Origin of the sequence: Bacteroides sp. MSB163 (genome assembly GCF_036416795.1) — a bacterium.
Classification (GTDB): domain Bacteria; phylum Bacteroidota; class Bacteroidia; order Bacteroidales; family Bacteroidaceae; genus Bacteroides; species Bacteroides maternus.
The window spans coordinates 865,072-922,742 of the sequence record NZ_CP143867.1 but is presented as its reverse complement, the minus strand read 5'-3'; the positions used below and the strand labels follow the sequence as shown (position 1 = coordinate 922,742).

The 57,671-nt window shown below is 44.9% G+C and carries 29 protein-coding genes, 1 tRNA gene and 2 pseudogenes (2 of these 32 only partly in view); 13 read left to right on the top strand and 19 right to left on the bottom strand.

The window, feature by feature from the left end:
• On the top strand, positions 1-885 hold the final stretch of the coding sequence (locus VYM24_RS03210) for a hypothetical protein (protein ID WP_330941429.1). The gene continues 2,391 nt to the left of window position 1, outside the view; the window shows 885 of its 3,276 coding nt (coding positions 2,392-3,276); its start codon lies off the left edge, out of view; it ends in the stop codon at positions 883-885.
• 17 nt (positions 886-902) lie between these two features.
• Positions 903-1,808, top strand: a complete 906-nt coding sequence (locus VYM24_RS03205; RefSeq protein ID WP_291551004.1) for a DUF5106 domain-containing protein — start codon at positions 903-905, stop codon at positions 1,806-1,808.
• Positions 1,809-1,882: 74 nt separating this feature from the next.
• On the opposite strand, the gene VYM24_RS03200 is transcribed toward VYM24_RS03205, so the two are convergent.
• Positions 1,883-2,503 carry a porin family protein gene (locus VYM24_RS03200; protein ID WP_129616615.1) on the bottom strand — a complete coding sequence of 207 codons (621 nt, stop codon included), beginning with the start codon at positions 2,501-2,503 and terminating at the stop codon, positions 1,883-1,885.
• Between the two features lie 227 nt (positions 2,504-2,730).
• Between VYM24_RS03200 and VYM24_RS03195 the strand changes: the two genes are divergently transcribed.
• Positions 2,731-4,536 carry an AMP-dependent synthetase/ligase gene (locus tag VYM24_RS03195; RefSeq protein ID WP_330942204.1) on the top strand — a complete coding sequence of 602 codons (1,806 nt, stop codon included), beginning with the start codon at positions 2,731-2,733 and terminating at the stop codon, positions 4,534-4,536.
• A gap of 180 nt (positions 4,537-4,716) precedes the next feature.
• Complete coding sequence (locus tag VYM24_RS03190) at positions 4,717-6,735, top strand: family 43 glycosylhydrolase (RefSeq protein WP_330941428.1); 2,019 nt, start codon at positions 4,717-4,719, stop codon at positions 6,733-6,735.
• Here the strand turns inward: VYM24_RS03190 and VYM24_RS03185 are convergent.
• Positions 6,729-11,087 (bottom strand): hybrid sensor histidine kinase/response regulator transcription factor, encoded by a 4,359-nt coding sequence (locus VYM24_RS03185; protein ID WP_330941427.1) that lies wholly within the window; start codon positions 11,085-11,087, stop codon positions 6,729-6,731. The two genes, VYM24_RS03190 and VYM24_RS03185, sit on opposite strands and share 7 nt — an antisense overlap.
• A gap of 280 nt (positions 11,088-11,367) precedes the next feature.
• Between VYM24_RS03185 and VYM24_RS03180 the strand changes: the two genes are divergently transcribed.
• From VYM24_RS03180 to xyl3A, 3 genes are read left to right on the top strand one after another with little or no spacing between them, the layout of a single operon-like run.
• Entirely contained in the window at positions 11,368-14,646 is a 3,279-nt protein-coding gene (locus VYM24_RS03180) for a SusC/RagA family TonB-linked outer membrane protein (RefSeq protein ID WP_330942203.1), read from the top strand.
• A gap of 23 nt (positions 14,647-14,669) precedes the next feature.
• Positions 14,670-16,694: a RagB/SusD family nutrient uptake outer membrane protein gene (locus VYM24_RS03175; RefSeq protein WP_138290928.1), complete on the top strand. Its 2,025-nt coding sequence runs from the start codon at positions 14,670-14,672 to the stop codon at positions 16,692-16,694.
• A gap of 6 nt (positions 16,695-16,700) precedes the next feature.
• Complete coding sequence (gene xyl3A / locus VYM24_RS03170) at positions 16,701-19,292, top strand: xylan 1,4-beta-xylosidase (RefSeq protein ID WP_425286627.1); 2,592 nt, start codon at positions 16,701-16,703, stop codon at positions 19,290-19,292.
• 73 nt (positions 19,293-19,365) lie between these two features.
• Here the strand turns inward: xyl3A and VYM24_RS03165 are convergent, their stop codons facing one another.
• From VYM24_RS03165 to VYM24_RS03155, 3 genes are all read right to left on the bottom strand, one after another.
• Complete coding sequence (locus VYM24_RS03165) at positions 19,366-19,647, bottom strand: hypothetical protein (protein ID WP_330941426.1); 282 nt, start codon at positions 19,645-19,647, stop codon at positions 19,366-19,368.
• Between the two features lie 150 nt (positions 19,648-19,797).
• On the bottom strand, positions 19,798-21,276 hold the full coding sequence (locus VYM24_RS03160; protein ID WP_330941425.1) for a glycoside hydrolase family 28 protein: 1,479 nt from the start codon (positions 21,274-21,276) through the stop codon (positions 19,798-19,800).
• A gap of 190 nt (positions 21,277-21,466) precedes the next feature.
• Positions 21,467-24,385 carry a M16 family metallopeptidase gene (locus VYM24_RS03155; RefSeq protein ID WP_330941424.1) on the bottom strand — a complete coding sequence of 973 codons (2,919 nt, stop codon included), beginning with the start codon at positions 24,383-24,385 and terminating at the stop codon, positions 21,467-21,469.
• Positions 24,386-24,498: 113 nt separating this feature from the next.
• Here VYM24_RS03155 and prfB point away from each other — a divergent pair, with 113 nt between their 5' ends.
• The 6 genes and pseudogenes from prfB to VYM24_RS03125 all read left to right on the top strand — a co-directional run bounded on the left by prfB (position 24,499) and on the right by VYM24_RS03125 (position 31,443).
• Positions 24,499-25,614 carry a peptide chain release factor 2 gene (prfB, locus tag VYM24_RS03150; protein ID WP_299091703.1) on the top strand — a complete coding sequence of 372 codons (1,116 nt, stop codon included), beginning with the start codon at positions 24,499-24,501 and terminating at the stop codon, positions 25,612-25,614.
• 127 nt (positions 25,615-25,741) lie between these two features.
• Positions 25,742-26,339, top strand: a pseudogene (locus tag VYM24_RS03145) (AAA family ATPase).
• Between the two features lie 366 nt (positions 26,340-26,705).
• Positions 26,706-26,843, top strand: a complete 138-nt coding sequence (locus VYM24_RS03140; RefSeq protein ID WP_167332554.1) for a hypothetical protein — start codon at positions 26,706-26,708, stop codon at positions 26,841-26,843.
• A gap of 7 nt (positions 26,844-26,850) precedes the next feature.
• Complete coding sequence (locus VYM24_RS03135) at positions 26,851-27,318, top strand: CYTH domain-containing protein (RefSeq protein WP_291551014.1); 468 nt, start codon at positions 26,851-26,853, stop codon at positions 27,316-27,318.
• A 117-nt stretch (positions 27,319-27,435) separates the two neighbouring features.
• Complete coding sequence (locus VYM24_RS03130; RefSeq protein WP_291551015.1) at positions 27,436-28,728, top strand: MgtC/SapB family protein; 1,293 nt, start codon at positions 27,436-27,438, stop codon at positions 28,726-28,728.
• A 185-nt stretch (positions 28,729-28,913) separates the two neighbouring features.
• Positions 28,914-31,443 (top strand): annotated as a pseudogene (locus VYM24_RS03125) (TonB-dependent receptor domain-containing protein).
• A gap of 108 nt (positions 31,444-31,551) precedes the next feature.
• Here VYM24_RS03125 and VYM24_RS03120 read toward each other — a convergent pair.
• From VYM24_RS03120 to VYM24_RS03055, 14 genes are all read right to left on the bottom strand, one after another.
• Positions 31,552-33,429: an outer membrane protein assembly factor BamB family protein gene (locus tag VYM24_RS03120; protein ID WP_330941423.1), complete on the bottom strand. Its 1,878-nt coding sequence runs from the start codon at positions 33,427-33,429 to the stop codon at positions 31,552-31,554.
• A 49-nt stretch (positions 33,430-33,478) separates the two neighbouring features.
• Complete coding sequence (locus tag VYM24_RS03115) at positions 33,479-34,699, bottom strand: alpha/beta hydrolase family protein (protein ID WP_330941422.1); 1,221 nt, start codon at positions 34,697-34,699, stop codon at positions 33,479-33,481.
• 127 nt (positions 34,700-34,826) lie between these two features.
• The gene (locus tag VYM24_RS03110) at positions 34,827-37,655 is read right to left on the bottom strand and encodes a triple tyrosine motif-containing protein (RefSeq protein ID WP_330941421.1); all 2,829 of its coding nucleotides are present in this window, start codon (positions 37,653-37,655) and stop codon (positions 34,827-34,829) included.
• Between the two features lie 627 nt (positions 37,656-38,282).
• A complete protein-coding gene (locus VYM24_RS03105; RefSeq protein WP_330941420.1) occupies positions 38,283-39,605 on the bottom strand; it encodes a glucoamylase family protein in 1,323 nt (440 codons plus the stop codon).
• An 8-nt stretch (positions 39,606-39,613) separates the two neighbouring features.
• On the bottom strand, positions 39,614-40,474 hold the full coding sequence (locus VYM24_RS03100; protein ID WP_330941419.1) for an endonuclease/exonuclease/phosphatase family protein: 861 nt from the start codon (positions 40,472-40,474) through the stop codon (positions 39,614-39,616).
• 26 nt (positions 40,475-40,500) lie between these two features.
• Positions 40,501-42,822 (bottom strand): beta-glucosidase BglX, encoded by a 2,322-nt coding sequence (gene bglX / locus VYM24_RS03095; RefSeq protein WP_299091672.1) that lies wholly within the window; start codon positions 42,820-42,822, stop codon positions 40,501-40,503.
• Positions 42,823-42,929: 107 nt separating this feature from the next.
• Entirely contained in the window at positions 42,930-44,396 is a 1,467-nt protein-coding gene (locus VYM24_RS03090; protein WP_330941418.1) for a RagB/SusD family nutrient uptake outer membrane protein, read from the bottom strand.
• A 28-nt stretch (positions 44,397-44,424) separates the two neighbouring features.
• Positions 44,425-47,493, bottom strand: coding sequence for a SusC/RagA family TonB-linked outer membrane protein (locus tag VYM24_RS03085; RefSeq protein WP_291551029.1), 3,069 nt, complete (start codon positions 47,491-47,493; stop codon positions 44,425-44,427).
• A gap of 292 nt (positions 47,494-47,785) precedes the next feature.
• Positions 47,786-49,120 (bottom strand): glucoamylase family protein, encoded by a 1,335-nt coding sequence (locus VYM24_RS03080; protein ID WP_330941417.1) that lies wholly within the window; start codon positions 49,118-49,120, stop codon positions 47,786-47,788.
• Between the two features lie 97 nt (positions 49,121-49,217).
• Entirely contained in the window at positions 49,218-51,575 is a 2,358-nt protein-coding gene (gene bglX / locus VYM24_RS03075; protein WP_330941416.1) for a beta-glucosidase BglX, read from the bottom strand.
• 296 nt (positions 51,576-51,871) lie between these two features.
• Positions 51,872-53,392, bottom strand: coding sequence for a RagB/SusD family nutrient uptake outer membrane protein (locus VYM24_RS03070; protein ID WP_291551035.1), 1,521 nt, complete (start codon positions 53,390-53,392; stop codon positions 51,872-51,874).
• 81 nt (positions 53,393-53,473) lie between these two features.
• Positions 53,474-56,512, bottom strand: a complete 3,039-nt coding sequence (locus VYM24_RS03065; RefSeq protein ID WP_330941415.1) for a SusC/RagA family TonB-linked outer membrane protein — start codon at positions 56,510-56,512, stop codon at positions 53,474-53,476.
• A 462-nt stretch (positions 56,513-56,974) separates the two neighbouring features.
• Positions 56,975-57,056, bottom strand: a tRNA-Leu gene (locus tag VYM24_RS03060).
• A gap of 75 nt (positions 57,057-57,131) precedes the next feature.
• Positions 57,132-57,671: the 3' portion of a S41 family peptidase gene (locus tag VYM24_RS03055; protein WP_330941414.1), read on the bottom strand. Its footprint extends 486 nt past the window's final position; the window shows 540 of its 1,026 coding nt (coding positions 487-1,026); its start codon lies beyond the right edge, outside the window; its stop codon occupies positions 57,132-57,134.

Below are 57,671 nucleotides of genomic sequence, written 5' to 3'. Positions count from 1 at the left end.
CCCATTCCATTGGTAGAAAATGGTGCTAAATGGCATACGTGTAATTTAGTCACGGCAAATAGAGAAGCTGAGTCGCCGTTGGATGAAGGTTCATTATTTAAGTATGGAAACTTGGAAGATGCAATCGCTGCCTCTAATCAGGTGAATTATAAAGATCCTTGGATTAATATAACACCTGAGTCTTTCCATGTTTGGTTTCCGCACAATAATCCAAACTTAACATTAGCCAACGGTAAGGGATTAAAACATTGGGCGGATATTTCTTCTGTAATACCTAGTGCAACTACCCAATGGAATTTATCACTATCTGATAATGTCCGTATTGCAGAATATAATGACTTTAAAGCCCTGTTTGACAATAAAGATACAGAACAAGGATATGGAGTATTGTATGGTGATGAATCTTCAACTACTGCCACAGATATCAGACAAGTGTATGGATATATGGCGGATGGTGAGAACAAAAATACGGAGGGATGTGGCATACGTGGTTGTTTTGTATATAATAAAACAAATAGTAGAAATCTTTTCTTTCCAATAGGTGCTTCTGGTTATGGACATCGCAAACGAGCCAATTCTCAAACAGGAGCCGAATCGCAAGGACGGTCTGGCATACTTCGATATGCAGCAGGTCGAGTTGATAGGTATCCAGACCCGGCGTTAGGAGATAGACCTTTGTTTTATGATTTGTATATGCGGTCAGGTGCTATTTATTGGTTATCAGATTATAGTGATGCAACAGATGCTAATGGAAATACAGACAAAACTATAGGTTGGGACATCAATTACTTTACTTTTGATTTCAACTTCATACATAAAGCTAATCTCTATAATAATAGTACTGATGGTAGTGACGCTTGTTTTATCCGTTGTGTAGAAGATTAATCCACTACCTGCTGAAGATGAATAACAATCTTCTTTTCTTCCTGATATACCTCATGCTCGCCGTTACTAGCGGCAGCATGAGCGCACAGCAGAATAAAACTCAAGATCAGCCTCTTTCTGTTGTCCCTTCTACCCTATGCATTCCCCATGAGCGTGCTGCCTGCCTTTTGGCACACTTCTGGGATGATATAGATTTTGCGGATACCTTGCGTAGTCGCCGTCCTGCCTTTGTAGAACAAAATCTCGTCAACTTTCTTTCTCTCTTCCCGCATGCTCAAGCCGAAGCCCGTATCATGGCTGTAAAGAGTTTGATGCAGCGCGCCGAAGTTGACGAAACCGCTTACCGACTATTGGCACAGTTGGCAGAAAAGTATCTCTATACTCCCGGTTCACCTATGCAGAATGAAGAGTACTTTATTCCCTTTTTGGAAGAAATTGTAGGTACCTCCCTACTGGATAAAACAGAAAATTCACGTTCTCGTTTTCTGCTTTCCGCTGCCTTGAAGAACCGTCCCGGCACAATGGCAACCGACTTTACTTATCTCACACCTAGCGGTGAATTGCAAACCTTATATACCGTCCCTGCTACCTATAGGTTATTGCTACTGTTCTACGATCCCGATTGTTTGCATTGTCGGGAAATCATTACCGCTTTGAGCACCGCTTCCTGTCTGCAACAACAGATAGAAAGTGGGCAACTTACCGTGCTTGCCATCTGCGTAGGAGAAGATCGAGACTTGTGGAACCGTTCTTTGAAAGATCTGCCCACCCAGTGGCTTACAGGTTTCGATATGGGTTGTATACGCCAGGAAGAACGCTATTTATTACCTGATATGCCGATGATGTATTTACTTGATGGAGAGAAACGGGTGGTGAAGAAAGAAGTATCGTTGCATCAACTGCTGTTGAAATTTCAAGAGTAATGCTATGGTAAGCCAATTAAAAATATATAGAAAAGGGCCCTTACGGTGCCCTCTTTCAATCATTCTATGTTGTTTTAGAACATAAATCCTAAAGAAATCATCAGGTTTCGATTCTTAGTTCCTGCATCTGAAGTTTCTGTTAAACCGAAATCGTAACCAATGGAAATCTGGTATTTTTGGCTGAACTCCATACCGGCTTTTAACCCCAGACCAAGGTCAAAACGTTTGAAACCGTCATCACCGAAAATATTTTCAGATGAAGTACCAACACTGGATTCAAGTTCATTCTTAATTTCGCCTGTTGTTTTTAACTTTCCGAATAATCCGATTCCAATATAAGGGCCTGCATTGGCAAATAAAGTGAAATTATCACTTACAGCATACTTATAACCGATATGTACAGGAATCTCTAAATAGCAAGGGTTCAGTTTGATACTGCCTAAGGCACCGCCATCTACTTTAGCTCCTTTTAAAGAAAGTAATGCGCCGAAATCCATATAAGCTCCTTCTGTTACTTGTGGTAATCCAAGCTCTGCCTTAACACCAGCATGGAAACCTACCCGGCTATCAAAGCCGCTAACTTTGATATTGCTTACATTCATACCTGCCGTGACACCCCATCTGAGGTTATCTTGTGCGTTGATACTCCCTAAACCTATCGCCAATATGGCGACTAATGCTAAAATCTTTTTCATGTTAGTTAAGTAATTGCGTTGATATTTAAAAAACTATCGGGTGCAAATATATACATATATTTGTATTTCTTTGGAAAAACGAACAAAAATGTAGGGTAACCACTCTTTTTTAGAGTCGGATAGTACTAATATTGCGGAAGTATATACTAAATATTTAATTCTCAATATAGAAATAGTTTCAAATGAAACCACTACCTTTGTACCGAATTTACCAATATATGAATAATATGACTTATTATCATTTATCTGTCCTCGTACATCGGCGGGCAGAGAAGTATGGCGACAAGGTGGCTCTGAAATACAGGGATTACGAAACGTCGCAGTGGATCCCCATCACTTGGAATCAATTCTCACAAACAGTTCGACAAGTTGCGAATGCACTCGTAGAGTTAGGAGTGCAGGAGGAAGAAAACATAGGAATCTTTTCTCAGAACAAGCCCGAATGCCTTTACGTGGATTTCGGGGCATTTGCTAACCGTGCGGTGACCATACCTCTGTATGCTACCAGTTCACCGGCACAAGCGCAGTACATTATCAATGATGCTCAGATACGTTATATATTTGTAGGCGAGCAATTCCAGTATGATGCGGCTTTCAGTGTCTTTGGCTTTTGCCAATCGTTGCAGCAATTGATCATTTTCGACCGTGCTGTAGTACGCGACCCTCGTGACATGACTTCCATTTATTTCGACGAATTCCTGGAAACGGGAAAAGGTTTGCCGAACAACGATATGGTGGAAGAACGTACTTCCCGTGCATCGGATGATGATCTTGCCAACATTCTTTATACATCCGGTACAACTGGTGAACCGAAGGGGGTAATGCTGCATCACTCTAACTATATGGAAGCTTTCCGTATCCATGATATCCGTCTGGTAGACATGACCGATCAGGATGTTTCCATGAACTTTCTCCCCTTGACACATGTCTTTGAGAAAGCATGGACGTATCTTTGTATTCATAAAGGCGTGCAGATTTGCATCAACCTGCGTCCGGTGGATATCCAGACTACCATTAAAGAAATTCGTCCGACATTGATGTGCAGCGTTCCCCGTTTCTGGGAAAAGGTGTATGCCGGAGTACAGGAAAAGATAGCTCAGGAAACCGGTTTGAAGAAAGCTATGATGCTGGATGCCATTAAAGTCGGCAAGATACATAACATTGATTATCTGCGTAAAGGCAAAACTCCGCCGTTGATGCTTCATCTGAAGTATAAGTTCTACGAAAAGACGGTTTATGCTTTACTGAAAAAGACGATTGGTATTGAGAACGGCAACTTCTTTCCTACTGCCGGAGCTGCCGTACCTGATGAAATTTGTGAATTTGTTCATTCAGTAGGTATTAATATGTTGGTTGGCTATGGTCTGACTGAATCAACCGCTACCGTTTCTTGTTTCCTTAACCAAGGTTACGAAATTGGTTCCGTAGGCACCGTAATGCCTGATGTAGAAGTGAAGATCGGTGACGAGAATGAAATACTTCTGCGTGGAAAGACTATCACGAAAGGCTATTATAAGAAAGCGGAAGCTACTGCCGCTGCTATTGATAAAGATGGTTGGTTCCATACCGGTGATGCCGGCTATCTGAAGGGTGACCAACTTTATCTGACTGAGCGTATCAAGGACTTATTCAAGACTTCCAATGGTAAGTATGTCAGTCCGCAAGCTTTAGAAACGAAACTGGCCATTGACCGTTACATCGATCAGATTGCCATTATTGCCGATCAGCGTAAATTTGTGTCTGCCCTTATTGTACCGGTCTATGGTTTTGTGAAAGATTATGCCAAGGAAAAAGGTATCGAATATAAGGATATGAACGACCTTCTGCAACATCCCAAGATTATGGGATTGTTCCGTGCACGCATAGACACTTTACAGCAACAGTTCGCACACTACGAACAAGTGAAACGTTTTACTCTCTTGCCGGAACCGTTCAGCATGGAACGTGGTGAACTGACTAATACTTTGAAGTTGAAGCGCCCTGTAGTTGCAAAGAACTACAAGAATGTGATAGATAGAATGTACGAAGAATAAAGATATAATAAACCTATTTACTGAAAATGAAAAACTCCCGGTTAAAAGCCAGAACTTTTAATCGGGAGCTTTTTATATATCCGTGTGCCTAAAAAGTACACGTATATTACCGGTTTGTCCCCTCTTGGCTGTCCTGTACCGCATATATTTGCATCCTCACTTTATCTTAATTTATGTAAGATGTATAACTTATCTATTACTACAGGAAAAATAGCGGATGGCTTTTCCGCATTGTTAATGCTTTGTTGCATACTCATGGTACAGTCGTGCGCTGTTCCCGTACAAACTACAGCTTCTTTGTCGTCTGACAATGGAGACGGTACTTATACCAATCCGGTGATTAATGCCGATTATCCCGATCCTGACATTATACGGGTAGGTGAAGACTTTTATATGGTCAGTTCCTCATTCGTTGCTATGCCGGGTATTCCTATCTGCCATTCTAAGGACCTTATAAATTGGCGTATCATAGGGCATGCCTACGACAGCATCACTTTCCGCCCTCAATATAGGATGGAGAATGAACAGACAGCGTATAGTCGTTTATGTTGGGCTCCTTCCATTAAATATCATGACGGTACCTATTATATAGGAGTTAATATTGCCGATGATGGCTTTGTAATGTTTAAGAGTAATAAACCGGAAGGTCCGTATTCAATGTATAAGTTTGACAAGCGTTTGTATGATCCGGGATTTTTCATTGATGATGATGGTAAGAAATATGTCACACATGGAAAGACGAAAATATACCTGACACGTTTGAAAGATGATGGAACCGGTGTACTGGATCCTGACGATGAGGGTACCTTGATTATAACAGCTCCCAAGGGATATGAATATCTTTTTGAAGGATGTCACACTTATAAAAGGAATGGTTGGTATTATATATTCAATCCGGCATTGGGATACAATGGGGTACAGATGATCAGCCGCTCCCGTAATCTTTACGGTCCGTATGAAACAAAGGTCCTTATTGATGATGATATCAACTATGCCGGTGCCGGTGTACATCAGGGCGGATATGTGGAGACGCTTGAAGGTGAATCATGGGCCTATACTTTCCAGGACAGGGATTATATGGGTAGGTGTGTGATGCTGTATCCGATGAAATGGGAAGAGGATTGGCCGGTGGTAGGTCCGGAAGGTAAACCGGGAAAAGGAGTAGTAACTTATAGAAAACCGGCAGTCAAGACCAAGCAAGAGATTACATTTCCCCAACATTCGGATGATTTCAGTTCTTCGAAACTGGCTCATGTATGGGAATTCAATCATGTACCCCGGAAAGATAAATGGAGTCTGACGGATCGTCCCGGTTATTTTAGAATTTATGCGCAGTATGCAAAGGGATTTGAATGGGCGCGTAATTCTCTGACACAGAAAGTGTCCGGACCTTATAGTACCGGAACTGTTTCATTAGATTTGACCGGACTCCGTGAGGGAGATTTTGCCGGAAATGGCATTATGGGGAGAGTCATGTACCAACTGGGAGTACGGAAGAAGGCGGATGGCTTTTGGCTTGAAATGAGGCAGGGAGGAAGAGAAGGAGAGACTGTTGTCGATAGTCTTCCTGTCAAAACTGATAAGATATACCTGCGCACTGAAGTGACAAAGCAAGGATCTTTACTGTTTTATTATAGTCTGGATAATCTTGAATATAACCGTTTGGGTCCGGAAGGAGTTTCTAACTTCTGGGGATTTCTGGGTATCCGTCATGCTTTATGCTGTTATAACTTAAATAAAGGTGCTACTGGCGGCTATGCCGATTTTGATTATTTTGAATTAGAAAGTAATCGCAGGGGAAATCATTACGATGCATTTACCGAGATAGACTTTTCTCAGTATGATGATCGTGAAGGAATGAAGTTAGTACGTCCGGTAGCAAAACGCCCTATGCAGTTTATTTCCGGAGTACGGGATGGAAACTGGCTCGTATTCAATAATATGTGCTTTAAGCCAACCCCTCAAAAAGTAACTATCGAACTTCAGGCGGAAACTCCCGGAACAGTGATTGAGATAAGGGAGGGAAGTCTCGATGGTAAGTTGATAGCTACTTGCCCGATAAATCAGAGCCAGACTCCGGGAGAATGGGAGAAGCAAACCTTTGAGGTCAGTGGAGCAGTAAAAGATAAGTCCAAAATTTATTTCCTGTTCCGCGGACAGAGTCAGGGACTTGCTATAAAGAACTTTATCTTTTACTGATCCGGATTATCCTCCTCGTTATTAATGGAGTTTTTATACTCACTTGGAGTAACTCCCATGTGTTTTTTGAAGCATCTGCTGAAATACTTCGGATCGCTAAAACCGGTCATATAAGCTATTTGAGAGAAGTTGTATACATCATTTCTGATCAACTGGGCAGCTCTTTTTACACGAATTTCCCTGATAAAATCTACCGGAGGCATTCCTACAATGGACTTAAGCTTCCGGTAGAAAATACTCCGGCTCAGCAGTAGCTTGTTGGCGAAATCGTCGATCACCAGATCCGGATTATCCATTTGATCTTCCAGGAAATCCATCACTTCTTTCATGAATAACTTATCATGCGGCATCACTTCGGGTTCCGAAGGAGTCCAGTCCTTGGAATTATCGGTTTCATTGTTTGCTGATAACTGCTTCATGAATATTTCCTGTAACTGCTTGCGCTTGGTAAACAGAGAAGCAATACGGGCTTTGAGGTACGAAGAACTGAATGGTTTCGTAATGTAATCATCGATACCTTGTTCCAAAGCGGTGATACGGTCATCCAATGATGCTTTTGCTGATAGGAGAATGATTGGAACATAGCAGATATCTTTGTTTTCCTTGATACGTTTAATCATTTCCAATCCATCCATGACAGGCATCATTACATCACTGATTATCATATCGGGTATAGCCTCCGATGCAAGTTTCAAACCTTCTTCTCCGTTTGCTGCTTCCAGGATAGTGTATTTCTTTGATAGTATATTTCTGAGCAGGCTTCTCAGCTCACGATTATCTTCTACGATTAAAATGGATAAAAAATCCTCTTCCGAACTGTTTTCAGATTCAGCTATACCGTTATCTACAGTTGCGGTAATATATTCTGTATTGTCCGAACTATCAGCAAGGATTAATTCGGCCTGTGCATCTTTCTCGAACACTTCACGTTCCAAAGGTAAAGTTACACTGAATTCGCTACCCGTTCCCGGTTGGCTCTTGACCTCTATATCCCCGTGATGCATATCCACCAATTCTTTGACGAGTGATAAGCCAATGCCTGATGAAGGTTGCAGAATATTGTTGTTCTTGCTTAGTGTCTCAAAGCGTTTGAAAAGAGAACCTATCTTATCAGGAGCAATACCGATACCTTCATCAATAATGGAAATGCGGATATGCTGATCCGATTTCTGTACTGTAATCTTTACGGTTTTTCCGGGTAGAGTATATTTGAATGCATTGGATAATAGATTGAATACTATTTTTTCCACTTTGTCCCTGTCTATCCATATATATACTTCTTCTTGATCAGCATTGAATGTGAAGTCTATTTGTTTCTCTTCAGCAATCAGACGGAAGTTTTCTGTAATTTTCATCAGGAAAGCAATCAATTCTGTTTGTTCAACCATTACTTTCATTTTCTTATTCTGTATCTTCCGGAAATCGAGTATCTGATTGACAAGACGCAACATACGTTCCGTATTCTTATGTACAACGGTCAGATGTTCCCGTACGGAAGGAGAAATGGTCTGGTCCTCCAGAACTTCACTGACCGGACTGGAGATAAGAGTCAATGGTGTGCGTAGCTCATGTGAAATATCGGTAAAGAATTTCAGTTTGATATTTGATAATTGCTGTTCCATATCCACTTGGTGACGCAGTCGATAGATGTAAGAGAAGATATACAGAATTAACCCTGTGAGAAGGATGAATGCTGCAAGATATGCCAGTAAAGCCCAAGGAGTCTCCCAAAAGGTAGGAATGACCTTGATGGAAAGTGTACGGATATTGTTTACCCATACTCCGTCACTATTTGTTGATTTCACATGAAGACGATATTCGCCTGCGGGCAGATTGATGTAGCTTGCTGATTTGTTTTTATCGCTATAATTCCATTCTTTTTCAAGACCTTCCAGGCGATAGGCATAGCGTATGTCATTCGGTCGCGTGAAGTCTAATGCTGAAAATTGTACATTAATATTTCGTTCCGAAGGGTGTAAAGCTATCTCTTTCAAGTCATCGGTGGAGACTGTTGATTTCTTTCCGTTAACTTTCAAATCAGTAAAGACGATGGGAGGTACATAATCACTCTTCTTCATTTGTTCCGGAACAATTTCCAAAAAGCCCATATCTGTGCCGAAAATCAATTGTTGCCGGGCGTTTATGGTGGGTATCGCTTCGCTAAAGTTCATCTTCTGTCTGAGGAATCCTGTACTATAGTTTTCGAATGCCTCTGTTTCCGGATTAAATTTGGACAAAGCGTTTTCTGATGCTATCCACAGTTTCTTTTGAGAATCTTCTATCATGGATAGGACCATATCGGATCCTAGCCCTTCCAGCTCGGTGTAATACTGAAATTCAATGTTTTCGCTAAGTAGGGTTCTGGATGTGATTTTGTTGACTCCTCCGGTGAATGTCAATACATAGATGTCTTTATGGCTATTTTCGTATATATGCATAATGTCGTTTCCGGTCAGGCTGAAAGGATTGCTCTTATTCTGTATATTTCTGTAGAACTTGATTTCTTCCGGTTGTGTAAAGTCATTTGAGAATGTAACCAAACCAAAGGTGGTTCCTACCAACAGGATACCATTTTCCGTACCTGTAATGTAGCGGATATTATGGCAGGTGCTGAACGGATAGTTTTGTAGCTTGTTCCTGTGATTAATAAAGTACACTTTCCCCTCAGGTGTTTGTTGTAGCAGATTTAATCCGCCACCGTAGCATCCTATCCAGATGTTGTCATGATTATCGGAATATATGCTGAATATGTCATTGTTGCTCAAACAATAAATGTCTTCGGAGGCATACATATAATTTTGTACGTCGTAATTCCCATCGGTTTTCTTTGCAAGTTGGAATAGTCCGTTTCCCTTGCTTCCTATCCAGATTGTTCCGTCCTTTCCTTCGCAGATGCTGTAAACACTGGCATTGAATGATACTTTATCTTTACCTATCTTTCCCTGTGGAGACAAGTAACCGGCCAGGCTACCATCGGGGCGGTATATCCTGACATATTCGCTTTTGGAAGCTACCCACAATCGTTGTGAACTGTCCAAAAGGAAGGCGCGGATTTCAAATCCCCTGTCTATTCCATTCAGATTATAAATTTGTGGATAGAAAGACATTTTCTTTACTCCTCTGGCACTGACAAGCCAGTGGTTTCCCTGTCTGTCCTGATAATGGTAGCGAACAAGCGGAGCAAATAGCGATTGAGGGTTGTCCGGATCAGTATAAAAGGCTTTCAGTTCTTTATTTTTCCTGTCATAGTAACAGAAGTTTCCATTATGGGGAATTAGCCATAATGTACCTTGTTTATCTTCAAATATGATGTTTTTGTTCTCCCGGCCATAATTCACGACCTCTTTTTCGGGTGTAAAGAGGTATTGTTTTTCACCTGTTGCCGGATTAAAGCGTATCACTCCGGGAGTAGTGGGGAATATCCATAGTTCTCCTTCTTTATCCTCATAAATGGAGATTGCTTCATTGGAGGGTTGCATAGGAGTACGGATATCTATTAACTGAGAAGTCTTATTTTCCGGATTGAACAGGATGACGCCGTTATCAGTGGCTATGGTGAGTAGCCCATGGTTGGTTATGTCTAAAGAGTTTATTTTGTTGATGGGGTAAGGAAGCTCTATAAATTTTATGCTTTCTGTTTGTTGGTTATAATAGGCTATCTTTTCAGAAGCGGAAGCAAGGTAGATTGTACCGTTGTATTCCTGAATAAACTGGAAAGGAAAATCGCTGCCGATCTTTTTGTTGCCTATTATGGATATACCTTTGTCTGTCAATATCCACTCATCCTTATCGGAATCCTGGAAGATAGTGTAGATGTGTTCACCTTTTAAAAAACCGTTGAATGTGCTATAGAGTGTAACTCCGTCTTTCTCTTTGTATCTCTTTTCATCGACTCTGTAACAATAACCCTTGTCGCATGTCACCCAGGCTATACCTTCTTTTAGGGGAAATATTTTCTGGACAAAGTTTCTTCTTTGCATATCTTTATCTACTGTTTGCAGGACATCGTAGAAGATTTCAAGATGAGTGTCGAATATATAAGCCTTGCTGTCATACGTCTGGCACCAGATATCGCCATATGCGGTTTCTGAAATAAAGGTTATCCGATTGTTGGATAGCGTATATTCTTTATGTGGCGCGGATTTGTAGTTCTTGAATGTATATCCGTCGAACTTATTGAGTCCGTTACGGGTACAGATCCAGAGAAAGCCTTTCTGATCTTGTAAAACAGCTGATGCGATATCTTGGGGTAGTCCGTTCTCAGCTGTAAAATCAGTAATCTGGCAGATGGGCTGTGCCGATGAAAACATCGGTATCATTAAGTATAAGAAGTAGATAATCAGTCGTCTCATAGTACTGTTTTGAATAGTGCAGAACAAATGTATAGAAAAAAGGGAATAAATGAAAAGTATAGGGCCTGTTTGACCGAAAAAGCCGATATTTCGCCCGAATAATCCACCTTCTTTTTGTTCCATTTTGAAAAAGTGCACTCTTGTTACCTGATTTTATTCCGTTGCTATGACACAGGTTGGCTACTTTTGCAGAGTGAATCATTTTTAATCATTAACTATTAAAAACACATTATTTATGAATTTTGAAAGACTTGTTCAAAGGACAGCTGCTACTCTCTTGATGAGTATGATCTGCCTTATCTCTCTTGCACAGAGTCGTACTGTTTCAGGTGTTGTGCTCGATAGCAGAGGTGATCCTGTTATTGGTGCTAATATCAGAGTAGTAAGTGACGCTTCTATCGGTACAATTACAGACCTGGATGGTAAATTCTCCCTTGCCGTGCCGGGTACAGCCAAACAATTGGAAATAAGCTTTATCGGAATGCAGACGCAAACTGTATCCATTGTTACAGGACAGCCGATTCATGTGACATTGGCTGAAGATGCTGAGATTCTGGATGAAGTTGTAGTAATCGGTTATCAGACGGTGAAACGTAAGGACCTTACCGGATCGGTAGCCTCTGTTTCGGGTGAGCAAATTGCAGCTATGCCTGTTGCCAATGCAGCCCAGGCTTTGCAGGGTAAGCTGGCCGGTGTAAATGTAACAACGCAGGATGGACGTCCCGATGCCGCTGTTTCTATTCGTGTACGTGGTGGCGGTTCTATCTCGCAGAGCAATGATCCGCTGGTACTGATTGATGGAGTCAGTGGTTCGTTGAGTGATATTCCGGGCGATCAAATTGAGTCGATTGACGTTTTGAAAGATGCCTCATCAACGGCTATTTATGGCGCCCGTGGTGCTAATGGTGTAATTCTTGTTACCACAAAGGGGGCTAAAGAAGGACGTGTTGTTGTCAGCTACAATGGTTATGCGAAGTTCAATACACCGACTAAGTATATGGATGCGCTCAATCCTTATGACTACCTGGCATATAGCTGGGCAAGTGCGGCTTCGGTTGGTGGTAACAGCTATATGGAGCCATTGGAGAAACTGTATGGAATAGGGCGTTATACGACTACCAACCTTGGCGGTATAGAAAGTTATCGCAATGTGAAGGTGGATAATATCCAGAAGAAGATTTATGGAGATTCTTTCTCTCATAATCATGACCTTTCTGTTACGGGTGGTACTGAAAAGACTAAAGTGCTGTTTGGCGTTAACTACATGGATGAGGATGGTATGAAACTCGCTTCTTATTATAGACGTGCCAATGTTTCGTTGAAAGTGAACCAAAAGATTGCCAAGAACCTTGATTTGAGTCTTGATACCCGTTATACCAATATTAAAAAGATGGGTGATGAGGGTGTTACGAATGGTAGCGGATCAGTCCTGTCATCTTCTTATCGTTTCCGCCCTATTGCAACAGATGATATTTTGGGTGATCTATCCGCAATGAATGAAGGTATGATTGAGAACTATGCCAAACAGAGCCAGTGGGACAGATATAATCCGGTAAACCGTATCAATGACAAGTATGCGCCGAATGCCCAGCAGTCATTGCGTGGTATTCTCTCGCTGAACTGGGGGATTGTGAAGGGATTGACCTATCATACTGACCTGTCTCTCAGCCAGACCTGGAATCAGAATAAAGAATGGACGGGAGCCATCATAAATAACTATCTGGATGATAGTACCGGTGAGGTTCTATATGCAGGTAATGCGAATCTGGAGAAAAAGAATAGCTGGGGACTCCGTTGGACAAATACCTTGAGCTATGACTTTACTTTTGCTAAGATACACCGCTTGAATATCCTGGCCGGTCATGAAGTTTCCAATTCGGGCGGTGACGGACTGAAAGCCTCAGGAACCTATTTTCCTGCAAACTTTACGAAAGAGAATGCATTTGCCATGATCAATCAATATGACAGTACTAAGGGAGTGGGAGAATTTTCTTCAAGTATTTCCACACCGAGCCGTATCCTTTCGTTCTTTGGCCGCTTGAATTATAATCTTATGGAACGCTATCTGTTGACGGTTACATTCCGTGCGGATGGTTCATCTAAATTTGCTCCCAGTAATCGTTGGGGATATTTCCCGGCAGCTGCTTTGGGCTGGCGTATGTCTGAAGAAGCATTCCTGAATGATGTGAACTGGCTAGATAACCTTAAACTCCGTGTTTCCTACGGTGAGGTAGGTAACGATGGTATAAATTCCAGTCTGTGGTCACAGAATTGGGAATCGACTAGTGACAAGAGATACCAGGGAGCCGTGAATGGCGCCTTCCTGCCTTCTTATTCACTTGGTGCAGATATGGCGAACAAGGATCTGAAGTGGGAAACTACGATAACCCGCAACATCGGTGTTGATTTTGGTTTCTTTAATAGCCGCCTGACCGGTACGATTGATGCCTATTGGAATACTACCAAGGATTTGCTGATGAAAACTGCCATACCGGGTATTACGGGTTTTACTACAACCTATGCCAATGTAGGCCAGACCAGCAATAAAGGTATTGAAATAGCTCTTCAATGTGTACTTGTGAAGACGAGGGACTGGAATGTAACGGCCGGTTTTAATATTAACTTCAATCGCGGTAAAGTGGATAAGCTGGCTGATAATGTTACCGGACTTTATGGTACGGAATGGGCTACTTCATCCACTTTCCCGAAATCAGATTATGTCTTGAAAGAAGGGCGTCCTGTAGGCTTGGTACGTGGCTTGACTGCTGATGGCTTCTATACTACCGACGATTTCACTTATGAAAATGGGGTGTATACCCTAAAAGAAGGAGTCGCGGATGTTTCTTCTGCTGTATTCCCCAACTATCACTTGCACAATGGTATAAACGAACGCCCTGCAGGACAGTTAGCTTACCCGGGTATGGCAAAGTTCAAAGACCTGAACGATGACGGTATTATCAATGATGATGACGTGGACGTTATCGGTGATATGACACCTGTCCATACCGGTGGTTTTAATATTAACGCTACTTATAAGAACTTTGATTTAGGTTTGTATTTTAACTGGAGCTATGGTAATGAAATTTATAATGTAAATAAGTTGGCAGCACTTTATGGTTATAAAGAAGGTGCCGTTTACGAGAATAAGCTCTCTATAGTAAAGGATTGCTATAAAATCTATGATGTAGTGAATGGCGAATTGGTTGCATTGACCACTCCTGAACAGCTGAATGCTGCCAATGCGAATGCTAAGTTACCACTGGCATACAGTGAGAATGGCTATGTGTCTACATTGGGTATTGAAGACGGCTCTTATCTGCGTTTGAATACACTGACTTTGGGGTATACTTTACCGAAGAGTATGCTTCAGAAGGCGGGTATCAGTAATCTGCGTGTTTACGGAAGTATCTATAATGTCTTTACGATTACAGGATATTCCGGAATTGATGCTGAGGTAAGTACGTCTACTTCTACAAAGACCTATCCTCAATTAGGTATGGACTGGGGTACTTATCCGCGTGCCCGTTCCTTCGTACTGGGTGTAAATCTTAGCTTCTAACCATTTAAATAAAAGATGAAATTATGAATAAGTATATAAAAATGGCATTTGCGTCAGCCTGTTGCGTCTTGTTTGCACAGTGCAGTGACTTTCTGGAAACTTCTTCTCCTTCTAATACAGATGACGAGTTTGTAACTTCCAGTCCCGCAGAAACTCTGAAGACTTTGTCAAGAGCTTATGCACTTTATCGTGAATCGTGTAATGGGGCATACGATTGGAACGACCATTACCGTTCGGATATCGAATATTTCCCCGAGAATAATACTTCCAATAATATCAATGCAAAGCTGGTTCCCGAACAGATTCCTTGTGATCACATGAAAGGTAGCTTCAATGCTCTGTACAATGTGATTTCCTATGCCGGAAAGACCGCTGACCTGATTGCTGCCAAAACAGCTTATCAGGATGATATCGCAGCAGGCAGGACTTCTGACTGGACACATCTGAAAGGTGAAGCTGAAGCATTACGTGCATTATGTTACTTTGACTTGATTAAACATTGTGGTGATGTACCGTATGGCTATGAGAATAATTATGTAGATGATTACGGGCTGACTTCACGTTTTGATATTTATGATGCATTGATTGAAAAATTGAAAGCAGCGGAACCGTATATGTATAAAGTAGGTGAAGGCGGTTTGAACGGTGAGCGTATTACGCGGACATTTGTAGATGGATTGATTGGCAAAATGGCTCTTTATGCCGGAGGCTATCAAACAATCCGTACTGATATGCCGGAACTTTATGGGAGTGTACAGTTTGAAACTCTCAGCACGGATGCTAAACGTAAATGCGCTTATGCCCGTCGTTCCGATTACAAGAACTATTACACTATAGCTGAAGACTATTTGCAGAAAGCTCTTTCAACCAATGCAGGAACCACCAAACTGGTTACTACGGATGAGCGTAGCTATGCAAACAATCCTTTCCAACGTCATTTCCAATATGGAATGGATCTTCAGATGAGTCCTGAAGCCATCTTTGAAATAGGTTGTGTACAGAATCAGGCTACAAGCCGTATGTATTGCTATGATTTCGGTCGTGGTTCTAACGGTGGTAACAATACTGCTCCGAATAAAGTATTTGCCGGTATACGTATGGTGCCGAGTTTCTATTACGGTGGTTATGACAACGCCGATAAACGTCGTGATGTCAGTGCAGTGGTTACCGGACTGGATGGTAAAGGTAATGAATTGGCATTTACTTTTAAGGCAGGTGCTAAGGTTGATGGAGGTATTTGCTTGAATAAATGGGATATTTGCCGCCAAAATCCTTACTTTGTCGGTCCTCAGATGGGGGCGGGTTTCAATATACCGATTATGCGTGTAGCTGATGTCATCTTGATGTTAGCGGAAGTGAAAGCAGGATTGGATGCAGATGCTGAAGCTATAGGCTTGGTTAATCAGATTCGTGAAAGAGCTTTTGGTGATGATTTGCATAATATTTCCGGTTTATCCGGTGAAGCTCTGAAAGAAGCTATTCTGATGGAACGTAAGTTTGAGCTTTTCGGTGAAGGGCATACCAGTTACGATCTGGTTCGGAGTGGTAAATTCTCACAAAAAGCAATGGAAGTACGTAATGAGATGTCAACCCTTGCTGAGAATCTGAAGACTAAAGGTTATCATGAATTTGAGAATGGCAACATATTACCCGCTTACATCTGGACAAAGCAGGTTGCAGGAGCCAAACTGACTTATGACTGTACGGATGAAAACGATCCTGTACTTTTCCCGGGATGGCGTGGTGTATTGGATTTTGCTCAGTTAGGATTGTCTGTTAATGGAACCAATCATAATACCGCTATCAAAGGGTTATTTGAATATATTGCTCCGGATAGTGAGACTGCGGCAGAATTAGAAGCGGAAGGATATGTAAAGACAGAGTGGGGAAGTACTCTTGCCGCCAATATTGATATATATCTGAGCAATATTCTTCCGGGCATTACATCGGAAGAGAGTGTTCCGTGTTATTACTGGCCTATTCCTTATGAGACAATCAGCCAATCCAAAGGAAAAGTGACAAATGGTTATGGACTGCCACAACAATAATAGACAATGATGAAAAGAAAACTTTTTTATTTATTGCCTTTCTTTGCTTTGACAGGTTGCGGAGAGCCATCCTACAAGGATGCTTCTTTATCTCCTGAAAGGCGGGCGGAACTTCTGGTGAAGGAACTTACACTGGAAGAGAAGGCGCAACTTATGATGGATGGTTCCCGCTCCGTGGAACGATTGGGTATTAAACCATATAACTGGTGGAATGAGGCGCTGCATGGCGTTGCCCGGGCAGGTTTGGCTACAGTCTTTCCTCAGCCAATAGGTATGGCAGCATCCTTCAACCCGGAAATGGTGTACGAAGTGTTCAATGCCGTGTCGGATGAAGCACGTGCGAAGAATACTTACTACGCATCTCAGGATAGCCGTGAACGCTATCAGGGTTTAACCATGTGGACTCCCACAGTGAATATCTACCGTGATCCGCGCTGGGGCAGGGGTATTGAGACCTATGGTGAAGACCCTTATCTGACAAGCCGGATGGGCGTGATGGTAGTAAAAGGTTTGCAAGGACCTGCCGATGGAAAATATGATAAACTGCATGCCTGCGCCAAGCACTTTGCCGTACATTCGGGACCGGAGTGGAATCGTCACTCTTTTAATGCGGAGAATATAAAGCCACGTGATTTGTATGAAACTTATCTGCCCCCCTTCGAAGCATTGGTGAAAGAAGGGAAAGTGGAAGAAGTGATGTGCGCTTACAACCGTTTTGAAGGTGATCCCTGCTGTGGGAGTGATCGTCTGCTGATGCAGATATTGCGTGGAGAATGGGGATTCGATGGTATAGTCGTATCTGATTGCGGTGCAATAGCCGACTTCTACAACGACCGTGGTCATCACACCCATCCTGATGCAGAGTCAGCCTCTGCCGCGGCGGTGATCAGTGGGACAGACTTGGAGTGTGGTTCCAGTTATAAGGCTTTGATAGAGAGCGTAAAAAAAGGATTAATTTCTGAAGAGACTGTGGATACGTCTGTCAAGCGACTGATGAAAGCTCGTTTTGCATTGGGGGAAATGGATGAACCGGAAAAAGTATCCTGGACCAAGATACCTTTCTCCGTGGTAGCTTCTGCAGCTCACGACTCTTTGGCATTGAATATGGCCCGTGAATCCATGACATTGTTGATGAATAAGGATCACTTCCTGCCGCTGAAACGTGGCGGACTGACGGTAGCCATTATGGGTCCGAATGCGAATGACTCAGTGATGCAATGGGGAAATTATAACGGAATGCCGCCTCACACCGTCACTATTCTTGATGGAGTGCGGAATTTGCTTGGCGCTGATGATAAACTGATCTATGAGCAAGGCTGCCCATGGGTGGAAAGAACTCTGATTCAGAGTGCATTCAGCCAGTGTAAGTCAGACAAAGGTCCCGGGTTTACGGCTCGTTACTGGAATAACCTGAAACGTGAAGGCGAACCGGTAACCACTGCACAGGTAACCACTCCTTTCCGCTTTTGTACTTCGGGGGCTACGGTGTTTGCTCCGGGAGTGAATCTGACGGATTTCTCCGCGACTTATAACAGCGTATTTACTCCTAAGGAATCAGGAGAAATCGTTCTTGAGGTTTATTGCTATGGTAGTGGAAGACTTCGTGTGAACGGAGAAGAAGTGAAAAGTTTCTCAAACAAGCACGGTGCAAGAAAATCTACTCATGCGATGAAGGTGCAGGCGGGTAAATCGTATGATCTGGAACTTGATTTTGAGTATCTGAGAAGTGATGCACAGCTGAACTTTGATCTTGGATTTAAGAAAGATGTGGATATAAGGAAATCTGTTGAGCGTGTAAAGGATGCAGATATCGTTATTTTTGCGAGCGGTATATCTCCCAGCCTTGAAGGAGAGGAGATGGGAGTAAATCTTCCCGGCTTCAAGAAGGGAGATCGTACGGATATTGAATTACCCGCTGTTCAGCGTGAACTGATTGATGCCCTGCATCGTGCAGGTAAGAAGATTATTCTGGTTAACTGTTCAGGATCGCCTGTCGGTCTGGAGCCTGAGACCCAGAAGTGCGAAGCTGTCTTGCAGGCATGGTATCCCGGTCAACAAGGTGGTACGGCTGTTGCCGAGGTATTGTTCGGTGATTATAATCCGGCGGGGAAATTACCGGTTACTTTCTATCGCAATGTGTCTCAGTTGCCCGATTTTGAGGATTATAACATGACCGGAAGAACTTACAGATATATGCAGGATGTACCTTTGTTCCCATTCGGTTATGGTCTTAGTTATACCACCTTCGGCTATGGTAAAACCGTACTTGACAAGAATGAACTTACAGCCGGACAGTCTTTGAAACTTACTGTACCCGTTACAAATACGGGCAAGCGTAACGGAGAAGAAGTGGTGCAGGTTTATCTTAGAAAACAAGGAGATGCGGAAGGGCCGGTTAAAACCCTGCGTGCTTTCAAGCGCGTGCACATCCCGGCTGGAAAGACCGTCAATGTGGAGTTCGATCTGAAAGATAAAGAATTGGAGTGGTGGGACGATCAATCCAATACAGTAAGAGTTTGTCCGGGTAGCTATGATATCATGGTAGGAGGAAGCTCTAAAGAGGAAGATTTGCAGCATACGACGGTTGCTATAAAATAGTTGTCGGAAAGTGAAAAAAAATCCCGAATACTTGACATCGCCTTTCTGATGTCGTATATTTGTATTCGTAAATCTATTTAAGATTCAATTTTAAATTAGCGCGAACGGAGAGGCATTGCTTCTCCGTTCTCTTTTTATCCCTATGGCTTGTCTTTTGAAATGCCACATGTCTGCTTCCCGAATACCACACCTTAGTAACCCGAATGCCACACTTCAACAGACTAAAGCCCAGCCACTTCACCTGTTGAAGTGTGGCATTCCAGTTATTCACTCCTGCGAAACGGATGATGCACCTGAGGCAAACGGATGATGCATCCGGGGCAAACGAATCATGTGTTTTGGGTAAACGGATCATGCGTTTGAGGTAAACAGACCGTCTGCTCTGAAAGCAAAAACGGGAGGTTTGTGCCTCCCGTCTGTTAATCTTATGTAAATCTGCTCTTGACAGAAAATGTCGGTTTTCTGCCAGAGGGGCGCATAAGTATAGGTTCCCTTAGCTTTGTTTTTAGTTTCTTGCCACCAGTGTCGAATCGCAATGGATAACCGTCACTTTCTCCACATCTTTTTCAATATTCACCACCGGCTGACCGGCTATCGGTTGCTTTGTCCGCACGTCATTCAGGAATATATCCTTGCATTGTCGGATGTTGAGTGAAGGTCCTTCTTCTACGGTGAAACTTACGTTGTTAAAACGGATATCGGTGGCTGTTTCCGCCTGAAATCCTTTTCCGGCCACTATATTCATGTTGGAGAAAGACAGTTCCGATATAGGCATTTCCTCAATACCTTTTATATAGCCTATCCGCTTGATATCATTCCCCGTAACATTACTTAAATGGATATTCCGGAAAATAGGAGTACGTTCGCTTACCGGTTCTACTTTCGATAAACGGTCATAAAATAAATCGAAAATAAAGGCATCTCCTTGTATATTCTTCATTACGATATTGTCTACCCGTATATCTTCTACTACACCACCGCGTCCGCGGGATGCTTTTAACCTGATACCGGCATTCGTTCCATCAAACACACAATTGGATATAGCTATCCTTTTTACACCACCCGACATTTCGCTGCCGATGACCACTCCACCGTGACCGGAAAGCATGATACAATTGGTGATTGTGATGTTCTCGCATGCTTTCCCATATTTACGTCCGTCGGCATCACGTCCGGACTTGATGGTAATACAATCGTCTCCAACACTGATAAAACAGTCGGAGATGCGTACATTCCGGCAGGAACTCGGATTGATACCGTCCGTATTCGGTCCTTTGGGATTGCTTGACGGGTTATTGATAGTTACTCCATGTATTGTAACGTTATCACAGAAGGCCGGATTGACAGTCCAGAAAGGAGAGTTGATGATCTTCACATTTTCAATGAGGATATTCGTACATTCGTAGAACTGAATAAAAGGCGGACGGAACATTTTACGTTCCAGCGAAGGCTTATAGTAATCGGATATTTCCAGGTCCTTATTGGCATCCACCCACATTTGCTGTAACTTATCCAGAGAAGATAGCTTACCACCGTTTTCCTTTATCACCTTACGTGTCTCAAATTCCCATAACCACCATTTCAGCCCGTTCCCATCCAGCGTTCCGCGCCCGGTAATGGTCAGATTATCTGCCGAATGTGCGTAAATCAGTGGGGATAAGGTTTGCATAACGGTTCCTTCCCAGCGCGCGGTTACAAAAGGCAGATAATCCTCGAATCTGTCTGAAAAGCGCACAATGGCACCTGATTCCAGATGCAATGTAATGTTACTTTTCATGTGGATAGTAGCAGTCAGATAAGTCCCGGCAGGAAAATAGATGGTTCCACCTCCTTCCGAAGCTGCTTTTTCAATAGTCTGGTTAATCAGTTTCGTACATGGCTTGATGCCTTTGGCATCAGCCCCCAATTGTTTCATGTCGAACGTGCGGGACGTGGCTACCACAGCCATCATTACTCCCATAATAAAGATGAATAAACGTTTCATGGTCTGTCTTATACTCTTTTAGATATGTGATACAAATTAGAATACGGGGCAAATGTACGTAATCACAGTGCGGGGAGGGTGGACTTTTTGTGTAATAAAGAGTATTTATAAATAGAACCGGTAGAAATTATAAAAAAAGAAAGGGTTACATGACAATGCAACCCTTTCCCTGTTTTACTGCTCAGATATATTAATATCCGAAGATATCTTCCTGTTTCAGTTCAATTACCGGACCTACTTTTTTCAAAGCATTTATATCCAGCTCTTTTTTGTCACCAAGGATACAGTATGTATAGGTGCGTCCCTTGATCCATTTATTCTGGTAGTCGATAACATCCTGTAACGTCATGTTCTGCACATCGTTATACAGCTTGATACGGCTATCTACGTTCTGTCCCAGATATTGAGCGCTGATATAATCCCAGATAACATCCATCTTGATGGTGCGGTCGGTACGCATACGGGCAATCATGCCGTCTTTGGCCAGTTTGAAGGCAGCTTCCGATTCAGGCATATTGTTGATGATGTCATTGAATGTATTGATGGCGTCTATCATCTTGTCATTCTGCGTAGCAATCTGTGTGCGTAGCATATAAGGATCTGTCAAATAGCTTGGCTTCAACATACCGGCCCATGCCGAGTAAGCCAAACCGCGGCTTTCGCGCATTTCCTGGAATACGATGGAATTCATGCCGCCACCGAAGTATTCGTTGTATAGTTGACGACCGGATTCAGCAGCAGGATCAAATTTCTCTCCTTTGTTGGAGATTTGCGACATATAGATTTGTTTGGCATCATACGGAGCAATGAAAATTTTCGTTTCCGGCGTCAATAGTGCTTCAAAGTTATTTCCTTCAGGAATTTCTTTCAAAGCCTCCGGTGCCTGATGCTCTTTATTAATGATGGCAAGCAGGTCATCCTGGTTGCTTGGTCCATAGTAAAGAATACGGTGCTTGAAGCTGCTCAGCTGTTTGATACGGTCCACAAGCTGTTGCGGATCCATAGAAGTCAGCTCAGCTTCGGTCAGCAGATTGGTTGCCGGAGATTTCGGACCATAAGTGGCATAAGACACCAGGCGCGAGAAGTTTTGCATCTGATTCAGCTTAGCGTCCTTGCGGGATTTCAGAATATCGTTAGCCATATTTGCATAAGCCTCTTTATTTACCTGGGCATTTGCCAACAGTTTTTCGAAGAGAGCCATGGCAGCAGGCATATTTTCGTTGAGGCCGGAGAGTACGACATAAGTACGTTTGCTACCCGGAGATACAAAGAATGAGCACGCAAGACGATAGAATTCGCTCTTAACCTCTTCCGGAGTCATGTCGGCAGTACCGAGGTATTCCAGATATTGGGCAGCGGTACCGAGTGCCTTGTCATTGTTGTTACCCATATCAAAGAGGTAAATCAACTGGAAAATATCATTCGTTGTATTCTGTTTGTAAAGTACAGGAATATCCGATTTTGCTTTCAGTTGGGTAAGATCTTTGGAATAGTCCAGGAATACCGGTTCGATAGGAGTCACTACGCTTGCCTGTATTTCTTTCAGGAAGGTACTGGCAGTGTCACGATTCATCACAATAGGAGTGATTTCGGGTTTCGGCATCTTCTTTTCATTCGGGTCTTTACCTTGTCTTTTGTAGATAACGGCATAGTTATCATCTTTCAGATATTTATTGACAAAGGTTACGATATCATTCTTGGTCAGTTTGGACATGCGGTTGAGGGCGGTAACTTCGTCTGCCCAGTCACTGCCGTTTACGAATGACTGTACAAACATGTCGGCACGCGCGTCATTGTTTTCCAACTGCTGCATCTGATACAGTTTGAAGTTGTTGATATTGGCTTCCAGCATCTTTTCATCGAAGTCGCCGTCGCGGAGTTTCTTCAGTTCACCCAGCATGAGGTCTTTCACTTCGTCCAGAGTCTGCCCTTGTTTAGGGCGTCCCTGCATCAACAGCGCGCTGTAATCGCTCATGGTCATAGGATAGCAATAAGAACTTAACGTCTTCTGTTGTTGTGTTAGGTCAAGGTCGAACAGGCCGGCTTGTCCGTTGTAGAGTATCTGGGAAACCACTTGTAGCGTTTCCACATCTTTGTCGGCTGCTCCGGGGAAGCGCCATGCAAGAGCAACGCTTTCGGCATCCGGACCGAGTACTTCACGAACAACAGGTGCTGTAATCGGGGTCTCTTTCGGCAGATCCAGTTTCGGCAGATCAGTATTCGGTTTCAAACCACCAAAATATTTATCAATGGTTGCAATCATCTGATCGGGATCGAAATCACCGGAAAGGCAGATAGCCATGTTGTTGGGTACGTACCATTTCTTATAATATTCTTTGATGTTGGTGATTGAAGGATTTTTCAGGTCTTCCTGGGTGCCAAGTACGGTTTGTGTTCCATACGGATGGTGTGGGAAAAGAGAAGAAAGCACTGCTTCGTAAACTTTGCGTGGGTCGCGGGTCAGCGACATGTTCTTTTCTTCGTAAACCGTTTCCAACTCAGTGTGGAAACCGCGGATCACGCAATTCTCAAAACGTTCTGCCTGAATTTTTGCCCAGTTGTCAATCTGATTGCTAGGGATGTCTTCCGTGTAGCAAGTAACGTCGAAACTGGTGTAGGCATTTGTTCCGTTGGCACCGATGGCAGCCATCAGTTTGTCATATTCGTTGGGGATGGCATATTTGGATGCTTCGTAGGAGATGCTATCGATTTTTGCATAAATAGCTTTACGTTCAAGGCTGTCCGTAGTCTTGCGATAAATTTCGAATTGTTCTTCGATCTGGTCAAGCAAAGGCTTTTCAATTTCATAGTTCTGAGTACCGAAGTTTGTGGTCCCTTTAAACATCAGGTGCTCGAAATAATGAGCCAATCCGGTAGTTTCTGCGGGGTCGTTTTTACCACCTACACGTACTGCAATGTACGTCTGTATGCGCGGCGTTTCCTTGTTTACAGTCATGTAGACTTTCAAACCGTTGTCCAGAGTGTAGATGCGCGCTTTCAGCGGATCGTTGGGCACTGTTTCGTAGCTGTACTTCGAAGTACAACTACCTAAGCTTATCGCTACCAGTAGGATAAACGTTAAACCAATTTGTCGGAATAGTTTGTTCATAAGCTGACTTATTAGATTGATAACTGCAAAAATATGCGTTTTTTTCATACCTTTGCACTCAAAATGAAAGTATTTTTATAATTAGAGACTAATTTCAATCGTAAATAGAACTTATGATTACCATAGAACAACTGAAAAGCATTAAAGAGCGCACCGAGGCACTCTACCGCTATCTGGACATCGAAGGAAAGAAGATCCAGGTAGAAGAAGAACAGTTGCGCACACAGGCTCCGGGTTTCTGGGATGACCAGAAGACGGCTGAGGCACAGATGAAGAAGGTGAAAGGTTTGCAACAGTGGATAGCCGGTTATAATGAAGTAAAGACATTATCGGATGAATTGCAACTGGCCTTTGACTTCTACAAGGATGAACTTGTAACCGAGGAAGAGATAGATGAAGCTTATGCCAAAGCCTCTGTTGCCATTGATGAACTTGAACTGAAAAATATGCTTCGTGATGAAGCCGACCAGATGGATTGTGTGTTGAAAATCAACTCCGGTGCAGGTGGCACGGAAAGTCAGGACTGGGCAAGCATGCTGATGCGTATGTATTTGCGCTATGCCGAAACCAATGGCTACAAGGCTGTCATTTCTAACTTGCAGGAAGGTGATGAAGCCGGTATCAAAACCTGTACTATCGAGATTTCAGGTGATTATGCCTATGGCTATCTGAAAGGGGAGAACGGTGTGCATCGTCTGGTGCGTGTATCTCCTTACAATGCGCAAGGCAAGCGTATGACTTCTTTTGCTTCTGTTTTTGTAACTCCGCTGGTTGATGATACCATTGAGGTAAACATCAATGTTGCTAATATCTCCTGGGATACTTTCCGTTCCAGTGGTGCCGGTGGGCAGAATGTGAACAAGGTGGAATCCGGAGTTCGTCTGCGTTATCAGTTCAAAGACCCGTATACGGGCGAGGAAGAGGAAATCCTGATTGAAAATACGGAAACCCGTGACCAACCCAAGAATCGCGAGAATGCAATGCGCCAGTTACGTTCCATTCTGTATGATAAGGAACTTCAGCACCGCATGGCCGAACAAGCCAAGGTGGAAGCCGGGAAGAAGAAGATCGAATGGGGTTCGCAGATACGAAGCTATGTATTCGATGACCGCCGTGTAAAAGACCACCGTACTAACTTCCAGACTTCGGATGTCAATGGAGTGATGGATGGTAAGATAGATGGCTTCATTAAGGCGTATCTGATGGAATTTGCGGGGCAAGAGGATTAAAATTTATTTCTATATAAAGAGAATGGGTGTCACTTGGTGAATGAAAGTGGCACCCATTTTTTCTTTTCTTATCTTTGTTCTTAACTCAATAATTGCTTTTGCATGGAAATAGCAGAATTCAACCCGTTTGGTGAATGCGGTTAGTTTGACGTACGTCTGTTAACTACATGATGCGATAGACTGGATTTCGCGAATGATTTGTGTAAAAGGTGCTTGTGGTGTAGGAAAAACAACCCTGATGTTGCAACGTGAAGTGCATCGTTACCCATATAATAACTGGATACAAGAATTGAAAAATATCTAATGATTCCTATCTTGGACTTCGAGTGGTGTTTACCGGTTCTTCTTTGTTGCAGATTGACTTTTCGGTGGCCGATTTGTCCCGCAGGTGTGTCTTTTACACGCTTCAGGGATTGTCTTTCAGAGAGTATCCGGAAAAAGTTTATTTGGACAATACGAACTTGATGTATGCTCTTTCTTCCTCTGCGGATATAGGAAATATTCGTGAAACATTCTTTGCCAATCAGTTGAAACAAAATCATCAGATAGCTTTTTCCGGGCAGGGAGATTTTTGGATAGATGATGTTTATACTTTTGAAGTGGGAGGAAAGAACAAGACGTTTGAGCAAATAAAGGATGTGCCGAACAGTTATCTGATCATAGACGGGATAGAATATGGAACAGGGAACAGAATTCCTCTTTGGCTGTTTGGATTTCTGTATTAGCCTACATTATTTATAGTAGGAGTTAAAGGATAACTCCTCTAAGTCCTAAAATATTCCCCCTCTCTTCTGTAGGCTCATAATTCTCATTAAAATGCAGCCCGGCTTCATCTTTGCATAGAGCGTCGGAAACCACCTATAGGTAGTTCAAGATACCTCTCTGCCATACCCGAACCGCACTTGCTCCGTACCAACTCCGTACATTCTTCGCTCAGAGGTACCTCTAACCGAAGAATGTACGGAGCAAGTACGGCTCAGATACGGTTCGGGTATTAGCTTGTTACAAATAAATTTTCTCTTTTCTTTTGGAATCTTCCCGAATTTCATGTTACTTTGTTATCAGTTGAACTTTAATACTAAGAACACATTATGGGAAAGAGTAAGAAAAAGGCTATGCATAGCCAAAAAGAAGAAGAACAAGCTAAGAAAGTGTTGTTGATTATTGGCGTATCTGCATTGATACTGGTGTTGGTGATGCTGATAGGATACTCATTCTTGGGGAAATAACGAATAGATGTCGCAAGAAATAGAACGGAAATTCCTCGTGACGGGGGAGTACAAATCTAGGGCGTATGAACAAAGCCGTATTGTACAAGGTTATATCAGTAGTGCAAGAGGCCGGACCGTGCGGGTGCGCATCCGTAACGGAAAGGGATATCTTACGATAAAAGGTGCTTCCGATGCCTCGGGACTCAGCCGATATGAGTGGGAAAAAGAGATTCCATTGAATGAAGCGGAGGAACTGATGAAACTTTGTGAACCGGGTGTTATTGATAAAACCCGTTATCTGGTGCACAGCGGACGGCATACGTTTGAGGTGGATGAGTTCTACGGTGAAAATGAAGGTTTGGTAGTTGCTGAAGTGGAATTGGCTTCGGAAGACGAGGCTTTCGAAAAGCCGGACTTCATAGGGCAGGAAGTAACAGGCGACGTCCGTTACTATAACTCGCAACTGATGAAGCATCCATACACTGTTTGGTAAGGCCTTAATACCTTGTCGACAAGAAGTTAAGAGTTTGTCAACAGGGAGTTAACTTCTTGTTGACAGGAAGTTAACTCCTTGCAAATGGTTGCTGATCAAGTATATTCAGAGGACGAAATGGAGAAACTTTATGAATACCTGCCTAGAGAACTGGTGACCTTTGTATTGGTGACTTTGTTTTCTTTATTAATAGGACTTTCACAGCGGAAAATCAGTTTGAAGCGTGAAGGGGAGACAACGTTGTTCGGTACGGACCGCACGTTCACTTTTATAGGTATTTTGGGGTATCTGCTTTATATTCTTGATCCGGTGGATTACCGCTTGTTTATGGGCGGTGGCGCTATATTGGGACTGCTGTTGGGATTGAACTATTACGTTAAACAATCTCAGTTCCATGTATTCGGGGTTACTACCATTATTATCGCACTCATCACTTATTGTATTGCTCCTATTGTAGCCACACAACCCTCCTGGTTTTACGTGATGGTGGTTGTGACGGTATTGCTCTTTACCGAATTGAAGCATACTTTTACAGAACTCGCACAGCGCATGAAGAATGACGAGATGATTACTCTTGCCAAGTTCCTCGCTATCAGTGGCATTATCTTACCGATGTTGCCGAATGAAAATCTGATACCCGACATTAATTTGACTCCTTATACCGTTTGGTTGGCTACGGTAGTTGTATCCGGTATCTCTTATCTGTCTTATCTGTTGAGGCGATATGTATTTCATGAGTCCGGTATTCTGGTATCTGGTATTATAGGTGGTTTGTATAGCAGTACGGCAACTATTTCTGTTCTGGCACGTAAGAGTCGCAAGGCACCTGCGCAGGAGGCGCCGGAATATGCCGCAGCAATGTTGTTGGCCGTGAGTATGATGTTTCTTCGTTTCCTTATACTAATAGGTATATTCAGTAAGGCGATTCTTGCGGAAATTTATCCATACCTGCTTATTATGTCCTTCGTTACGGCGGGCGTGGCCTGGTATCTGCATCGGAAGCGTAAGCCGATTCCGGTGACGGGCGAAGAAGCTGAAGAAGAAGATAGCAGTAACCCGTTGGAATTTAAAGTTGCATTGATTTTTGCCGTTCTGTTTGTGATATTCACCATTGTGACACATTATACTTTGATTTATACCGGTACGGGTGGATTGAATGTCTTGTCGTTCATTGCCGGGTTGAGTGATATCACTCCATTTATTCTGAACTTACTGCAAGGTTCGGGCATTGCCGTTGTGGTGGTGACAGCTTGTTGTATGCAGGCTATCGTGAGCAATATTGCCGTGAATATGTGCTATGCGTTGTTCTTTGCAGGCGGGAAGAGTCCGTTGCGCCGGTGGGTGCTGCGTGGTTTTGGATGTGTGATCGCGGTTAACGTTTGCATGCTGCTTTTTTTCTATTTGTTATAAGTCCTGCGAGAACGTTTACAAATGTTCTCTTTAATCCTTTCTCTTTGTGCTTTTTTAACTCCGAAAAACTCGTAGTTCAAGAAAAACAGCCTACTTTTGCCACTTTCATTGTGACAAAATAGGTACAAGTTACGTCTAATACAAAAACAGTCAACTAAATATTCATCAAACAAACAAAAACAGAAATGAAAATTAAATGCCCTTTGCTGCTCATTATGTTGGTAATATCCTCATTGGTAGCGGCACAGAATGCGGCACCTCCATTTCAGATTAAAGGAGTCTTACTGGATTCTTTGACTCAAGAGGGAGAACCTTATGCCACAATCAAAATCGTGAAAAAAGAAGCACCTGCCCATGCATTGAAAATGCTGGTAACGGACATGAAAGGTAAATTTCAGGAGAAAGTTCCCGGAACGGGTAATTTTGTGATGACTATTTCTTCTATTGGTAGAAATACTATTGTGAAGGATTTCACTGTGAAGGCGGGAGAAAAGGTTGTCGATTTTGGAACACTGTATATTACAGATGCTTCCAATGAACTTGGTCAAGTAGAGGTAGTAGCCCAAAAAACCACTGGTAAAGGCAGACATCGACAAGATAGAATATAATGTGCAGGATGATCCTGATTCAAAGTCAAACTCTGTATTGGAAATGCTTCGCAAAGTGCCTTTGGTAACTGTAGACGGCGAAGATAATATTAAGGTGAACGGTAGCAGTAGCTTTAAGGTGTATGTGAACGGTAAACCTAACAATATGATGAGCAATAATCCGACGGAAGTGCTGAAAAGTATGCCCGCCAATTCCATCAAACATATCGAGGTGATTACTAATCCCGGTCCTAAGTACGACGCTGAGGGTGTGGGCGGTATCCTGAATATTGTTACCGTAGGTAGCGGATTGGAAGGTTATACAGCTACATTTAGTGGAAACGTTAGTAACATGGGGGCCGGCGGCGGTCTGTTCGGTACGATTAAGAGCGGTAAGCTGACGGTGAGTGCCCGTTACAATTATAATTACAATGATCGTCCGCGCAGCTATTCCGGTGGTACCCGCCGTACAGTAGGCGACATAACCGATGGCTCTTCTGATTTGGATTATAGTGGTGACAGCAAAGGACATGGTAACTTTCAGTCCGGCAGCATGGAAGCCAGTTATGAGATTGATACTTTGCGTTTGATAACCATGTCGTTCGGACTTTGGGGTGGCGGAAATAACAGCAATGGACTGAGTAATACTTTTGCAACGATGCCCGGTACCGGTGATGATCTGTATCAATATGTATCGAACAATAGAAGCAAAAGTTCCTGGTATTCTATCGATGGTGGCATTGACTACCAACGTATGTTTCATGTAAAAGATCGTATGTTGACCTTCTCTTATAAAATCAATACCAGACCGGAAAGTTCGGATTCATACTCCACTTATGATTATGATATGGAGGATGTAGCTCCGGATTGGCAGGATTTTATGAAACGTATGAAAAATCAGCATAATGATGGATCCCAGAATACTACTGAACATACTTTCCAGGCTGATTATACGACGCCTATCGGCAAGATACATACTCTTGAAGCCGGTGCGAAATATATTCTCCGTGATAATTCTTCGGAAGATGACCGTTATGAACAAGCGTCAGCAACTCAAGCTGATTATGAGTTTGACAATGATCACAGTTCGCATTATAAACACCAGAATGACATTTTGGCTGCATACCTTGGATATGGGCTGAAAGTGAAGAAGATTTCCGGAAGACTTGGTGTGCGTTATGAGCATACGAAGCAGGAGGTGAAATATCTGTTGGGTAAGGGAGATAACTTTGATAAGAACTTTGATGATTTAGTTCCTTCTGCAAGTATTGGCTATAAGCTGACAGATATGTCTAATCTTCGTTTTGGTTATAATATGCGTATTTACCGTCCGGGGATCTGGTATTTAAATCCTTATCTGGACGATAGTAATCCGACAAATATAAATCAGGGTAACTCTCATTTGGATAGTGAGAAGAGTCATTCATTTAACTTGAGCTACAGCAATTTCACGCAGAAGTTTAACATCAACCTTTCAGCGCGTTATAGCTTTACCAATAACAGTATTGAACGAGTGACAGAACAGGTGAAGGATACAGAAATTTTCGGTCTGCAGAATCCTACCGGTAAGGAAGTGCTTTATTCTACCTATCAGAATATTGGTAAGAGCAGGAATGCCAGCCTGAGCGGTTATATCAACTGGAATGCAACTTCCAATACACGTATCTATGCAAATCTTTATGGTAACTATACTTATTTGGAAGGTGCCAATGGACTGAAGAATGACGGTTGGAATCTGTTTGCTTATGGCGGTGCTCAGCAGTCTTTGCCTCATGATTGGCGCATCAGTCTGAATATTTATGGTCAGACACCTTGGATCATGTTGCAGGGGAAAGGCAGCAGTTTCTTTGACTATGGATTGAGTGTAAACAAATCATTCTTGAAGAAACGTCTGACCTTGTCGGCATTTGCTAGTAACTTCTTTAAGAAATATCAGCATCCGACTTCAAGTATAGAAGGTGTAGGCTTTATACAGGATAGCTGGAATAAATATACTCGTCAGCGTTTTGGTGTAAGTGTTAGCTATCGCATTGGTGAATTGAGAGCCAGTGTCAAGAAAGCCGCACGTACCATCAGTAATGATGATGTGAAGAGTAGTGGTGGTGAAGGTGGTGGCGGTGGAGAATAATCTGCCCGTACTTTTCTGAATTATTTTTCATCCGCAGATGGCGCGGATAACGCAGATTTACGATTAAAGAAATCTGCGTTATTCGTGGGGTCTGCGGATGATTGTTTTCTATAAGGGATATTCCAGACAAGTCACTGTACCATCCATTGTCATGGCAATGATTTTCCCTTTTCCAGCATTCTTTAGTGAAGTTATTGCCGAATGGGAGATTTTATGTGACCAGGCAATGCCGCTTCCGTCTGTCCGCACGGCATGGAGAACACCAAATTCAGTAGGAATGAACACCAGTTGTTCGGTTGTTTCCATACGGGTGGGGATGAAGTTAGTTTCGTAGGGCATTGATGTATTCCAAAGACTGGTATAGGTGCCGTGAGATATATCTGCAGCGGTGATGTTGTTCTTGATTCCTTTCACATACATTGTTTTTCCATCCGGTGAGAAGCCGAGGGACTCGCGTCCTTTCGCTTCATCGGAAGCCCAAAGGATTTCTCCCGTCCCGGGATGGAATGAGCGGACAAAATAGTCGGAACTGAGAACTATGACTTGCTCATTCGTCTCTCCTTGCCGCGTATACGGCAGCACTACCGGCCAGCAGGCACCCGGTGAGAAATATCTGCCTCGTTTGGTGTCGAACTCCCATATTTTCTTCCCACTCCTGCGGTCGATGGCATAGAACATCGCTCCCCAGGTGCCTATATATATGCGCTCCTTATCCACAGCCGGGCGTGATTCAATGTAGCCTTGCAAGCCATCACAAGTCCAGTTCAGTGTTCCGTCCGCCAGCTTTAAAGAGTAGAATTTGCCGTTGCTGCTGCCGATGTAGACTGTACCTTCGGTTACGACAGGGCACGCTACAATGGGGTAATCAGTATTGTATTTCCATCGCACTGTGCCCTGCTTCCTGTCAAGGGCATAGATGGAACCATCACAGGAAGAGACTATGACAAGTTTTGGGGTGATAAATGGGGCTGAAAATATCTTGTTTCCGGTGGTATAGGTCCACTGGGTTTTGCCGTTCTTGGCATTAAGGGCATGGACAACACCGGCTGTATTAGTGTAAACGTACAGGTTACCGTCTATGCTTCCCTGCGAAGCGATATCGGCCACATCCTTCAATTTCCAGGTTTCGCGTACCGAAGGATAAGTAGCATTGATGGCGAAATCCGGACGATAGTAAGTGGTATCCTTCTTCTCCTGCAAAGATGCCAGATGAATCGTATTCCATGCAGGTCGGGTTTCTGCTTTGATGATGCGTTCGTGGAATTCTAATGTATTGCCGCGATGTGTGACCAGATTATATCCGCCTATCGGATCTTTCCTGCGCAGGGACGAACGGCCGATTACGGCGGGAATACCTTCGGCATCATAAGCACGGTTCACGTGCAGGTGTCCGCCGAGTATTGCCTGGATATTGCGCGTTTTAAGGATGTCGACAACTTCGTACCAGTTACTCAGATCCTGATCGATAGGGAAGTGATTGATGAAAATAATGGGTTGTTCTGCCGGAGTGGCGCGAACGATAGAATCGAGCCACAGAATTTCTTCGCGGGGAATGTGAGGTGGTCCCATACGCAGACTTGGTCCGGCGCCACAGCCGATGAAACGTACTTCCTGCCAGTCGTAACAGAAATGTGAGGCCTGGAAAATCTTGTCGAACATAGTGCATCCGTTTTCACTCCAGTTTACATCATGGTTGCCGGGGATGAGAAAGTAGGGTTTCCGGAAGTTCTTCAGAATGTCCTGCAGCAGATAAAACTCCTTGGTATCACCGAATTCAGTGACATCGCCGCTGAGGATGGTGAAAGCAACTTCAGGATTGGCATTGATGTCTTCAATGGATTGCCGCAGGTCGTCTTCGGCATAGGCGAAAGAATTGAGGTGCACATCACTGAGCCATGCGAAAGTGAAGGCTCGTTCGTTACTGCCTTGTCCGTAGGAAAGGAGAGACAACGCTATCACACAGATAGCAAATAAAATTCTTTTCATGATTCTTTGGGGGTATTAGTAAGTGTTATACCCCCAAAGATAAAGAGTTTTAGTGGAATAACCAGCGCTCATAGTCCACCTTTTCGTAAAGTGGCGCAATGGTTACTTCTGTATTCGTGTCTTTCTTTCCAAGCAGGAACTTATCGACAAATGCTTCTACTTCAGGATACTGACTCTCGGGCAGTTGGCAGTGCCCATGTCCGCCTACGATGGAGAAGCCCATTCTGTCGGCAATGCCGAAGGTTTCCCATACTTTACGGGCAGCACGGCAGGAGACATAACCCGATTCATCTGCCAGCCATACATAGTCCGGGTTTCCGAGTACCAGCAGTGCACGCGGTGCTATCATGGCACACAGTTCGTGGTGGTCATACGGCAATTTCGATACATTATCTTCTTTATACTGGAACATACTTTCCTTAAACCAGGCATGACTGGTCCTTCCCAAAGTTTCCACTTCACCCAGTGTTTCGGAAACACGCCATGCTGCCGCACCGCCACCACCCGGTTCCTGAGCAATGGTCAGTGCAATACGCTCATCGAATGCTCCGGCAAAAAGAGCCATTTTCCCGGCGAAGGAACAACCGGATATGGCCAGTCGTTTGGTATCTATCTTGCTCTTTTTACCTACGATTTCCAATCCGTCAATGATACGGCTCACTCCCCAGGACCAGGCGCAATAGGCTCCCATGTCCATACGGTCAGGATAAAGTTTGTTGATAGGCTCGTTGCCGCGCTTTTGTGTGTGCGACATGACTTGTGTGAAGTTGAATGCGATTTGTGCTATATTGCGGCTCGTGAAGATGGCGGGGGGAAGACTACCCGTACCTCTGCCTATTCCAATGATAGCTGGGAAAGGGCCTTTACCTGCCGGATAAGTAATCTTTGCTTTCAGGGTGAGCGTTTGTCCGTTCACTGTTACATTTACTCTAAGGGTATCATCCACGATATCCGCAGTAATGTCTTTTTTCGACACTACGGGTTTCTCGCCGATTTCGTAGTGTTCTATTTCACGGGCTATCTCTGCACGCCGTCGGCTCCAGTCCTTGAAGTTGGTTGAACGGCCACTGCCATCGGACCATTGGAAGGGATCGGTCAGTGTTTTTACCACCGGCAGTTCATCGATACCCGGCAACACGGGTACAGGATTCTTTATTCCCGTATTTTCCACAGTGTAGACTAAGGGGATTTTCTGTGCAAATGTGGAAATGCCCATACCCATGTTCAGCAGAACAATCAGTACCCATAAACGTGTTTTCCAGTTTTTCATGTTTCTATCTTTTTAAGAGGTTTACATCTGTTGGCAAAGATAGACGATGTTTTTTTTAACCGGTTAGTAGGATGTTACAGATACTTTTCATGGTGTTACATGATTAGAGGAATAGATTTCGTTTTTATTAATCTATATTCAAAAAGTACTCATTCAGGTTCTGTGTAGGTTTCAGGTCAAGCTTCTTTCGCAATCGGTATCGGTTATTCTCTACTGCACGAACCGAAAGGTTCATTAATGAGGCAATATCCTTAGTTTCCATATTCAGCTTGAGGCAGGCACAGAGGCGCAAGTCATTGTTGGTTAGCTGCGGATGCGCCTCTTTCAACCGTTTGAAGAAGTTGCGGTGCTTCTGTTCGAACTTGATAAGGAACATTTTCCAGTCATCTTCCGTATCGAGGTTATTGGCAAGCAACGTATTTATTTTCTGATAAAGAGGTAATAAGGCTTTCTGCGTATTACGGGAACAAATCTCATCTATCATCTCTTTCAGTTTCAGGATGAGTTCGTTCTTGTGGATGATGAAAGAGGTCTGGGTAAAGATCTCGGCATCTTTTTCCTCGATTTCATTTTGCAGTTGCTCGTTCATCAAGCGCAGGCGTGTAGCTTCCTGAGATTTCATTCTACGCAAGTGTTTGGTTTGCAGACGTCGTTTCATCAGGTAGAAGGTGCCGAACAGAGCGGTGATAATGAGTAAGCAACAGGTAAGATACCACCAGACAGTATTGTACCAGGGAGGAAGTACGTCGAATTCCAGAAGAGTATCCGGTGAGTAATTGTTCAGTCCGTCCGTGGTACGCAGGCGAAGTGTGTATTTGCCTTGCGGCAAGCGGGCGTAGGAAATGCTGTTCAGTCGCTTTGGGGCACTCCAGGTACTGTCCATTTCTTCCAGTTGGTATTGAACGAAAAGATTTCCGGCAAAGGCAGCATTGACAGAGAAGCCGACAGTTACCGTATTGTCTTTATGGGGGATATGAACGGTTTTGTTGAGGTCCATGAAACCTGCATTCAGTTCTTTTCCGGCATGAATGAATTCCAGGTTAGGGGCGGAAAGTTCCACAGTTTGCCGTTTGCTGCGATGAGAGTCATGAAGGATAAAACCTGCATCCAGGCAAATAAGTGAGAGGGAGTCATTGAGAACGGAAATATTCTCATAAGCGGTGATGAGTGAAAGATTGTCAGCTTCCACCTTATATGCTTCGCGGATGCGGGCAATGTATCCGTCGTAGAAGAAACGGTAGACAGATGAGCCGGTGATGGCCCAGCTTTCTTCACTGTCGATGGGCACGATACGTTTCAGATCGTGTATCGTTTCGAAACACCGGTTCAGATGCTGCTCAAGTTGCAAGTTGTCGTTGACCTCATCATAGATATAAAATTGATCATTGCCTAAGAATAGGATGCGTCCGCCCGATTTGAATAATTGCAGGCGGGCAGGAAGTGAGCTGTCCTTCTCATGACCGTAATACGTATAGTATCGGAAGGCGCTCTGTTCGTCATTCAGACGGCATTTGTAGACACCGCGACTGCTGGTTTCCAGCCAGATGTTTCCTAAATGATCTACTTCGGCATTATATATCGGGTCGGAGATCTGGCGCATGGAATTTAGCTCTCCGGTAGTTCTGTTTAATATCAGGAGTTCATCGTAGGTAATGATAATCTGTATTTGTTTTCCATTGATGGTTGCCTCCAGGGTGCGGAAGACTCCTGTATTGACTCGATACGGGTGACGGATATGAAGATCGGGAAAAATTTCCAGCAGTCCGTTAGTATGTGCGCAAAATAACCGTCCGTCTATTTTACGGAAGGACCATACCTGCCCCTGAGTGCCCTCTATCAATTTGAGGGAAGAAAACATATCCAGATCATTGAGTTTGTCATGGCGGGTGTAGTAAATTCCCTGATTCGTTCCGATGAGCAGATTGTCGTGCCAGATAGTAGCATCGTATATGCCGCCGAAGCTACCGTCTGTGGAACGGTAGTAACTTAGCCCATCGGTATACCGGATGTAAGCGAGCCCACGGTCAAGGGCTACCCAGATGTTATTTTGATTATCTTCGTAAAGGGATAGAACAGTGTTATTCTGAAGAATGTTAGCAGTGGAGAAGTGATTGAGGATATTTCCATGGGTATCTACTTCATATATGCCACTGAGCTGTGTGCCCAGATAATAGGTGTTCCGTTTGGCGGAATAGATGGCGCAGTTCAGTTCCTGCCCTCTCAATTGCCGCGAGAGGGAGAGGTTCCAAGGGATAAAGTTCTTTTGATCGTAGATATAGATTGCACCGGTGGAGGTGCCTACCAGATAACGGTCGGTATCGTAGGGTAAGATGACACGAGTAGTGGTACCGTTCAGGAATTCGCTCCCGGGGATTTTGTTGAGTATGCCGTTATGCAACTGATAAAGTGCACCGTACATTTCTTGTACCCAGTATTCATTACGTACCTTCAGAAGAAGTAAAAAGGCGTTTGGCCCATCAATGGGGGTGATGGTGTGGTGATCGTATACGTAGATATGACTGAAAGACTGGAAATACACTTTGTCGCCTTCAATCCAGATACGCCAAAAACTTTGATTGTCGAGTGGGTTATCTCCATTGATTAATCCTTTTAGTGAAGTGTATTTCAGTTCTCCCGATTGGTCTCGATCCCAGCGTCCCAGGTCTTCGGAACCACCACTGTAAATGGTGTGGTGGGATTCTACGGCTATGGCGCGTACGAGACTGGCATCAGGTGTTTGAAAGAGTTTCCATTCCATGCCGTCGGATGCCAGCAGGCCGATGCTGTTGCCGAAGTACATGATGCCTTTCTCATCTTGCCCGATAGACCAGTTCTTATTGGCAGCGTGGTATTTGTCACGTGAGAGGTTGGTGACATAAGGTTTCTGGTTGGCGAGTATGGTGGCGCATACAAAAAGGGACACACAGGTTATGATAATGTTTTTTCGGATGTCCATAATAGGTTGAATAAAGATTAGAAAAGGTCATGACCTTATTGTTATTCTTCGGGGCAAAGATAATTAATTTAAGGTTAGAGTAAAAATATAGGGGATTTTCTTTATTCACCACAGAGTAACACAGAGTTTCACTATACGAATCAGCAGTTGAATCAGGCTCATTATTGATGGTTTTTAAAGTAAACTTTCATCATACCATCTCTTTAAGTTTTTTTATTGGCTACAGGCTGAATGTTGATAATTTTATACGCCTGTCTTTTTATATTTCTCTTCTTTTTCCCTATCTTCCGATTTCAGTGACTGAACAAGCCGAATTTTACTGACCCACGCTACAGCGTATTGTAGAGGGGGTAGTACCTCCCATTTTAGGGGGGTGTTAACTCCCAAGCTTAGGAGTGCGTTACTCCCAAGCTTAGGAGTGCATTACTCCCAAGCTTAGGAATGCGTTGCTCCCAAGCTTAGGAGTTAACGCCTATTTAACCGGAGAAATTTCATCTGTAAAGCGATGGTATCGGAGTATAGATGGTTGTAAATGATTTTTTATTATTATCTATACATATCTATCCCCTGATGAATCTATTTCAACTACTGATTCGCATTATTTATAGATTGAACTCTGTGGTGGGCTTATCTAAATCCCAGTTTCTTTAGCCCTGTCTGTACATCGGGATGGCTCATGAATAGTTTCCACAGCAAACCGGTACGGTAATTTTCTATCATTACAGCTATAGGCCCCTGGTCGATGGCAAGATAGCGTTTAGGATACCAATCTTCCGTTTCGCTGAAAGCGTCATAGAAGCCATAAGGTCCCAATACCTTGTCTCCCATTCCATAGAGATAGCGCATCACTTCCAGTGAGTATTCCGGAGTATAGACAATGGAAGAAAGAGCGGCAGTGGGAGAGATGACTCCGTGATCTGCCGACTCGTTCGGAGCATGGGCATAGTAGCCGTTGACAGAGTAACTGGCGGTCAGTCCCCAACAATCAGGACCAAAACCTTTCCACTGCTTCGGGTTGCGGATGCAATAGGCGCGGTTGATCAGAGTAAGATCGCGCATTTCATTGAAATAATCGGGACAATACTTATCGGATAAATTTGTCGGGTCCAGTCCGAGGAAAGAATAGTGTGCCCAAAAGAGGGGACCGGCATCACAACCTTGATAGCGCAGGTGAAGTTCGATATCTTCTACCTTGTGGGGATCGACAATGGCGCCTTTCTCTGCCCAACCTTCATGATAGACAGCTGCGGGAATGCTGTGCGTGGGGGAGGCAGCGGCAAGAATATACATAATGAGACACTCGTTGTAACCGTGTACGGGGAAATTCATTTCCCAGCCGTATTCGGGACTCCAATGCCAATAGAGTACATTCTGATCGTTCCGGCGATAGAAATCCCAGTCAACTTCACGCCACAGTGTGTCAATGCGCCCGGCAAGGGCTTGTTCTGCGGGGGAGCCGTTGATGTAATATTGGTGTACGGCAAGCAGACCCTGCATCAGGAAAGCGGTTTCCACGAGGTCACCGCCATTGTCTTTCTGCCCGAAAGGTTTTACCCGTCCGGTATCTCCGAACCACCAGTGCGGGTAGGCACCGTGGAAACGGTCGGCTGTTTCAAGAAAAGAGACGATGCGCTCCATGCGTGCCAGTCCTTCTGCACGGGTGACGTAACCGCGGTCGATGCCTGCCAGCACAGCCATGATTCCGAAGCCACTGCCACCGGTGGTCACTACATTCTGGTCATCTTCGGGATAGATACCATCTATATGGATACGTTCGCATGCCAGTCCGCTATTAGGTTCGGCTCCTTCCCAAAAGTAATTGAAGGTACGGCGTTGCAGGGTGTCCATCAGGGCTTCGTCGCTTATCCGGTCCGGTTTTGCTGCCGGGCTTTTACATTGTGTAAAGCCCAGCAACAACAGGAGCAATAATAAGCTATATTGTGTCTTCATACCTATTTCTATTGAAGGATTACATCAACAAGTACAGGATCGTGATCAGAAAGGAAGCCATTCTCCGGCCTGTCCTGAATGACACGATAACGGTTCGTTTTCATGCCGCCGCTCACGAACACATAGTCCAGCAAGACTCGTTCTTCCAGTGGTAGCCGACCGAAATCATGGAAAGACCAGGATGGACCGTACGTAACGGCTGCCACCTTCGACGCATTTTCCATTCCTCCTTTTTCGAGAGTCTGCAGAGGTATCTCATCGGGAGTACAATTGAAGTCGCCGGTGATGATGGCCGGCATGTGCGGGGCAATCTCTTTAATCTTGTCCAGAATGAGTTGTACGCCTTCTTTACGGGCTGTCTCTCCGTCGTTGTCCAGATGGGTGTTGAAGAATACCAGCTTTTTACCGTTACTCTTTTCTTGCAGTATGGCCCAGGTCGTGATACGGTTGTAGGAGGCATCCCAACCTTTGATACCGATGGTTTCGGGCTGTTCACTGAGAGAGAAATTGCCGTATTCCACCAGTGTGAACCGGTGGCTGTTGAAGAATATCGGGCAATATTCGCCTGCTTCCTTGCCATCGTCACGCCCTACGCCTAAAGCGGTGTATTGGGGAAGACCTTGTTTCAGGTCTTTCATTTGATTGTGACGTACTTCCTGCATACCCAGCAGGTCGGGCTGATAGTAGGTAATCATTTGGCAGACGTTATCTTTGCGATATTTCCAGTTATTGGCACTGTCCGAAGGAGCATCCAGGCGAACATTAAAGGTCATCACCTCCAGTGGCTGTTCATTCTGTGCAGACTGGTTTTTGCAACTGCCAAGAAGCATCAGGCCACACACGCAGGTCAGTAAAGCTATGTGTTTCATGTTTCCTTTGTTTTTATTCTGAATTATCACTTTAAGCTCAAACGGGCTGTCTTTACATGCTGGCTGTTACCGCCAATCATTACCTCAAAGTCTCCCGGTTCCGCTACATAGTTGAGATCATAGTCGTAGAAGTGCAACAATTCCGGGGTAATTCTGAAAGAGACCGTCTTACTCTCACCAGCTTTGAGGAAGATTTTTTCGAAGCCTTTCAACTCTTTCACCGGGCGGGTAATGCTTCCCACCAAGTCGCGGATATATAGTTGTACCACTTCCGCACCATCCCGCTTACCGGTATTGGTCACTGTTACTACAGCGGTTACAGAACCGTCCTGATTCATTGCAGGAGCGCTTAAAGTAATGTCTCCGTATTGGAATGTGGTGTATGACAAACCGTAACCGAACGGATACAGCGGATCATTGTCAACATCCAGATAGTTGCTGCGGAACTTCTCGAACCATTTCCCTTCTTTCAAAGGGCGGCCGGTGTTCTTATGATTATAGAATAAAGGGATCTGCCCTACATTCTTCGGGAATGTCATGGTCAGTTTGCCACTTGGATTTACGTCACCGAACAGTACATCGCCGATAGCATAGGCAGCCTCGCTTCCGCCGAACCATACATTCAGGATAGCGGGTACATTTTCCTGTTCCCAGGTCAGTGTCAATGGACGGCCAGTGAAGAGGGTCAATACAACCGGTTTTCCGGTCTTCAACAATGCTTCCAGTAATGTGCGTTGTACATCGGGAATATTCAGATCTGTCCGGCTTGAACTTTCTCCGCTCATTTCAGAAGATTCACCTAAAGCGGCAACGATGACATCTGCATTTGCCGCTACCTTCAACGCTTCTTCCAGCATTTCCTTGTCTGTGCGGTTGTCACGGTTCAGCGAACGTCCAAACATGGTGGCGCGTTCTTCGTAAGCGGCGTCACTACTGAGGTTGCTGCCCTTGGCATAAGTGATGTTCACCTTACCTGCCATCATCTCTTTCAACCCTTCATATACAGAAGGATAATCGTTGAGGCGTGCAGCTACACTCCATGTTCCCGGCATGTTGCTGCGGGTATTTGCCAATGGACCTATAACGGCAACCGTACCTTTCTTTGCCAATGGCAATACAGGAGCCTGACCGGTTTTTACCGGTTGATTCTTTAAAAGTACAAAGCTTTCACTTGCTATCTTGCGGGCAACATCACGGTGTTCTTTGGTGAAGATATCCCGTTTCGGGCGCTTCAGGTCACAATATTTGTAAGGGTTATCAAACAATCCCAGCTTATACTTGGCCTCAAGGATACGGCGACAAGCCTTGTCCAGTGTTTTCATGTCAACCTTTCCTTCGGCTATAGACTTTTTAATGGTACCAATGAAGCCTTCGCTCACCATGTCCATATCTACGCCTGCATTGAGCGCACGTGCCGAAACTGTCTGTAAGTCACCGATACCATGCGCAACCATTTCAGAAATTCCCGTGAAGTCCGTCACTACAAAACCGTCGAACCCCCATTGTTTGCGCAGTACGTCGGTCATCAACCACTTGTTGGCTGTGGCGGGCACACCGTCTATTTCATTGAAAGAAGCCATAACGCTACCTACACCAGCCTCTACAGCAGCCTGGTAAGGGTATAGGTATTCGTTGAACATGCGGTTGCGGCTCATATCCACAGTGTTGTAATCGCGTCCGGCTTCTCCGGCTCCGTACAGAGCGAAATGCTTTACGCATGCCATGATCTCATCGTTTCGTTTCAACTGATTGTTGAGGTCCACTCCCTGATACCCCGACACCATTGCTTTAGCGATGGCACCTCCCAGAAACGGGTCTTCACCGTTACCCTCGCTGACACGTCCCCAGCGCGGATCACGGCTGATATCTACCATCGGGCTGAATGTCCATGAGATGCCATCGGCACTGGCTTCGGTAGCAGCAATGCGGGCGGACTTTCTGATAGCGTCCATATCCCATGAGCAAGAGAGCCCCAATGGAATAGGGAAGATTGTTTCGTAGCCATGCACCACATCCATACCGAATATCAAGGGGATACCCAGGCGTGATTTCTCTATGGCAAGTTTCTGTACATCGCGGATTTTCTCCACTCCTTTCAGATTGAGAAGTCCGCCTACCCATCCTTGCTCAATCTTTTTGGCTACATCGCTGTTCTGTGCTTGTCCGGTCACGATTTCACCGGAAACGGGCAGGTTTAGCTGACCGATTTTCTCTTCTACAGTCATCTTCTTCATCAGTGCGTCGATGAAGCGATCCATGTCCTGCGGAGCTTTTTGTGCCTGCATACCGGTAACACCCATCAGGGCAGTAGCCAGCAATAAGCTTGTTTTTCTGAAAACTTTCTTCATGATATGTTTTGTTTGGGCATTTATTTAAGTTTCGCAAGTTAATGATAATCCGGTGCAATCTGTATGTTGTTATCATTAACTTGCGAAAACTAAATTAATTCATAAGGTTACTCATCCTTCGGGTCTTTCAGCAAATCGGGAATCTGAGTGTACTGATTGAAAGGAAGCGGCAAAAGTGCCTTATCCTCAGACCAGCCTTTCAATTCTGTTTTTGCCAGACCGGTGCGTACAAGGTCGTTATAACGTTCGCCCCATTCGCACATCAGTTCCATACGGCGTTCGTCAATAACTTGCTGGAAAGTTACATTGGTAAGTTCCGGCATCTTGGCACGTCTTCTTACTTCATTGAACGGAGCGTCACCATTCTTGCCATTTTTGATTTTAGCCTCGGCATTCATCAAGAGGACATCAGCATAGCGGAAAATACGCGCATTGTTGTTTGTACCGTATTTCGTACGTCCCGGTGTCAATTGGTTCAGCGGGGTGTATGCCTTACCGTTCCAGCAGTCGGTCTTTTTCGGATCTATCTGTGGCTGAATATAGTCACCGTCCGGTGTTGTTTCTCCTGCCAGCAGGAAGGAAGTGGTGGCACGTATTGTTTCTCCGCGTTCGTAAGCCCAGTCACGGAAAGATTTCAGGATGCCGCAGTCTCCCCAACCGCTGATGTCACTGCCGGAGTTGTTGGGGCCTTGACAAACAAACCATTGGTCACCGTCAATCAGATCACCGGAACCATTGCCGAAGTCAGTCATCTGACATTCGAACATAGACTCGTCACAGAGCTTTCCGGGAATCTTCCATAACTGGTAGAAGTCGGGGTAGAGTGAGAAATTACCATGCTCGATGATATCGTCTGTCAGTTCTTCTACCTTTGCATAGTTACCCATGTTCAGGTGAAACTTGGCCGCTAGCATTTCGGCAGAAAATGCTGTAACGGCTCCTTTGTGCTCACTTTGGTTCGGACGGATACGCGGCATATTATCAATGCCGTACTGCAAATCTTCCAATGCATATTTGTTTACTGCATTGGCAGTGGAGCGGCTCAAATCAACCTGATTATTGTCGCGGAGGATGGTAACCGGACCAAACGCCTGCACCAGACGATAGTAAGCATAAGCGCGCATAAACATCACTTCACCACGATATGCCTTATAGTTTTTCATGTCGCTGTCGTTGGTGATATTCTCAGCGTACAGGTCTAACGATTCAATAGCTGCATTGGCAGTTTTGATAATATTGTAATATTGCATCCACAATTCGTTGAAGCCCCAGAAAGAATCATTATACTTATATTCGCTCAGGTTGTAATAGTCGCTGCCATTCCACTGACCGCTGAATACGTCCTGGTCGCGAATCGTAGTAATTTCCCAGATCACCCAGTGCAAACCGCTGGTGCGAATCTTTGCATATACGCCTGATACCGGCTGGTACATATTGCTGATATTAGTATAATCCACCTTCTCTTCCGGCACCTTTCCTTCAGGCTCTTTGTCCAGAAAATCATTACAGGATGCGAACGATAATACCATCAAGGCGGACATTATATATATAAAAGGTCTTATTAATGTTTTCATTAGTTCTAAATTATTAATGGGTTATTTCTTAGAAATCAATTTTCAAACCTAAGGTGTAAGTCGATGTCAAAGGATATACTTCGGTATCCCAACCTTGGCTGTCGGACAATTCAGGAGTGAATGCGTTGGCCTTGAAAGTTGTGAACGGACGGTCGGCAGTCAGACTCAGGCGTAAGCCCGGCATGGTATAGTTACCAAACTTGAGGTTACGGAATGTATAACCAAGCGTAATATTCTGAATACGGAAGTAGTCGGCACTTTCTACAAAGTAAGAGCTATACTTTTGGTCGCTTACGTTCCAAGGTTTCAGCAGGGCGGCAGCCGACGGATTGGAGTTTGTGGAACCCGGGCCTGTCCAGCGTTTTTCATATTGGGCGCGGTCGAAGTTGTAATTTTGTGAAGAATAACGAAGCGCACGTTTACGGTTGAACATCTGGGCACCGGCCTGTCCGTAGGTAGTCAGCTGGAAGTCGAGGTTCTTGTAGTTAAGGCCGAGGTTGATACCGTAAGTAAAATTAGGAATATAAGAACCTAATGTAGTACGGTCGTTTCCGTCAAGGACATTGTTTCCATCGAGGTCGGCATACTTTAAGTCACCCGGTACACAACCGTTGGCCATTGCAATAGGATCAGCGGCAATTTCTTCCTCTGTCTGATAAACGCCTATCATTTTGAAGCCATAGAATGAGTTCATTTCTTTACCTACGATATTAACGGTCTTACCACCTCTGATGATGCTGTTGCCGTTCAGATCTTTCACACGGTTTCTCAAAGTAGAGATGTTTACACCGATATTGTATGAGAAGTCTCTACCGATTTTATCGTTCCAGTTGGCACTTACATCGATACCGGAGTTGAGAATCTTACCATAGTTTCCGGCAAGGGTGGTGGTGCTGAATGGGAGCAGCGGAGCGATTACAGCATTATTAGTCATACGGTGATAATAGTCAACGTCGATATTCAGACGGTTGTTGAGGGTAATGAAGTTGATGCCTGCATTCCATTCTTCAACAACTTCCCACTTTAACCAACTGAAGTATGTACTGTTCTGATAACCTGCAATGGTAGAATTACCAAATACACCGGATGCAGCGTTACCGGTTGCGATAGAAGCGAAACCATCGCTTGCTGCTACTTGGTCGTTACCCAGCTTACCCCAGCTTGCACGCAGTTTCAGGAAGTCAATCCATTTCTGATCTTTCAAGAATGATTCTTCGGACAGAACCCAGGCTGCACCTACTGAAGGGAAGTAACCCCAATGTTCCTGATATTTGCTGGAACCATCAGCACGCATTGTGAACATCAACAGATATTTGTCATCATAGTTGTAGTTCAGACGGGCGAAGTAAGAAACACCTCTATAGCAGTAACCGTCGTCTTTTACGGTAGCACCTGCTGCATCACCGTTCTTGATGTACCAGTATTCGTCTGCTCCATCGGGAACGTTGCTTGCTTTACCTTCGAACATACGCCATTGTTCCTGACGCATGGAGTAACCTGCCATGGCGCCAAATCTGTGTTTGCCCCATTGGTCATTATAAGTCAGGGTATTATCCCAGATATAGTTGTAATACTTGTTTTCGTTCTTTGTAAGCTGAGTGGTGGCTGATTGTTGCCAGCTGCTTACGTAGTATTTCGGAGTAAACTCACGACCTTGGGTAGAGAGGAAACTATAGGAATAGTTTGTCTTGAAATTCAATTTGCTGGGAATAAAATCAATCTGAGCGTAGAAGTTGCTCAATACCTGATAGTTTTCTTTGCTTGAATCGAAATACTTGGCAGTTGCGATAGGATTATAGAAGTTTGATGTATAACCGATTGCATCCGGAGAACCAAATTTGTCAGGGAAGGACTTTTCATTGTACTTATCATCATAAAGAGCTACGATGGGAGGACAGTTGAACGCTTTCTGCCATGCCTGATTGTTGGGCACTTGCTGGGTGGAGTTACTGAACACACCGTTAAAACCTACTTTCAGCCAATTCGTAGCATCATAATCGACAGATCCACGGAAGTTCAGACGTTTGTAGTTGTTGTCAACATCCATAATGCCGTCTTGATACAAATAGCTTACGCCGACAGCATACACCGCTTTTTCGGAACCACCGTTAATGTTTAAACTGTGGTTTGTGATAGCGGCAGTGCGCAGAAGCTGGTCGTACCAGTCATTGTCTGCTCCAAAGGTCCAATTATGGAAGTCGGGGTCATCATAGCTACCGCCGTATTTGTCGATGGACTGTATGAAGTGGGTCTTATAGGAGTCGAAGTTACCTTCGAGAAGCATGGTTGCATATTCGTGTGCATTACAGAGTTCGAGCACATTGGATGCTTTCTGGATACCTACATAACCGTCATAAGTGATCTTCGCTTTCTGGTTGCGCGAACCTTTTTTGGTGGTGATGAGAACTACACCGTTTGCAGCACGTACACCATAGATAGCGGCGGCCGAAGCATCTTTCAGGATAGACATTTCCTGAATATCCGCATTGTTCAGGAAGTTGATGTTGTCGTAGAACATGCCGTCTACAACGAACAACGGCTTACTGTTGGAGAATGAACCGATACCACGGATCTGTACGGTAGGACCTTCACCCGGGGCACCATTATTTACGATATTGACACCGGGAACTTTTCCTTGGAGGGCTGCCATAGGGGTAGTAGAAGGTACGGCAGTCAGGGCCTCACCTTTTACTACGGTAATGGGAGCCGTCAAGTCTTTGGCCTTTGCAGCACCATAACCTATTACGATAATTTCTTCCAATTGCTGTGAGTCCTCTTTCAATGTCACATTGATAGCCGAACGTCCGTTCACTTTTATATCTTGTGGCAACATACCTATATAACTAAAAGTGAGTGTTCCGTTTTCCGGAACGTTCGTTAATGTATATTTACCGTCTAAATCGGTAACTACACCGTTGCTGGTACCTTGCACGAGGATGGATACACCAATCAGTGCGTCACCCGATGTGTCGGTTACGGTACCTGTTACTGTTCTTGTCTGGGAGAGTACGGGCATTGCTACCAATATGAGGCACGCCGTCAAGAATAGATTCTTTAGCCATAAGGCTTTTTTCAGAAGATGTGTTTTACTCTTCATCGCATTAAATTTTTTTAGGTGGATAACTCTTTTTGTTTTCTTCTTAGCTCTGCGCAGTGCTCGAATTAAACTTCATCGCAAATGTAGAAATTTCGATGTGCGAACTGCAAAAAAGATATTCACCACCAATACATATCCCTGATTTTTAACAAATTGGGGACTACTCATTTACTACTCAAATCAATTTAATGCATTGTTTATTAGATGGATAAAGAATAAGGACGGTGTGAGTGACCTTGAGGAAAAGTAAAAGCCGGGAACAGGTTTGTGTACTGCTTCCGGCTTTTCTTATTTATTTATCTGTTGAGAATCCCAGTTTCCGCAATCCGTTTTGTACATCCGGATGGCTCATAAATAGTTTCCATAGCAGACCAGTACGGTAGTTCTCTATCATGACGGCAATAGGTCCCTGATCGATGGCAAGATATCGTTTGGGATACCAGTTCTCTGTTTCGGAGAAAGCATCGTAGAAACCATAAGGACCGAATAGCTTATCGCCCATATCATAGAGATGGCGCATCACAGCGAGCGAATAGTCCGGGGTATAGACGATGGACGAAAGAGCGGCGGTAGGAGAGATGACTCCCTGGTCATCCCGCTCGTTCGGCATGTGGGCGGCATATCCGTTGACGGAGTAGCTGGCAGTCAGTCCCCAACAGTCCGGACCGAAACCTTTGTAGTGCTTCGGATTTCGGATGCAATAAGCACGGTTCACGAGAGTCAGATTACGCATTTCATCGAAATAGCTGGCGCAGTATTCATCTTTTAGATGAGTCGGATCTAATCCGAGGAAGGAATAATGTGCCCAGAAGAGGGGACCTGCTTCACAACCCTGATAGCGCAGATGAAGTTCGATATCTTCTACTTTGTGGGGGGCGACGATGGCGCCGTTCTGTGCCCATCCCTCATGATAGACGGAGGCGGGAACGCCGTGCGTGGGTGAGGCAGCGGCAAGCAGGTACATGATGAGACATTCGTTGTAACCATGTACGGGGAAGTCCATTGCCCAGCCGTATTCGGGACTCCAATGCCAGTAGAGTACATTCTGATCGCCCTGGCGATAGAAATTCCAGTCGACATCACGCCAAAGGGTATCGATGCGTTTGGCAAGTGCCTGTTCTTGGGGAGAACCGTTGACGTAATATTGGTGTACGGCAAGCAATCCTTGTATAAGGAAAGCTGTTTCTACGAGGTCGCCACCGTTGTCTTTCTGTCCGAAAGGCTTTACCTTGCCGGTATCTCCATACCACCAGTGAGGATAGGCACCGTGGAAGCGGTCGGCTTTTTCAAGGAAAGAGACTATCTTTTCCATACGTGCCAGACCTTCTTCACGAGTGATGTAGTTGCGGTCGATACCTGAAAGTATCGCCATAATGCCAAAGCCGCTACCGCCGGAAGTAATGACGTTTTGGTCTTTTTCGGGGTAGATACCATCCATGTGGATACGCTCGGGGGCAAGACCGCTGTTAGGCTCCGCGCCTTCCCAGAAGTAATTGAAGGTTCGCCGTTGAACGGTGTCCATGAGGGCATCATCGGTAAGTTGGGCGGCACTTCCGGTCTTGGCATTCTTGCAGGCTCCGAGGAGAAGCAATAAGAGGAGGGGAAGGTAGGTTGTTAATTGTTTCATAATTAATAAGGGGTTAGGGATGATAAATAAGCTACGAGCTACAAGCTACAAGTGGCTGCGCTGTGTAGTCCGAAAGGCACTTGTAGCTCGTAGCTTGTCACTTGCTCAGCGTCAACTTCGCCGTCTTCACAGCCTGGCTGTTTCCACCGATCATGATATCAAAGTCACCTGGTTCGGCTACGTGGTTCAGGTCGTAATCATAGAAGCGAAGCAGATCACGCGTGATAGTGAATGATACTGTTTTGCTTTCTCCAGCGCGAAGGAAGATTTTATTGAAACCTTTCAACTCGCGTACAGGGCGGGTGATGCTTCCTACGAGGTCGCGGATATAGAGTTGAACTACTTCCGCACCGTCATGTTTGCCTGTATTGGTGACGGTGACTACGGCTGTAACGGAACCATCTTTTCCCAATGTCGGTGTGCTCAATGCAATGTCACTGTACTGGAAAGTGGTATATGACAATCCATAGCCGAAGGGATACAGCGGTTCGTTATCCACATCCAGATAATTTGAACGGAACTTTTCGAACCATTTGCCTGCCGCCAGTGGCCGACCGGTATTCTTATGATTGTAGAACAAAGGTATCTGGCCTACATTCTTCGGGAAAGTCATGGTTAGTTTTCCACTCGGATTGACGTCACCGAACAGAACATCGCCAATGGCATAAGCCGCTTCACTGCCTCCGAACCATACGTTCAGGATGGCAGGTACATGCTCCTGTTCCCAGTTCAGCGTCAACGGCCGACCGGTAAAGAGGGTTAGTACTACGGGTTTGCCTGTTTTCAGTAAGGCTTCCAATAAAGTATGCTGTACATCGGGCAAGCCGAGTTCGGTGCGGCTTGAACTTTCACCGCTCATTTCAGAAGACTCTCCCAGAGCAGCTACGATAACATCGGCACCGGCTGCAACTTTCAGTGCCTCGTCCAGTAACTCCTGGTCCGTGCGATTGTCGCGGTTCAATGAACGGCCGAACATGGTGGCACGTTCTTCGTAAGCTGCATCGCCGATGAGGTTACTACCTTTGGCATAGGTGATGTTAACTTTGCCTGCCATCATTTCTTTCAAGCCTTCGTATAAAGAAGGATAATCGTTGAGGCGTGCGGCTACGCTCCAGGTGCCCGGCATGTTGCTGCGGGTATTTCCGAGAGGGCCGATGACGGCAGCTGTACCTTGCTTCTTCAACGGAAGCACGGGTGAAGCAGCTACGGTTGACGAGTTATGAGCTACGAGTGGCTGTGCGGTGGCGGGGGTATTCTTCAGAAGAACAAAACTTTCGCCGGCAATCTTGCGGGCGGCGTCACGATGCTCTTTTGTGAAGATATCCCGTTTCGGACGGTTCACGTCGCAGTATTTATAAGGATTATCGAACAGTCCCAGCTTGTATTTCGCTTCCAATATCCGGCGACAGGCTGTATTCAACGTGCCCATTCTTACTTTTCCTTCTTTAATGGATTTCATCAGTGTACCGACGAAGCCTTCACTTACCATATCCATGTCCACCCCTGCATTAAGAGCGAGTGCACTGACGGTCTGCAAGTCGCCGACACCATGCTCTATCATCTCTGAAATGCCTGTGAAGTCCGTTACCACAAACCCTTCGAAGCCCCACTGACCACGCAGCAAATCACTCAGCAGCCACTTGTTTCCGGTGGCGGGAATACCGTCTATTTCATTGAATGACGCCATTACACTACCCACTCCGGCCTCTACGGCAGCCTCATACGGGTACATAAACTCATTGAACATCCGGTTGCGGCTCATATCTACTGTGTTATAGTCGCGTCCGGCTTCTCCGGCTCCATACAGTGCAAAGTGCTTTACGCAAGCCATGATTTCATCGTTGCGGTGCAACTGGTCTTGCAGATTGGCACCCTGGTATCCGTATACCATTGCCTGTGCGATAGCTCCACCCAGGAACGGATCTTCTCCCGAGCCTTCACTGACACGTCCCCAACGTGGGTCGCGACTGATGTCTACCATCGGACTGAATGTCCAGGAAATGCCGTCGGCACTTGCTTCGATGGCTGCAATACGGGCGGATTTTTCAATATCTGCCATATCCCAGGTACAGGACAATCCCAATGGAATAGGGAAGATGGTTTCGTACCCGTGTATCACATCCATGCCGAACAGCAGGGGAATGCCGAGGCGTGATTTCTCTACTGCCAGCTTTTGCACTTCAAGAATACGGTCTACCCCTTTCAGGTTGAAGAGTCCGCCCACCAATCCTTTTTCAATCTTTGTGGCTACGTCGCTGCTCTTGGCCTGTCCCGTGGTGATGTCTCCCGTGACGGGTAGGTTCAATTGTCCGATTTTCTCTTCCACGGTCATCTTCTTCATCAGTGCGTCGATGAAGCGATCCATGTCTTGTGGAGACTTTTGCGCCTGTGCAGATGCTATGCCCATCAGGGCACCCATCAGCAACAGGCTTGCTTTTTTGAATATTGCTTTCATATATTTCTATGTTTTAAGATAATAAAATGAGTATGGCTTGCCGTAAGCAATCCGACCGCGGCATTTAAGGATTTTCTTACCTATTGCTAAGCCGGGAAGTGGCATCTGTTTATTCTTTCCATCATGAGGAACTTTTCTTTCCACCATGATGGAAAGAAACTTTCTCCACGGTAGAAAGAAAAGTTTCTCATGGTGGAAAGAAAAGAATCTTGCAGCTTAGCTTCTTAGCCTCCGCAGGCTTTTCTGATAAACTCTGCGGTTGCACGGCTTGTTGATGCTTGCGTAACTTGAGTTGTTTAATAGTCCGGATTCTGTACCAATACACCATTCGATTTGTCTATCTCTGTTTGCGGCAATGGCAACAGTGCATTTTTAGGCTGGTAGTTCTTTCCGGCAGCCTGAAGCACTTCTTGTGCGATACCCCAGCGTACGAGGTCATAGAAGCGGTCGGGCTCTAATCCAAGTTCTACGCGGCGTTCGTGACGGATAGCTTCACGCAATACATTCTGATCCAGAGACTCTACTTTGGGAAGTACATTGGTCAGTGTGCCGCGGGCATGCGCACGTACTTGCTCCAGATAACCGCTTGCTTCGCCCATCAAACCTTTTTCGTTGGCAGATTCGGCGGCCATCAGCAGCACGTCCGGGTAGCGGATCAGACGGATATTTACCCAAAAGCCCATGCGGGTATACTTGCGGCGTAATGCCGGGTCGGTATAGGCTTTCTTGTTGAAGTAAGCGCCCATGGCCGTAGATACGGGTGATTCACCGTAGGGTGTGTTTGTATTTTCCTCTGTGATAGGCTCGTCATCACTACGGCGGAAGTAAAGCAGTGTAGCATTCTTACGCGGATCGCCCGGTTCGTAAGCTTTGCCCATCAGGGTGGTGGCCATGTGCCAACCCCATCCTAAGTCCCAGTTGCCTGCTCCGCGCACACCCTGTACCTGGCAGAATTGGCTGCCGATGCTACCGTCTTCTTTCATGGCATCGGTGGCTTCGCATTGCAATTCGAAGATACTTTCGCCACAATTCTCGCCTTCTACGGTGAAGACTTTATCAACCGGAGTATTCAGGTTATAAATGCCGGAGTTGACGACTTCGGTAGAGGCTGTATACATATTGTCCCAGTCGTTACGCATCATGTAGGTCCGTGCGTGCAGGGAACGTGCGGCACCCCAGGTGAGCCGTCCCGTGTAGTCGCTGTCCCATCTCAAGGGCAGGCACTTTTCGGCTTCGGTCAGGTCTTTGTCAATCTGTTCGTATATCTTTTCGGCAGTGGTTTTGGGGACGTTGGCATCGGAGGCTTCCACTACTTTGATGGTCACTAGGGGGACTTCACCAAAGGCGCGTACCAGGTTGAAGTAGCAGTAAGCACGGAAGAAGAGGGCTTCGCCACGGTTGCGGATGGATTCGGTGTCGTCCTTATGGTCGCTGTTGGCAATGTCGTCTAAGATTTCATTACATTGGTAGATGATTTTGTAGTTCTGACCCCAGTAAGCGGCTAACGGGCCGTTGGAGGCTGTGTACTCGAAATCATCCCACATGGCAGCTTCGTTACCGCCGTCGCCGGCATCACTACCCTTTTCGGAATCCTCGCTGCGAACCATGTGTACCATGAAAGCGGGAATACCTGCGGTGATGTCATACGAACGCATCAGGTAGTAAACGTTGAATATCTTTCCGCCTACAAGGGCGTTGGGGGCGTCGTCTTCCGTGAATTGGCCTAACGGGTCACGGTCCAGAAAGTCATTACAGGAACTGAATGAGAGGGCGGTCGTGCCAATCAGCAGGGATAGGATATATTTCTTTATCTTCATAATCTTTTGTTGTTATGGTTATTATAATATGGAGTTACTCTTGTACGCCGCAAGGAAACCTTGCCGGGGCGCTACGCCCCTTTAGAACGTCAGATTAAACCCGAACGTATAAATCGCCGGCATCGGATAACTTCCGTCATCCACCCCGAAGGCAATGGCCGAGCCACCCAGTTCAGGTGTATATCCGGTGTTATGTTTCCACGTTTTCAGATTCTGAATATTCACATAGAGTTTCAGTGCCTGCATACCGATCTTGGAAATCAACGCCTTGTCGAAGTTGTAAGCCAATGATACGTTGCGGATGCGGAAGAACGAGCCGTCTTCTATATAGTATTCAGAATTCATATTGTTGATGCTGTGTTTCGTATTCAGCAATGGCTGGGTATTGCTGGTACCCTCTCCATGCCAACGGTCCATGCGTTGTGCCATGAAGTTGAACTGGCTCCAGTTATAGTTATCCCAGGTACGGTAAATCTGGTTACCGCTTTGTCCCATCATGTCTACTGCCAACTCCCAGTTTTTGTAACCTACTCCGAGAGTGAAACCATAAGTGACATTAGGTGTCGGGTCACCAATCATGGTACGGTCGGCAGTGGTGATTTCACCGTCACCGTTTACATCCTTAAACTTCAAGTCACCCGGAGTGACCGTTGCAAGCTTATTCTTCGGTGAATTATCAATCTCTTCCTGAGTCTGGTAAACACCTTCTACTTTGTAACCATAGAAGTAACCGATAGGATAACCTGCCATTGTATAACTTTGGCTCTTATCTCCGGCAATGATGGAGTATCCATCCTGTACAAGGCTTAATACCTTGTTCTTAATGGTAGTCAGGTTAGCTCCGACGTTATAATTCCAGTCGCCGATCTGGTCGCGCCAGCTCAGTGCAAGTTCCACACCCAGATTTTCGATAGATCCCAGGTTGCCGATGCCCGGCACGGTTCCTGAAATACCGGGAACTTCTGCCAGCAGGTCTTTTGTTTTCTTCTTGTAATATACACCTTCAAAGTGCAGGCGGTTGCGGAAGAAGTTGGCTTCGGCACCTACTTCCCATGCTTCTACTTTTTCCCAACGCAGGTTCGGGTTAGGCAGATAGGCAAGCTGATAGCCCGGATAAATGGCGGACGGAGTACCGAATACTGCGGAATAGGCATTGGTCAGCAAAGGCTCCGCCGGATAGGCTCTATCCAGGTTTTGGTTACCCAGCGTACCCCATGATCCTTTCAGTTTCAACATATCCAGCCATTCGATACCTTTCATCCATTCCTCTTCGCTCATCAGCCAACCCAGACCTACGGAGTAGAAATTCTGCCATTGGTTTCCTGTATAAGAGAAAGCGGAAGAACCGTCGCGGCGGTAGGAGCCGTTGAACAGGTACTTGCCTTTATAATTATAGAGAATACGTGCCGGTACAGATACTGTAGAACGTTCCCATTGTGTACTACCGTTGGTTGCAGTGGCGGCATCGCCGATACTTACATACCATTTGTCGGGATTGTCCGGAATGATCAGACCTACACCTTGCGTGCGTCCGGCATTCAGATTTTCGAGCTTATTATAATAGGTGGTAAAACCGGCGGTGGCTGTCAGGCTATGGTCGCCCCAGGAGTTGGTATAAGTCAACAGATAATCGCTCTGTACTTTCATCTCGGTCTCTTTGGCCTGAGTCACTCCGGTCTTGCCGGTGCCCAGTGTAGCTATATCACCTTCGGCACTGGCATCATACACTTTAATAATCGGCGTGTAAGTCCGTGTGCTGTTCGATGCATAATCCAGTGAGAACATGGCTTTGAACTGAAAGTGTTGCAGGAAGTCCCATTGCCCGTATATGTTACCCGAACCGCGGTAGTTCTCCGCCTTTGTGGTATTTGCCTTCAATTCAACGTCCACCATCGGGTTATTCATCTGCGCTTTTTGGAAGCCGGGGAGGGAGGTATACAATCCATATTCTTTGTTATACACCTCTGCTACCGGAGCCGCCCGCAGGGCAGTGGCAACACTCTTTGAATCAGCCGGCAACATACGTGCACCGTTGAACTGGAAACCTACTTTGAAGTTGTCCGTCACTTTATAATCATCGCTGATGCTCAGTGTGATTTTGCTGTACTTCTCATGCTTGATGTTTCCTTGCTCGTAGGCATAACCTGCGCCGAGGTAGAAGCTATGCCTGTCGGAAGCACCCGTAATGCTGATATTATTGTTCGTAATGAATCCGGTCTGGAAGATTTCGTCCTGCCAGTTGGTGTTACCTGTCCAGTCGGAGAAATTATATTCCGGATTGCCTTCATTTCTCAACTGTTCGTTATACAGTAGTTTGAAGCCATCGGCATCTACCATTGCAATCTTGTTGGTGATGGCTTTGAAGCCGAACGAACCGTTGATGTTTACCCGTGTCTGTCCTTCTTTCGCTTTCTTGGTGGTGATGATGATTACACCATTGGCACCACGCACACCGAAGATGGCAAGTGAGGAAGGGTCTTTCAGGATTTCCATTGACTCGATATCCTGTGGGTTCAGGAAGTTGATGTTGTCATTGAACAGGCCGTCCACTACATACAAGGGTTTGTAACCATTGATAGAGTTTGTACCGCGTACGCGGATTTCCGGATCGGCGCCTGCCTTACCGGAGTTGATGATTTGTACACCGGCCACTTTACCTTGCAGGGCAGACAGTGGGTTGGCAACAGGTTTGTTGGCAATTTCGTCACCTTTAATGTTGGTGATAGATCCTGTCAGGTCACGCTTTTTGGCGCTACCGTAACCGATAACCACTGTTTCGGCAAGCATCTGCGAGTCTTCTTTCATCTGTACATTGATGACGCTCTGGTTGCCTACTTTAATGCTTTGCTTCTCCATACCTACGTATGAGAAGTCGAGGGTGGCATTTGGCGGAACTTGGATCGAGTAATCACCATCCAGTCCGGTCACTACGCCGGTGTTGGTGCCTTGTACCACAATAGATACACCAATCAACGGTTCTTTAAATGAGTCGGTAACGACACCGGTTATGGTCCGTTCCTGAGAAAATGCGGCAGTGCCTATCAGTAGGAAACATACCGTCAAGAATAGATTTTTAAGCCTTAGGGCTCTCTTCATAGGAGGGTTCAGGTTTCTCTTCATTGCATTAAATTTTTATGTGAATGATATATTGCATCAGAACAATGCAAATGAAAAAAAGATTTCGAGGGCTTTTAAATCTTGGGTTTTTAACACAATTCCTTTAGATAACCAGGCTTAGAAAGATACCTGCATTTCTTTTGGGTGTAAGTACAAAAAATAATATCTATGCATTATCGCAACGGCTGTTACCGTAATGACTGTTACGATAATGACGGCTTATTTATTAAAAGCATAGTTTATTATGAAATTCTATGATCGTGAAGAAGAACGAGAACTATTAGAGAATATCCGTGAAGCTTCCCTGCAAGAGTCGCAAATGACTGTTCTATTCGGTCGGAGGCGTATTGGAATTTGTCACCGAATTAGTGTGTACTTTTTTCGAGGTGACAGCCTAAAAGCAACAAAAAACCCACTAAAATTGCAGTTTTAGTGGGTTTTTGACTGTAAATACCTTGTTAGTAGTGCGGGTGATAGGACTCGAACCTACACGCCTCTCGGCACCAGATCCTAAGTCTGGCGCGGCTGCCAATTACGCCACACCCGCAGTGGCTTTCTTGTTAAGCGGTGGCAAAGATAGAAAGTTTTTTCTTTCTGGCAAACAGTTTGGCATAGAAAGTGTTTATTGGACTACTTTTAAGAGTTCCCGTGCCCGTTCAATAATGGCATCGCTCTTGGTATCATTCTCATCCATATCTACTTTCTCATCCGGATCAATGCCGAATTCGATATGTTGTTTGTCTGCATCCAGGTGGGGACTGGCAGAGAAACGTACGCCCCAACCATTCGGAAGTTCTGAAGAGAAAGGTAATCCCGAACCGCCACCGGTTTTGTCACCTACCAGAGTAACATTAGGAAAATAGCGCATCGCATTTACGAAATCATTTGTTGCGCTATAAGAGTGACGGTTGATGAGAAGCATTACTGGCTTTTGCCAACGGATGCTATTGGAAGGCTCCAAATAAATGGGTATGGGATCAGAGAAGTCACTGTGTCCCTTTCCGGTCTTATGTTGGATATATCCCGTCAACACTTTCTCATTAGTGAAGCGAGCCGCTATACGCTCTGAATTAGTCAGATTTCCGCCACCATTGTTGCGAACATCCAGAATCAGGCCACTACATGGAGCAAGGTAAGAAAGTACCTCATCCAGATTGCCGTT

Excerpts from the sequence above, each read along its gene's own strand:
- VYM24_RS03205 (WP_291551004.1), top strand. The coding sequence starts at position 903 with ATGAATAACAATCTTCTTTTCTTCCTGATATACCTCATGCTCGCCGTT.
- VYM24_RS03200 (WP_129616615.1), bottom strand. The coding sequence starts at position 2,503 with ATGAAAAAGATTTTAGCATTAGTCGCCATATTGGCGATAGGTTTAGGG.
- VYM24_RS03195 (WP_330942204.1), top strand. The coding sequence starts at position 2,731 with ATGACTTATTATCATTTATCTGTCCTCGTACATCGGCGGGCAGAGAAG.
- VYM24_RS03190 (WP_330941428.1), top strand. The coding sequence starts at position 4,717 with ATGTATAACTTATCTATTACTACAGGAAAAATAGCGGATGGCTTTTCC.
- VYM24_RS03185 (WP_330941427.1), bottom strand. The coding sequence starts at position 11,087 with ATGAGACGACTGATTATCTACTTCTTATACTTAATGATACCGATGTTT.
- VYM24_RS03180 (WP_330942203.1), top strand. The coding sequence starts at position 11,368 with ATGAGTATGATCTGCCTTATCTCTCTTGCACAGAGTCGTACTGTTTCA.
- VYM24_RS03175 (WP_138290928.1), top strand. The coding sequence starts at position 14,670 with ATGAATAAGTATATAAAAATGGCATTTGCGTCAGCCTGTTGCGTCTTG.
- xyl3A (WP_425286627.1), top strand. The coding sequence starts at position 16,701 with ATGATGAAAAGAAAACTTTTTTATTTATTGCCTTTCTTTGCTTTGACA.
- VYM24_RS03165 (WP_330941426.1), bottom strand. The coding sequence starts at position 19,647 with ATGATCCGTTTACCCAAAACACATGATTCGTTTGCCCCGGATGCATCA.
- VYM24_RS03160 (WP_330941425.1), bottom strand. The coding sequence starts at position 21,276 with ATGAAACGTTTATTCATCTTTATTATGGGAGTAATGATGGCTGTGGTA.
- VYM24_RS03155 (WP_330941424.1), bottom strand. The coding sequence starts at position 24,385 with ATGAACAAACTATTCCGACAAATTGGTTTAACGTTTATCCTACTGGTA.
- prfB (WP_299091703.1), top strand. The coding sequence starts at position 24,499 with ATGATTACCATAGAACAACTGAAAAGCATTAAAGAGCGCACCGAGGCA.
- VYM24_RS03140 (WP_167332554.1), top strand. The coding sequence starts at position 26,706 with ATGGGAAAGAGTAAGAAAAAGGCTATGCATAGCCAAAAAGAAGAAGAA.
- VYM24_RS03135 (WP_291551014.1), top strand. The coding sequence starts at position 26,851 with ATGTCGCAAGAAATAGAACGGAAATTCCTCGTGACGGGGGAGTACAAA.
- VYM24_RS03130 (WP_291551015.1), top strand. The coding sequence starts at position 27,436 with ATGGAGAAACTTTATGAATACCTGCCTAGAGAACTGGTGACCTTTGTA.
- VYM24_RS03120 (WP_330941423.1), bottom strand. The coding sequence starts at position 33,429 with ATGAAAAGAATTTTATTTGCTATCTGTGTGATAGCGTTGTCTCTCCTT.
- VYM24_RS03115 (WP_330941422.1), bottom strand. The coding sequence starts at position 34,699 with ATGAAAAACTGGAAAACACGTTTATGGGTACTGATTGTTCTGCTGAAC.
- VYM24_RS03110 (WP_330941421.1), bottom strand. The coding sequence starts at position 37,655 with ATGGACATCCGAAAAAACATTATCATAACCTGTGTGTCCCTTTTTGTA.
- VYM24_RS03105 (WP_330941420.1), bottom strand. The coding sequence starts at position 39,605 with ATGAAGACACAATATAGCTTATTATTGCTCCTGTTGTTGCTGGGCTTT.
- VYM24_RS03100 (WP_330941419.1), bottom strand. The coding sequence starts at position 40,474 with ATGAAACACATAGCTTTACTGACCTGCGTGTGTGGCCTGATGCTTCTT.
- bglX (WP_299091672.1), bottom strand. The coding sequence starts at position 42,822 with ATGAAGAAAGTTTTCAGAAAAACAAGCTTATTGCTGGCTACTGCCCTG.
- VYM24_RS03090 (WP_330941418.1), bottom strand. The coding sequence starts at position 44,396 with ATGAAAACATTAATAAGACCTTTTATATATATAATGTCCGCCTTGATG.
- VYM24_RS03085 (WP_291551029.1), bottom strand. The coding sequence starts at position 47,493 with ATGAAGAGTAAAACACATCTTCTGAAAAAAGCCTTATGGCTAAAGAAT.
- VYM24_RS03080 (WP_330941417.1), bottom strand. The coding sequence starts at position 49,120 with ATGAAACAATTAACAACCTACCTTCCCCTCCTCTTATTGCTTCTCCTC.
- bglX (WP_330941416.1), bottom strand. The coding sequence starts at position 51,575 with ATGAAAGCAATATTCAAAAAAGCAAGCCTGTTGCTGATGGGTGCCCTG.
- VYM24_RS03070 (WP_291551035.1), bottom strand. The coding sequence starts at position 53,392 with ATGAAGATAAAGAAATATATCCTATCCCTGCTGATTGGCACGACCGCC.
- VYM24_RS03065 (WP_330941415.1), bottom strand. The coding sequence starts at position 56,512 with ATGAAGAGAAACCTGAACCCTCCTATGAAGAGAGCCCTAAGGCTTAAA.